Source organism: Ruegeria sp. HKCCD6647-2 (genome assembly GCF_057221075.1).
In genome coordinates, this window is sequence record NZ_JBWVBD010000005.1 from 1 (window position 1) to 55,627 (window position 55,627).

General features: G+C 58.4%; 60 protein-coding genes and 1 tRNA gene (1 of these 61 cut by a window edge). 35 read left to right on the forward strand and 26 right to left on the reverse strand.

All coding sequences use genetic code 11. The features are described from left to right. Positions 1 to 199: 199 nt before the first annotated feature. From AC2TDJ_RS13870 to AC2TDJ_RS13900, 7 genes are all read right to left on the reverse strand, one after another. Positions 200 to 1,081 carry a DMT family transporter gene (locus AC2TDJ_RS13870; protein ID WP_480843041.1) on the reverse strand — a complete coding sequence of 294 codons (882 nt, stop codon included), beginning with the start codon at positions 1,079 to 1,081 and terminating at the stop codon, positions 200 to 202. A 136-nt stretch (positions 1,082 to 1,217) separates the two neighbouring features. Next, complete coding sequence (locus tag AC2TDJ_RS13875) at positions 1,218 to 1,631, reverse strand: Fur family transcriptional regulator (protein ID WP_480843042.1); 414 nt, start codon at positions 1,629 to 1,631, stop codon at positions 1,218 to 1,220. A 72-nt stretch (positions 1,632 to 1,703) separates the two neighbouring features. Beyond that, positions 1,704 to 2,408: an endonuclease/exonuclease/phosphatase family protein gene (locus tag AC2TDJ_RS13880; protein ID WP_480843043.1), complete on the reverse strand. Its 705-nt coding sequence runs from the start codon at positions 2,406 to 2,408 to the stop codon at positions 1,704 to 1,706. A gap of 115 nt (positions 2,409 to 2,523) precedes the next feature. Next, positions 2,524 to 3,288, reverse strand: coding sequence for an outer membrane protein (locus AC2TDJ_RS13885; RefSeq protein WP_480843044.1), 765 nt, complete (start codon positions 3,286 to 3,288; stop codon positions 2,524 to 2,526). Between the two features lie 61 nt (positions 3,289 to 3,349). Beyond that, positions 3,350 to 4,588 (reverse strand): DUF3179 domain-containing (seleno)protein, encoded by a 1,239-nt coding sequence (locus AC2TDJ_RS13890; protein WP_480843045.1) that lies wholly within the window; start codon positions 4,586 to 4,588, stop codon positions 3,350 to 3,352. 47 nt (positions 4,589 to 4,635) lie between these two features. Next, positions 4,636 to 6,303 carry a sulfatase-like hydrolase/transferase gene (locus AC2TDJ_RS13895; protein WP_480843046.1) on the reverse strand — a complete coding sequence of 556 codons (1,668 nt, stop codon included), beginning with the start codon at positions 6,301 to 6,303 and terminating at the stop codon, positions 4,636 to 4,638. A 241-nt stretch (positions 6,304 to 6,544) separates the two neighbouring features. Further along, positions 6,545 to 7,963, reverse strand: coding sequence for a protein adenylyltransferase SelO (locus AC2TDJ_RS13900; protein WP_480843047.1), 1,419 nt, complete (start codon positions 7,961 to 7,963; stop codon positions 6,545 to 6,547). Between the two features lie 87 nt (positions 7,964 to 8,050). Between AC2TDJ_RS13900 and AC2TDJ_RS13905 the strand changes: the two genes are divergently transcribed. Both AC2TDJ_RS13905 and AC2TDJ_RS13910 read left to right on the forward strand, forming a co-directional pair. Further along, entirely contained in the window at positions 8,051 to 8,470 is a 420-nt protein-coding gene (locus AC2TDJ_RS13905) for a cupin domain-containing protein (protein WP_480843048.1), read from the forward strand. Positions 8,471 to 8,500: 30 nt separating this feature from the next. Further along, positions 8,501 to 9,391: a fatty acid desaturase gene (locus AC2TDJ_RS13910; RefSeq protein WP_480843049.1), complete on the forward strand. Its 891-nt coding sequence runs from the start codon at positions 8,501 to 8,503 to the stop codon at positions 9,389 to 9,391. Here AC2TDJ_RS13910 and AC2TDJ_RS13915 read toward each other — a convergent pair. Further along, complete coding sequence (locus tag AC2TDJ_RS13915; protein WP_480843050.1) at positions 9,388 to 10,515, reverse strand: anhydro-N-acetylmuramic acid kinase; 1,128 nt, start codon at positions 10,513 to 10,515, stop codon at positions 9,388 to 9,390. The genes AC2TDJ_RS13910 and AC2TDJ_RS13915 overlap by 4 nt on opposite strands. 248 nt (positions 10,516 to 10,763) lie before the next feature. Here AC2TDJ_RS13915 and AC2TDJ_RS13920 point away from each other — a divergent pair, with 248 nt between their 5' ends. The 8 genes from AC2TDJ_RS13920 (at position 10,764) to tyrS (ending at position 19,239) form a co-directional block, all read left to right on the forward strand. Beyond that, positions 10,764 to 12,029, forward strand: a complete 1,266-nt coding sequence (locus tag AC2TDJ_RS13920; RefSeq protein WP_480843051.1) for an MFS transporter — start codon at positions 10,764 to 10,766, stop codon at positions 12,027 to 12,029. 354 nt (positions 12,030 to 12,383) lie between these two features. After that, entirely contained in the window at positions 12,384 to 13,475 is a 1,092-nt protein-coding gene (locus AC2TDJ_RS13925; RefSeq protein ID WP_480843052.1) for a hypothetical protein, read from the forward strand. Next, positions 13,472 to 13,618 (forward strand): hypothetical protein, encoded by a 147-nt coding sequence (locus tag AC2TDJ_RS13930; protein ID WP_480843053.1) that lies wholly within the window; start codon positions 13,472 to 13,474, stop codon positions 13,616 to 13,618. The genes AC2TDJ_RS13925 and AC2TDJ_RS13930 overlap by 4 nt, the downstream gene beginning before the upstream one ends. Before the next feature lie 17 nt (positions 13,619 to 13,635). Then, positions 13,636 to 14,823, forward strand: coding sequence for an MBOAT family O-acyltransferase (locus AC2TDJ_RS13935; protein WP_480843054.1), 1,188 nt, complete (start codon positions 13,636 to 13,638; stop codon positions 14,821 to 14,823). Continuing rightward, positions 14,820 to 16,400: an amino acid adenylation domain-containing protein gene (locus tag AC2TDJ_RS13940; RefSeq protein WP_480843055.1), complete on the forward strand. Its 1,581-nt coding sequence runs from the start codon at positions 14,820 to 14,822 to the stop codon at positions 16,398 to 16,400. Before AC2TDJ_RS13935 ends, AC2TDJ_RS13940 begins: the two co-directional genes overlap by 4 nt. A gap of 20 nt (positions 16,401 to 16,420) precedes the next feature. Continuing rightward, entirely contained in the window at positions 16,421 to 16,660 is a 240-nt protein-coding gene (locus AC2TDJ_RS13945) for an acyl carrier protein (RefSeq protein WP_480843056.1), read from the forward strand. Positions 16,661 to 16,663: 3 nt separating this feature from the next. Continuing rightward, positions 16,664 to 17,584, forward strand: a complete 921-nt coding sequence (locus tag AC2TDJ_RS13950) for a sulfotransferase family protein (protein WP_480843057.1) — start codon at positions 16,664 to 16,666, stop codon at positions 17,582 to 17,584. 365 nt (positions 17,585 to 17,949) lie between these two features. Continuing rightward, positions 17,950 to 19,239, forward strand: coding sequence for a tyrosine--tRNA ligase (gene tyrS / locus AC2TDJ_RS13955; RefSeq protein WP_480843058.1), 1,290 nt, complete (start codon positions 17,950 to 17,952; stop codon positions 19,237 to 19,239). A 63-nt stretch (positions 19,240 to 19,302) separates the two neighbouring features. On the opposite strand, the gene AC2TDJ_RS13960 is transcribed toward tyrS, so the two are convergent. Then, a complete protein-coding gene (locus tag AC2TDJ_RS13960) occupies positions 19,303 to 20,133 on the reverse strand; it encodes a hypothetical protein (protein WP_480843059.1) in 831 nt (276 codons plus the stop codon). Between the two features lie 225 nt (positions 20,134 to 20,358). Between AC2TDJ_RS13960 and AC2TDJ_RS13965 the strand changes: the two genes are divergently transcribed. Beyond that, complete coding sequence (locus tag AC2TDJ_RS13965) at positions 20,359 to 21,114, forward strand: 3-hydroxyacyl-CoA dehydrogenase (RefSeq protein WP_480843060.1); 756 nt, start codon at positions 20,359 to 20,361, stop codon at positions 21,112 to 21,114. 9 nt (positions 21,115 to 21,123) lie between these two features. Further along, a complete protein-coding gene (locus AC2TDJ_RS13970) occupies positions 21,124 to 21,669 on the forward strand; it encodes a sugar O-acetyltransferase (RefSeq protein WP_480843061.1) in 546 nt (181 codons plus the stop codon). A 66-nt stretch (positions 21,670 to 21,735) separates the two neighbouring features. Here the strand turns inward: AC2TDJ_RS13970 and AC2TDJ_RS13975 are convergent, their stop codons facing one another. The 3 genes from AC2TDJ_RS13975 to AC2TDJ_RS13985 form a co-directional block, all read right to left on the reverse strand. Further along, entirely contained in the window at positions 21,736 to 23,544 is a 1,809-nt protein-coding gene (locus AC2TDJ_RS13975) for an ABC-F family ATP-binding cassette domain-containing protein (protein ID WP_480843062.1), read from the reverse strand. A 68-nt stretch (positions 23,545 to 23,612) separates the two neighbouring features. Further along, entirely contained in the window at positions 23,613 to 24,353 is a 741-nt protein-coding gene (locus AC2TDJ_RS13980) for a GNAT family N-acetyltransferase (protein WP_480843063.1), read from the reverse strand. A 99-nt stretch (positions 24,354 to 24,452) separates the two neighbouring features. Then, entirely contained in the window at positions 24,453 to 24,926 is a 474-nt protein-coding gene (locus AC2TDJ_RS13985) for an outer membrane protein assembly factor BamE (RefSeq protein ID WP_480843064.1), read from the reverse strand. A gap of 84 nt (positions 24,927 to 25,010) precedes the next feature. Between AC2TDJ_RS13985 and AC2TDJ_RS13990 the strand changes: the two genes are divergently transcribed. The 8 genes from AC2TDJ_RS13990 (at position 25,011) to AC2TDJ_RS14025 (ending at position 30,400) form a co-directional block, all read left to right on the forward strand. Continuing rightward, entirely contained in the window at positions 25,011 to 25,547 is a 537-nt protein-coding gene (locus AC2TDJ_RS13990; protein WP_480843065.1) for a YceD family protein, read from the forward strand. Positions 25,548 to 25,753: 206 nt separating this feature from the next. Further along, positions 25,754 to 25,960 carry a 50S ribosomal protein L32 gene (rpmF, locus tag AC2TDJ_RS13995; RefSeq protein ID WP_008756996.1) on the forward strand — a complete coding sequence of 69 codons (207 nt, stop codon included), beginning with the start codon at positions 25,754 to 25,756 and terminating at the stop codon, positions 25,958 to 25,960. 24 nt (positions 25,961 to 25,984) lie between these two features. Next, positions 25,985 to 27,070, forward strand: coding sequence for a phosphate acyltransferase PlsX (gene plsX, locus AC2TDJ_RS14000; protein ID WP_480843066.1), 1,086 nt, complete (start codon positions 25,985 to 25,987; stop codon positions 27,068 to 27,070). 23 nt (positions 27,071 to 27,093) lie between these two features. Further along, positions 27,094 to 28,065, forward strand: a complete 972-nt coding sequence (locus tag AC2TDJ_RS14005; RefSeq protein ID WP_480843067.1) for a beta-ketoacyl-ACP synthase III — start codon at positions 27,094 to 27,096, stop codon at positions 28,063 to 28,065. Between the two features lie 96 nt (positions 28,066 to 28,161). Next, on the forward strand, positions 28,162 to 28,464 hold the full coding sequence (gene ihfA / locus AC2TDJ_RS14010) for an integration host factor subunit alpha (protein WP_008755922.1): 303 nt from the start codon (positions 28,162 to 28,164) through the stop codon (positions 28,462 to 28,464). Between the two features lie 18 nt (positions 28,465 to 28,482). After that, complete coding sequence (locus AC2TDJ_RS14015) at positions 28,483 to 29,124, forward strand: MerR family transcriptional regulator (protein ID WP_480843068.1); 642 nt, start codon at positions 28,483 to 28,485, stop codon at positions 29,122 to 29,124. Positions 29,125 to 29,185: 61 nt separating this feature from the next. Next, positions 29,186 to 29,262 (forward strand) — tRNA-Pro (locus AC2TDJ_RS14020). A 61-nt stretch (positions 29,263 to 29,323) separates the two neighbouring features. After that, entirely contained in the window at positions 29,324 to 30,400 is a 1,077-nt protein-coding gene (locus AC2TDJ_RS14025) for a 2'-deoxycytidine 5'-triphosphate deaminase (RefSeq protein ID WP_480843069.1), read from the forward strand. Between the two features lie 3 nt (positions 30,401 to 30,403). Here the strand turns inward: AC2TDJ_RS14025 and AC2TDJ_RS14030 are convergent, their stop codons facing one another. The 6 genes from AC2TDJ_RS14030 to argS form a co-directional block, all read right to left on the reverse strand. After that, positions 30,404 to 30,646, reverse strand: coding sequence for a hypothetical protein (locus AC2TDJ_RS14030; protein WP_480843070.1), 243 nt, complete (start codon positions 30,644 to 30,646; stop codon positions 30,404 to 30,406). Positions 30,647 to 30,709: 63 nt separating this feature from the next. Further along, positions 30,710 to 31,366, reverse strand: a complete 657-nt coding sequence (gene scpB, locus AC2TDJ_RS14035; protein WP_480843071.1) for an SMC-Scp complex subunit ScpB — start codon at positions 31,364 to 31,366, stop codon at positions 30,710 to 30,712. Next, on the reverse strand, positions 31,359 to 32,153 hold the full coding sequence (locus tag AC2TDJ_RS14040; RefSeq protein ID WP_480843072.1) for a segregation and condensation protein A: 795 nt from the start codon (positions 32,151 to 32,153) through the stop codon (positions 31,359 to 31,361). Before AC2TDJ_RS14040 ends, scpB begins: the two co-directional genes overlap by 8 nt. Then, the gene (gene nagZ / locus AC2TDJ_RS14045) at positions 32,143 to 33,150 is read right to left on the reverse strand and encodes a beta-N-acetylhexosaminidase (protein WP_480843073.1); all 1,008 of its coding nucleotides are present in this window, start codon (positions 33,148 to 33,150) and stop codon (positions 32,143 to 32,145) included. The genes AC2TDJ_RS14040 and nagZ overlap by 11 nt, the downstream gene beginning before the upstream one ends. Next, positions 33,147 to 34,262: an SPOR domain-containing protein gene (locus AC2TDJ_RS14050; RefSeq protein WP_480843074.1), complete on the reverse strand. Its 1,116-nt coding sequence runs from the start codon at positions 34,260 to 34,262 to the stop codon at positions 33,147 to 33,149. The genes nagZ and AC2TDJ_RS14050 overlap by 4 nt, the downstream gene beginning before the upstream one ends. A 39-nt stretch (positions 34,263 to 34,301) precedes the next feature. Beyond that, positions 34,302 to 36,047, reverse strand: coding sequence for an arginine--tRNA ligase (gene argS / locus AC2TDJ_RS14055; RefSeq protein ID WP_480843075.1), 1,746 nt, complete (start codon positions 36,045 to 36,047; stop codon positions 34,302 to 34,304). 133 nt (positions 36,048 to 36,180) lie between these two features. On the opposite strand from argS, the gene AC2TDJ_RS14060 reads away from it, so the two are divergent. Then, on the forward strand, positions 36,181 to 36,732 hold the full coding sequence (locus tag AC2TDJ_RS14060) for a putative pterin-binding protein (protein WP_480843076.1): 552 nt from the start codon (positions 36,181 to 36,183) through the stop codon (positions 36,730 to 36,732). Here AC2TDJ_RS14060 and AC2TDJ_RS14065 read toward each other — a convergent pair whose 3' ends face one another. After that, a complete protein-coding gene (locus tag AC2TDJ_RS14065) occupies positions 36,733 to 37,875 on the reverse strand; it encodes a deoxyguanosinetriphosphate triphosphohydrolase (protein ID WP_480843077.1) in 1,143 nt (380 codons plus the stop codon). Between the two features lie 76 nt (positions 37,876 to 37,951). Between AC2TDJ_RS14065 and AC2TDJ_RS14070 the strand changes: the two genes are divergently transcribed. Then, a complete protein-coding gene (locus tag AC2TDJ_RS14070) occupies positions 37,952 to 38,275 on the forward strand; it encodes a HesB/IscA family protein (RefSeq protein ID WP_170348987.1) in 324 nt (107 codons plus the stop codon). 282 nt (positions 38,276 to 38,557) lie between these two features. Beyond that, on the forward strand, positions 38,558 to 39,337 hold the full coding sequence (xth, locus tag AC2TDJ_RS14075; protein WP_480843078.1) for an exodeoxyribonuclease III: 780 nt from the start codon (positions 38,558 to 38,560) through the stop codon (positions 39,335 to 39,337). A gap of 4 nt (positions 39,338 to 39,341) precedes the next feature. Here the strand turns inward: xth and AC2TDJ_RS14080 are convergent, their stop codons facing one another. Beyond that, on the reverse strand, positions 39,342 to 40,493 hold the full coding sequence (locus tag AC2TDJ_RS14080) for an FAD-dependent oxidoreductase (protein WP_480843079.1): 1,152 nt from the start codon (positions 40,491 to 40,493) through the stop codon (positions 39,342 to 39,344). 71 nt (positions 40,494 to 40,564) lie between these two features. Then, complete coding sequence (gene dksA / locus AC2TDJ_RS14085) at positions 40,565 to 40,987, reverse strand: RNA polymerase-binding protein DksA (protein ID WP_480843658.1); 423 nt, start codon at positions 40,985 to 40,987, stop codon at positions 40,565 to 40,567. 382 nt (positions 40,988 to 41,369) lie between these two features. Between dksA and AC2TDJ_RS14090 the strand changes: the two genes are divergently transcribed. The 7 genes from AC2TDJ_RS14090 (at position 41,370) to AC2TDJ_RS14120 (ending at position 47,706) form a co-directional block, all read left to right on the forward strand. Continuing rightward, positions 41,370 to 42,215 carry an AAA family ATPase gene (locus AC2TDJ_RS14090; RefSeq protein ID WP_480843080.1) on the forward strand — a complete coding sequence of 282 codons (846 nt, stop codon included), beginning with the start codon at positions 41,370 to 41,372 and terminating at the stop codon, positions 42,213 to 42,215. Between the two features lie 176 nt (positions 42,216 to 42,391). Continuing rightward, positions 42,392 to 42,781 carry an N-acetyltransferase family protein gene (locus AC2TDJ_RS14095; RefSeq protein WP_480843660.1) on the forward strand — a complete coding sequence of 130 codons (390 nt, stop codon included), beginning with the start codon at positions 42,392 to 42,394 and terminating at the stop codon, positions 42,779 to 42,781. Next, entirely contained in the window at positions 42,778 to 44,142 is a 1,365-nt protein-coding gene (locus AC2TDJ_RS14100) for a DUF2927 domain-containing protein (protein ID WP_480843081.1), read from the forward strand. Before AC2TDJ_RS14095 ends, AC2TDJ_RS14100 begins: the two co-directional genes overlap by 4 nt. A 6-nt stretch (positions 44,143 to 44,148) precedes the next feature. After that, positions 44,149 to 44,319, forward strand: coding sequence for a hypothetical protein (locus AC2TDJ_RS14105; protein WP_480843082.1), 171 nt, complete (start codon positions 44,149 to 44,151; stop codon positions 44,317 to 44,319). A gap of 3 nt (positions 44,320 to 44,322) precedes the next feature. Continuing rightward, entirely contained in the window at positions 44,323 to 45,507 is a 1,185-nt protein-coding gene (locus tag AC2TDJ_RS14110; protein WP_480843083.1) for a vWA domain-containing protein, read from the forward strand. 42 nt (positions 45,508 to 45,549) lie between these two features. Next, complete coding sequence (locus tag AC2TDJ_RS14115) at positions 45,550 to 46,977, forward strand: alkaline phosphatase D family protein (RefSeq protein WP_480843084.1); 1,428 nt, start codon at positions 45,550 to 45,552, stop codon at positions 46,975 to 46,977. Between the two features lie 39 nt (positions 46,978 to 47,016). Continuing rightward, positions 47,017 to 47,706, forward strand: coding sequence for a M48 family metallopeptidase (locus AC2TDJ_RS14120; RefSeq protein ID WP_480843085.1), 690 nt, complete (start codon positions 47,017 to 47,019; stop codon positions 47,704 to 47,706). 45 nt (positions 47,707 to 47,751) lie between these two features. On the opposite strand, the gene AC2TDJ_RS14125 is transcribed toward AC2TDJ_RS14120, so the two are convergent. Genes AC2TDJ_RS14125 through AC2TDJ_RS14145 form a run of 5 tightly spaced genes read right to left on the reverse strand, consistent with a single transcriptional unit; the run spans position 47,752 to position 53,036 of the window. Beyond that, positions 47,752 to 48,318: an RSP_2648 family PIN domain-containing protein gene (locus tag AC2TDJ_RS14125; RefSeq protein WP_480843086.1), complete on the reverse strand. Its 567-nt coding sequence runs from the start codon at positions 48,316 to 48,318 to the stop codon at positions 47,752 to 47,754. Further along, on the reverse strand, positions 48,315 to 49,517 hold the full coding sequence (locus tag AC2TDJ_RS14130) for an RSP_2647 family RNA methyltransferase (RefSeq protein ID WP_480843087.1): 1,203 nt from the start codon (positions 49,515 to 49,517) through the stop codon (positions 48,315 to 48,317). The genes AC2TDJ_RS14125 and AC2TDJ_RS14130 overlap by 4 nt, the downstream gene beginning before the upstream one ends. Before the next feature lie 42 nt (positions 49,518 to 49,559). Beyond that, entirely contained in the window at positions 49,560 to 49,832 is a 273-nt protein-coding gene (locus tag AC2TDJ_RS14135) for a hypothetical protein (protein ID WP_480843088.1), read from the reverse strand. Further along, on the reverse strand, positions 49,822 to 52,611 hold the full coding sequence (locus AC2TDJ_RS14140; RefSeq protein ID WP_480843089.1) for a [protein-PII] uridylyltransferase family protein: 2,790 nt from the start codon (positions 52,609 to 52,611) through the stop codon (positions 49,822 to 49,824). The genes AC2TDJ_RS14135 and AC2TDJ_RS14140 overlap by 11 nt, the downstream gene beginning before the upstream one ends. Next, on the reverse strand, positions 52,608 to 53,036 hold the full coding sequence (locus AC2TDJ_RS14145) for a DUF4440 domain-containing protein (RefSeq protein WP_480843090.1): 429 nt from the start codon (positions 53,034 to 53,036) through the stop codon (positions 52,608 to 52,610). The genes AC2TDJ_RS14140 and AC2TDJ_RS14145 overlap by 4 nt, the downstream gene beginning before the upstream one ends. A 113-nt stretch (positions 53,037 to 53,149) precedes the next feature. On the opposite strand from AC2TDJ_RS14145, the gene AC2TDJ_RS14150 reads away from it, so the two are divergent. The 5 genes from AC2TDJ_RS14150 to AC2TDJ_RS14170 all read left to right on the forward strand — a co-directional run. Next, positions 53,150 to 53,572, forward strand: a complete 423-nt coding sequence (locus AC2TDJ_RS14150) for a DUF2852 domain-containing protein (RefSeq protein WP_480843091.1) — start codon at positions 53,150 to 53,152, stop codon at positions 53,570 to 53,572. 66 nt (positions 53,573 to 53,638) lie between these two features. Next, complete coding sequence (locus AC2TDJ_RS14155; RefSeq protein WP_480843092.1) at positions 53,639 to 54,070, forward strand: RDD family protein; 432 nt, start codon at positions 53,639 to 53,641, stop codon at positions 54,068 to 54,070. Positions 54,071 to 54,146: 76 nt separating this feature from the next. Beyond that, complete coding sequence (locus AC2TDJ_RS14160) at positions 54,147 to 54,971, forward strand: arginyltransferase (RefSeq protein ID WP_480843093.1); 825 nt, start codon at positions 54,147 to 54,149, stop codon at positions 54,969 to 54,971. A 5-nt stretch (positions 54,972 to 54,976) separates the two neighbouring features. Further along, positions 54,977 to 55,366: a VOC family protein gene (locus AC2TDJ_RS14165; RefSeq protein ID WP_480843094.1), complete on the forward strand. Its 390-nt coding sequence runs from the start codon at positions 54,977 to 54,979 to the stop codon at positions 55,364 to 55,366. A gap of 259 nt (positions 55,367 to 55,625) precedes the next feature. After that, positions 55,626 to 55,627: a 2-nt sliver of a dicarboxylate/amino acid:cation symporter gene (locus AC2TDJ_RS14170; protein WP_480843095.1), read on the forward strand. It continues 1,351 nt past the right edge of the window; only 2 of the gene's 1,353 nt are visible here; its start codon straddles the right edge of the window (only 2 of its three bases are visible, at positions 55,626 to 55,627); its stop codon lies off the right edge, out of view.

The following is a 55,627-nucleotide window of genomic DNA, read 5'->3' on the forward strand; positions in this document are numbered from 1 at the left end:
GATTGCCCCGGCTGTCCAGTATCTCGCGTGCGTGTATGTCGATGATCGTGCTCATGATGCCAGTCCCTGAAGCTGCATTAGTTGTCAGCCTCATACCAGCACCCGGCAGAAAGTAAACGGGCGTCGTTACCGCTAACGTTCTTATTTCCCGACCTTTAGGGCTAACAATTCACTGTTTGCGCCAACGTGCGACGATCCGTCAGGCCGCGACGGCCAATTCGCGCGCCAGTCTGCGTTCGCGAATAAAGGTGTACATGCCCGACCCGATGATCAGCGACGCGCCTGCCAATGTCATCAAATCGGGACGCTCGCCAAACATCAGCATTCCGGCGGCGATTGAAAACACCAACCTAGTATAACGGAACGGTGTCAGGGCCGACGCCTCTCCGATCCGCATGGCGGTGACAATTCCGTAATAGCCCAGAACACCAAATCCTATGGCGCCCAGATAAGGTCCGATCTGCGGTGTTTGCAACGGAACAACAGGCTGAGCCGAGAACACCATAAGCACCGCCCCTGCCAATGCCACTGCGACATACGCCTGCAATGCCACAACAGACGAAGCCACGCGGACATCCAGCCGTCGGGTGATCAAATCGCGTGCCGCGATGGCCACGACGGTGGCGACGACAAACAGCGACTCGGGCTGGAACCCCTCCAGACCCGGCCGGATAATCATCAGGACACCGATGAATCCAACGCCAATCGCGCTCCACCGGCGCCAGCCGACCTGTTCACCCAAAAACAGCGCAGCCCCCATGGTTACCGCCAGCGGCATCGCCTGAAACACGGCAGCCACGGTGGACAATTCCACCAGCGACAGCGCGGTCACGAATGTCAGTGCGCCAAAGGCTTCAGCCGCGCCACGCGCCAGCGGCAAGGGCTGCCAAGCCACCGGATCAAAGATGCGTTTGCGCGTTGCCAACGACATCAGCACAAAGACGAGACCGCAGAACAGGCCCAGCACGATCATGATCTGGCCGGTCGGCACACTGATCGACAGGTGCTTGATAAACATGTCCTCAAGCGAGAAGGCCGCCATCGATGCGATGATCAGCAGAATGCCGTTTACGTTGTTCATTTGCGCGTCCGTTGGAATGGGCCGACAAAACATGAGCCCTTAAGGCACCAAAACCCCAACTGTTGCGACGTAGCAAGCAGAATTCCGACACGTTTGATGAATTGCCGTGAGGCGATCAATCTCGTTTCGTGATGGATCAGTCCTGTTCCAGCGGAACGCCGTACAGTTCCAGGCGGTGCCCCTTGAGGCGATACCCCAGCTTGGCCGCTATCTTTTCCTGCAACGCTTCGATCTCGGGGTCGACGAACTCGATCACTTCGCCCGACTGCATGTCGATCAGATGGTCGTGGTGATCGCGCTCGGCATCCTCGTACCGCGCGCGCCCGTCGCCGAATTCAAGTCGTTCGAGTATCCCCGCCTCTTCGAACAACTTCACGGTGCGATAAACCGTGGCGATCGAAATCCCCGAGTCCTCGGCCGAGGCGCGGGCATAAAGCTCTTCAACATCCGGGTGGTCCTCGCTTTGTTGCAGCACGTGCGCAATGGTTCGGCGCTGACCTGTCATGCGCAGGCCCTTGGCTTCGCAACGGGCGATGATCGTGTCGGACATAGTGACCCCCAGAGCTGTTCGGGTCTCTGTCTTAGTACGGATGCGCGTGCTGCGCCACAGGTGAATTGCCCTTTAAGCGGCGCGCTGCAAGTCCGCCCAGACCGGCAAATGGTCCGATGCGATATGCGCCGGACGTGCGTCGTGCACCCCGTGGGCCATCGCGGACAGCCCCTGCCCCAACGCAATCCGGTCCAGCGCGCCCAATGGCTGAGCCGCCGGGAAACTGGGTACGGGAGGCAGAAACCGCATGTCCGGGGCGAGGTGATCCAAAACCGGCTGACGAGACCATTCATTGAAGTCCCCGGCCCAGACCGTAGGCATTTGATTCAGATCGGAATCGAAGCGACGGATATGGGTAATCTGTTGCCGCCGCGAGGCTGGCAGTAGCCCCAGATGCATTCCCATCACACGCAGTGGGCCGATTTGGGTATCGAACTCTACACGTACGGCACCGCGCGGCTCCAGCCCCGGCAGATCATGATGCCCTGCCTGCCGCACGTGGATGGTGTCTCCTCGCCAGATGACTGCATTTCCGTGCCAGCCCAGACTGCCCGCTCCGCCGAGGTCGACCACCTGCCAACCAGATTCTTCGAGCATGAAATGCGGCAGTGCTGCCGGGCGCGGTGGCAAGCGTTTGTCGGCTTCCTGCAGGACCACGATATCGGCCTTCATCCCGTCCAGCACCTGAAGAATGCGCTGCGGTTGCCTGCGAAAGTCCAGGCCCACGCACTTCTGAATGTTATAGCTGGCCAACCTCAGGGTCGAATTATGTGTCATGGTGATCCGGGACTGTTGTCGCCCACAAGATGCCATGTGCAGAGGCGGTGGCAAGCCCCTGTTTCCAATCGGCGCCTGAGAACCCCGCTACGGCCTTGCCCCGAACGTACAACCATCAGAACCGATAGGTTGCCCCGATCACCGGGCCCGACTGGCTGAATGAATAGTCGTTACCGCTGATCTCATGATCAAACGAGATGTATCGATATCCACCTCGCAGCAGCCACCTGTCGTTGATCGCATAGTCCGCCGTCAGCAGGACCTGCCAGGTTTCGCTGCCACTGCGGAATCCGCCGTAGTCCAGAAACGCAGTTCCGGACCAGCTGTTGGTGAAAGCATAACGCGCGCGCGCTGCGACTACCGGATCCGTCCAGCTTTCATCGGCCGTCGCGCTCCGCCCCGGCGCGGTTCCGGGTGTCAGTAGAAAATCTGTGTCTGTGCTGTACCAGCGAAACCCGCCCGCCAGATCTACCTTGAGATCGATATCCTCGTACACTCGGTATCCCAGATAACCACTGAAAAATTGCGTTTTGACAGACGTGTTCAGGTTGCCATTCGCCGGCCCTGCCGTTGCAGTGTCAAAGGAAAGGTTGGTGTAATTGTAATCAGCCAAAACGCTCCAACGGCCGTTTGACGCGGCGAATGTGCCCATGAAGGCCATGTCAAGATTGCTGAGCGCATCGGAAAAGCTGAGCGTCGCGTCCAGATTACCCATCGGGGTGTTCAAGGATGTTTTTGTCTCGGGCATGAACAGATAAATCGTGGCCTCATAAGACCATTCCGATTGTTGCGCGGCCGAGGCGTGTGCCGTGAGAATTCCAGCAGCGGCTGTAAGGACCAAACTCAATGACTTACGGACTGAAACTAATCTAAAAAACATGGAATTTCTCCCTTCACCATCCAATGTTCCCCGCCCTGAGCGCAATCAGGTGAGTATTTTTTCAAGCTGCAGCCTCCGACGGTTCCCGGGCGCCTTGTGCAACAGGATTGATACCGGTTTCCGGAAAAAACTCGGCCCAGACGTGCCAGAAGATGCCCGCGCGCAGGGTTTCGACCCGTTGCAATTGACCCTGATCCGAGTGACCCCAGAAATTGCAGCGGGTTACTGGCTGGCCGCTGTCATTGTACCAGATGCCGAGGCTTTCGTATTTCGGGTCCAGGCTGACGACGACCTCCCGACCACCAACCCGTGCATTCACGATCCAGTTGTTGTCGATCACGAAATCATCGGTCCAACACGCCGCGTCCTGTCCGATCGTGATCCCCCAGACAAGGGTCTTGTTCGGCAACCGGTCATCCGAACGTTCCATATTGTCCATGACAGGGGCGTCCTCCTGATGCTGGCGGCCAATGCCCCAGCCAAAGGTGATTTCTGTCACGGTGTCCAACAAACGCAATAACGGATTCGGTGACGGCTTGTTCAGATAGACTTCACCTTCGGGAAAAGCCTTCTGGAACCCGCGGAAGGTCATTCGATATGTCGGCCAGGGCGTCATGCGCGCCTCGGGTCGCAGCGGACAGGTCGGGTCGGTCGTATCCCGGTCCGCCTCGCGGAAGCCATAGATGTGCTGGATCGGCTCGCCGGTCTCATTGTCGCGCAGGATCAGGTTGTTGCCATGCTGGGCCAGAACTTCAAGGTCCAGACGTTTGCCCTCGATCCGAGGGATGTAGCCCTGCCCCAGATTAGCCATGGCGCAATAAGTCATGACGACATCTTCACCGCCCAGACCGGCCTCGTTCCCCGCCAGGTGAGGACGCATGATCTGTGCATCAGGGTGAGCCCGTGCCTGACCGTTGTTTTCGATCACGATCACAGGCGCGGTCGGACCGACGTATTTGCGGGCCTCCGCGATCGGAAAATAGCTTGCGTCGTTCAGTTGGTTGCGCAGCCCCAGATGCACCCAGACATAGGGAAAGCCATAAAGCAGTAGAACAAGCAACGTCCCGATCACCCACGCCCACCGTGCGCCGCCACCGAAGATGAAATGCGACATGGTCGCCACAACAAACGCACCAAGGCCGATGGCAATCAACCGATACTCGTGCCGAATAAAGCGCACCATATTCTCGCGCTTGACCTTCAGCAGCATCTGCGACACGTCGCCGAGATCTCGGAAATAGAGGAACCCGATGCCGAGAGAAACGGCGAAACCCATTAAGAACAATATGTTGCCGAGCATTGCAGGCTCCTTACGTTCTGAACTCGAGGCTGGTCGCCCCTTCCCGTCTATTGCTGTGGCGATCCTCGTTTGACCATGAACGCCTCGACGGCCTTTTGCGTCTCGGGCCGGATGTTCTCGATCCCTTCATAAGGCACACCATAGGCCGGCTCTATGTCCGGGAACTTTTCTTTCCGAGCCATGTGACGGCCGAGGATACGCACGAATTCCTGCCCACCCCAGGCGCCGACCTCGGTCGAAACCGAGTATTCCTCGCGCGTGTCCCGATAGAGGTCGAAGAACTCGGCAACGATCGCGTTCTCGCCCGGCCCCGGCAATTTCAGCTTGAGCTGGTCCTTGACGATCGCCTCGGGTTTGGCGACCGAGTAGATGATGACATGATCGCGGCGCGCTTTGCTCTCATCGCCAAACAACAGCGCGGCCGATTGGTCCACTCCGTCGACCAGACGGTCCCTCGGAATAAACTGGTCGGCACCCGCGAATCGCGACAGTGTCGTATAGAGGTCCGAGACATGGATGATGCTGTTCAGTAATCCGTCAGCCTCGATCATTCCGGGCCAGCGGATAAAGGCATCGACGCGCACGCCGCCCTCGGTCGTGTCGCCCTTGCCCCCGGCATAGATCATCGGCGTAAACCCGGACTGGGGCGCGTATTTGGTAAAGTGGCCGTTGTCTCCCATAACGACAACGATCGTGTTTTCAGCTACCCCGAGTTCGTCCATGCGTGTGAACAAATCGCCCAGCCACTGATCCAGCAGTTGCATCTTGTCAACGTAGAGCCCGCCATTCGCGCTTTCCGGTCCCTCCCGTCCGGCGCGCGTATTGTCCAGCGGAATCATGGGCCAGTACTGCAGGAAGAACGGCTCTTCCCCGCTGGAAAGTCGTTCAAGCTCTTCCAGTGTTTTATCCTGGAAGGCCTGATTCATCTCATCATACTTGGCGGCATTCCAACGCTCGCCGCTTTCCATCCGAATTTCGCGAATGGGCCCTCCGGTCTCACCTTCGATCACGGTCATCATTGCCGACGCGTCCGGGCGGAACCAATCGTCTATCGTGTATTTGTCATCGTAGTCCCGGATCGCGACAGAAACCTGTTCCCGGATCGCATCGTCGTTGAAAATTGTCAGCTGGCCCTGTTGGTGAATTGCGTGCTGGGCATAGTCGAATCCCTGGTTCATCGCCCAGCTTTCGGCAATATCCCCCATGTGCCATTTGCCGACATGGCTGGTGGCATAGCCTGCCTGCTTGAGCACTTCGGCCAGCGTCACCTCATCGCCCGGCAATCCAAATCCGGCAATGTCGACGGTCGTGTCCCCCATTCCCATGCGTACCGGCAAACGTCCGGTCATCTGTGCCACACGTGTCGGCGTGCACGACGGTTCGGTATACATCCGCACCATTCGCATCGCCTCGTCCGAGAAATCGTTGATGTTGGGTGTCTGGTACCCGCGCACTGCGTTCAGTTCCGGAATACCCATGTCGCCGAATCCCATGTCATCGATCAAAACGCTTACGATGTTGGGCGGCTTGCCCCCGTTACCCTCCTGAAACGCGGCCAGTTCCGCGTCAACTGCGGCATCATCTTCGGCCCATTGTGCGCCATGCTGTGCCTCAAGGATGTAGTATTCCGCGTCATGTGAAATAGGAGTGTCCTGCGCAAACACCGGCGCGGCGGTCAGGCAGGAAACGAACGAACAAAACAATCTCAAATTCATGTAACTTCCTCACCTGACTTGGGTTTTTTCCGTGACCAGAGGAACGGGTCTCTCATATTTTTACATTCTAATCTAAAAATGCCATTTTTTCCAAACGTGGCGCCGGCTGATTTCCCAAGCGCTGAATTACAAAACAAATCGCCGGGCATTCAAACCGGCAACCGTCACTTCATCACGATGAAATTCACAAACCAAAACGGCCAGCGTTATAGGCGGGACAACGACCTTGGCTCCCTATTTTTCAGGTTCCACAGAACGTGGCGTGGACCACTTCGCTCTCGGTTGGTGGTCGCGACAGATCCGCGTTCTCAGGCTGATCAGTGAACGGCTGCGCCAATACCGCGTTCAGCCGATGGAACGGCGCGTAATCACCGTTCACGGCCGCTTGTATCATTTGCTCGACCCGGTGGTTTCGCGGTATGAAAGCCGGGTTCGCTTCATTCATCACTGTTTGCGGATCGGTTTCTCGCTGCAACCGCGCCTGCCAGCCCTCCGCCCAACTGTCGAATGCCTCGGGATCGGTGAACTGGTCCCGCGTCTTATCACCGGACAGGGCTCGGAATGTGTTGGTGAAGTCCGCCTGGTTCTGCGCCATTCGCGTCAAAAGGTCCGAGATCAATTGCAGGTCGCCCGCCTCCACCGTCCGCAGGCCAATCTTGGCCCGGAACCGGTCCAGCCAGTGCTGCTGCATCAGTTCAGGCATTGCGTGGACGATCTCGGTCGCTTCTTCAACAGCGGCTTCCTTGTCCTCGAATTGCTGGATCAACGACGTCGCGAGCTGCGCGAGATTCCAAACCGCAATGTCAGGTTGGTTCGAATACGCATACCGGCCCATCCTGTCGATCGAACTGTAGACCGTGTTCGGGTGGTAGGAATCCATGAAGGCGCATGGGCCATAGTCGATGGTCTCACCGGCAATCGAGCAATTGTCGGTATTCATCACGCCATGAATGAACCCGACACTCATCCAATCAGCAATCAATCGCGCCTGGGTGTCCCGAACACCGCGCAACAGACCCATCGGACCGTCCGCCTGTGGGTAATGCCGGGCAATGGCGTATTCGGTCAGTTGCCGCAAACGGTCCAGTTGCCCTCGCGCCGCAAAGACCTGAAATGTCCCCACCCGCAGATGGCTTTGCGCCACGCGCGTCAGGATGGCACCGGGCATCGGACCTTCGCGCAATACGATCTCACCGGTCTCTACCGCCGCCAGCGCGCGCGTTGTCGGTATGCCCAGCGCGTGCATTGCCTCGGACACGACATATTCGCGCAGAACCGGCCCCAGCCACGCGCGTCCATCGCCTTGCCGGGAAAAGGGCGTTCGGCCGGAACCTTTCAGTTGAATATCCCGCCGGACTCCGTCTGCGCCGACGGTTTCCCCCAGCAGGATTGCCCGCCCATCGCCCAATTGTGGATTGTAATGGCCGAACTGATGGCCGGAATACAGCTGCGCCAAGGGTTCGGCCCCATCGGGGACGGCGTTGCCGGCAAAGGTTTCCGCCATTTCCTGCAGGTCTCCGGGCGAGATGTTCAGGATTTGTGACAGCGGCTCGTTGAAGGCAACCATCCTTGGAGCCCGGACCGGTTCGGGCGCCTGCCGTGCATAGAAACTGTCCGGAAGACGGGCATAACTGTTGTCAAAAGGGATCGTCAGGGTCATGAGGCAAACATAATTTGTACGCCCGCAATTGCCATAGCGTATCGGCCCTAGCCCCGGCATAATTGCGGCCAAACGTTCGAGGATACTATGACCGCCCAACAGATCATCGACCACCTGAACCTGCAACGTCATCCCGAGGGCGGCTGGTACCGTGAGACGTGGAAGGCAGACAATCCCGGCCGGGCTACAGGCACCTGCATCTATTTCCTGCTGCAAGCGGGTGAAAGCAGCCACTGGCACCGCGTCGATGCCACCGAGATATGGCTTTATCATTCCGGTGCACCGCTGGTTCTGTCGATGAGTGAAACGGATCAGGGGCCCGCAACCGATCATGTGCTGACGCCGGATCTTTCCGTCGGCGCACCCCAACTGATCGTTCCCAAAGGACATTGGCAGGCGGCCCGCAGCACCGGAGACTACACTCTGGTCAGTTGTACGGTCTCGCCGGGTTTCGAGTTCGAGAGTTTCGAACTGGCCGAGCCCGGTTTTGATATTCCCCGGGCTTGATCCCCTGTGGCGGGCATCTACAGTCACGATATGGATCATCGCGCCCTGATAGCTTCACTACCACCGGAAACCAAAGACCAGCTGCAGAAACGATCGGACAAAGCCGGGCTGAGGCATCTGGGGTATTATTTCGCCGTATTGGCCGCGCTCAGCGCCGGGATTTTGGCGCAGGTGCCACTCTGGCCGCTGCTGATCCTGCCTCAGGGCGTCATGCTGGTTTTCGTGTTCACGCTCAGCCACGAATGCACCCACAAGACGCCGTTTAAATCCGGGTGGTTGAATGAGGCGGTCGGGCACCTAGTTTCCCTGCCCATCGCCCTGCCCTTTGTCTGGTTCCGCTACTTTCATCTGGCGCACCATAAGTGGACCAATGACCCTGAGCGTGATCCGGAGCTCGGAGGCAAACCCCGGCCCGACAATTGGCCCAACCTGTTGGCTTACCTGAGCGGCTGGTTCTACTGGACCGGTATGGCAAAGGTGCTGGTGATGAACGCGTCTGGACGCATCGACGCCCCCTATCTGCCACGACGTCAACACGGCGCGATGAAAACCGAAGCCCGCGTGCTCCTGAGCCTTTATGGTCTTGCCGGGCTAAGCCTGTTCTTTTCAACGGCGCTGTTCTGGGTTTGGATACTACCCGTTTTGGTCGGGCAACCGGTTCTGCGCCTTTATCTGCTGGCGGAACACGGCCTGTGCCCGCCTGTGGCAAACATGCTTGAGAACTCGCGGACGACCTTTACCAGCCGGATCATCCGTTTTTTGGCGTGGAACATGCCTTACCATGCTGAGCATCATTCCTTTCCGAATGTCCCTTTCCACCAGTTGCCGGCTTTCCATCAATGGACCCAGGCCCACCTGAAGTCGACCTCGGACGGCTATACAGAATTTACCGCAGAGTACGCGCGTTCTTTGTCGCGTTAACCGTTTCCGACAGCGCCCCTGATCGGAGCCGAAACCGTTCCGCCACCCACAAGCGCACTCACACCTGTGGTTCCGGGACCGGACGTCGGCAATCCGCGCCCCACACGCACGGCGAGATAGGCAAAGGCCTGCGCTTCGAGCATATCGCCATCCAGACCGACGGCCTCAACCGGTTCGACTGGGCAGTCCAGCGAAACCCGCAACATTTCCATCAACACCGGATTGTGCCGCCCTCCGCCGGTGACCAGAACGCGTACAGGCGGTTTCGGGCAATGTTCCATACCCTTGGCGACACCGGCAGCACACATGGCTGTCAAGGTGGCAACGGCGTCCGCATCGTTCAATTGCTGAACCAGTTTGATCATCTCGGAAAAGTCATTGCGATCCAGAGATTTCGGTGGCATGCGGGCAAAGAATGGCTCTGCCAGAAACAGCTCGAGCGCACCGGGTTCGACTGTTCCGTTGCGGGCAACGGCACCATCGCGGTCCATCTGTTGTCCAAGTCGGGCTTGCATCAGGTCATCAACCGGTGCGTTCGCGGGGCCGGTATCAAAAGCCAATAGCGCCCCCGGTGCCTCGGGCCCGTCAAAGGACGGGTCTACAAACGTCAGGTTGCCCACCCCACCAAGGTTGAGAAAGCACAAGGGAGCCTCGGCACCGATCCACTTGGCGCAGGCAAAGTGAAAGAACGGTGCCAGAGGGGCACCCTCTCCACCCATTGCAACGTCATCGCTGCGGAAATCCCAGACCACCGGCAGGCCAAGCGCCTGCGCCAGACCAATCCCGTCCCCAACTTGCAGCGTCCCGCGACCGCGCGGTTCATGCGCAAGGGTTTGGCCGTGAAACCCGATCAAACTCACATCTTCAAACTCGGACAACAGTTCGGCATGCGCCCGCGTCACCAACTCGCCCGCGGCTTCGACCTGCGCGCCGTGCCACTGGCCCAATGCTCGGCGCAACTGGGCACGTTCAGCTTCGGAATAGGCGCGATACCTGGATGGACCGAATTCGGAAATCCTGTGCCCGTCGGTTTCCACCACGGCCGCGTCAACGCCATCCAGCGACGTACCGGACATCGCCCCCAAAGCTCTGATCGCCCCGACTTTCCTGTTGGTCCGGCTCACGCTCACCTCATTTGTCTTGTATTCTACCGTACCGGTGCTTCGGCGCAGCGCGCTCAACCTGCCTTTTTACCGGTGCCCAAGGCAAGCCTCATCACTCAAAAGGCACCCATTTTGACGCTATGTGAGCGCAGGACACAACAGAAACCCCAGTCGTTACTTTTTGCAAAAGTTGCGTCAAACCGGTTCCTGAGTAACCATCGCAACAGATTAACCCCCACAGAATTGGTGCAGATCCGCCCGAGAAACCCATGGCCGACACAAAAACATCGCAGCAGCCATCCGAAGGCCGAAACTACCAGCTGATCTTCTGGTCGGGCTCGCTGGCAACGATCGGCACGCAGTTGGTAAACCCGAACCTTGTGCTGCCTTTTCTGTATCTGGCTTTGGGAGCACCTACGTTTTTTGCGGGCATGTTGCTGCCGTTTGTGACCGGCTCGCGTCTCATTGCCGAAATCTTCATGTCCCCGTTCATCAACCGGGTGACCCGTGCAAAACTGGCAGTTTACGTGCCCAATATTCTGACCGCCACTGTACTGGCCGTCCTAGCCCTGTTCGCGACGGGCCTGCCCAACGTGCTGATTGTATTGCTGTTCCTGACGACAGCCACGGTTATGGGTCTTTGTCAGGGTATCACCAGCCTTGGCACCAGCCAGATTTACGGCATTTCCGTTCCGGAAGCGAAACGCAACCGGATGGTGTTTGCGCAGGCAACCATCTCCGGCATTCTGGCTATCGCTGTCGTCTGGGTCACGCGCGACCTGTTGGCCTCTGACCAACCCATGCAGCGCCATATCGTCGTGTTGTGGTGCGGAGTCGTTGCCATGTTCGCCGCCGGCGTCAGTTTTGCCGGGGTACGCCTGCTGGAAGAAGAGCAGGCCCACGCGCCGACGCCAAAGAAAAAGCCGAAACCCCTGACCGAGTTGGTGACCGGTTTCAAAACAGGCATGGCCTATTCCTGGTATCGCAAGTTTCTTCTCGCACGACTGATCTTCGTCTCGGTAGAGCTCGCCATGCCGTTCTACACCATCCATGCAGCCACCTTTCATGTCGGTACAAAACACTCCCTCAGCTATTTCGTAATCGCAGCAAGCTTAGGAATGGTTCTCGGATCCTTGCTGTGGGGGTGGCTCAGCGGACGCATCTCGGTCAAGCCGGTGATGTGGCTCGGATGCCTGATCTCGACCATGTCAGCCGTTCTGGCGCTTGTATTCACGTTTTTAGGTTATGCACAGGACGTATGGGTGTACGCACTGGTCATACTGCTTCTGTCGCTGGGTGGAAACGGAGTGATCTACGGCCGCTACCTTTACATCATCGAGATGACGACTGAGAAAGAGCGGCCCTACCTCGTCGCGCTGGGAGATGTCAGCGCGGGTCTGGTCGGCATGGTCTTCGCTGCAATCCTCGGAGCGGTTGCGCATCTGCACGATCCGATCACCCCAATCTTTGCGTTGGCGGCGCTGAATCTGTTCGCCATGCTCTATGCTTTTCGCCTGCCCCCGACCAAATCCTGACCCGGTCAGCCCAAGCGTTATTCTTTGAAAGGGTGCCTTGTCCTTGCCAATTCCCATGCCCACAGGGTGCCTTGGGTGTTTCCGCAGTGAATTAGATCTGAAGCCCTGGGGAAATCGTAAAAAGACTTTGGCTTGGCCAGATGCCGTTTATTCAACTCCGGCAAAGAAGCGCAGGGCCAACGTCAGCCAGACCTTCATGCATTCAGTCGATTCTCGGCTTTGCGTCAACCATCACAGTAACGTTTACCATGCTTGGTTTGGAAACATGAGGCATGACATGATCCAGGAAGCTTCGTACTATTCATATGCGCAGAATGCGTGTGTGGAACGGTAGTCGTAATAGTTGATGTAGTTATGTTCGGATTTTGTAAGCGCGGGCCGGCCGATTTCTGGAAAGGTCTGACCAACCCTTCCCTGACCGCAGTCGCAATCGCACTGTTTATTCCGGTGATTTTTATCATTGCGGCGGTCGCGATTGGCCCACGCCTTCTGACTGGCGACACGTACAAATTATTCATGGTGAGTCCTTATGACCGGCACACGCTGGTCAGCCATCGCATATTAAACGGGGTGCCGTCGGATCGTCCGGCCGTGGTGATACTCGGGTCGTCGACTATGGTCTTTTGCGTCAATGAGGCATTGGATCTGGATGGTATTGTCGGCGCCGCGTCTGGCAAAAACTACAATGTTATCAACCTTTCAACCCCGGCCCAGTCCACGGTTGAAATGGCTGCCATCTTGGCAGAGCTCGAATTGCCACCCGGAAGTGTGGTTGTTGCCGGGCTCAACATTGGCATGTTCCGCTCGGTGGTCTACAGCGAGGAAGACAACGCGGTGGCAAATGCCCTTAAGAACCCTCGCTTTGCCTTCCATTCCGAGTTGCTGGAAGACGAGGCTGAGCTTCTTGGAATAGACGTGCCGATCCATACGGACATCTACGCCCTGGTAAATGCCAAGTTCTTCTTGTCCCGTAAGAAAGAAATTCTGGTCAACCTGATTCGCGGAGGGCGCGAACCTGCTGATCCGCTGACAGAGTATTGGGTCAATATTGTGGACAATGATGAGTATCGGGCGAAAGAATTAGACGAGTTAGAAACTTTAATCCAAGAATACCGAGACCTGAAAAACCAGAGTTTTGAGGTGCTGGAGCGGATAATTGAGCGCGAACGTGCGCGCAGCGGTACTTCGTTTGTTTTGATGGAAGCACCGGTAAATCCTGGTTGGTATACAATTCCAGCTGGTGCAACACTATTCGAAACCTTCAAGAAAGACGTGCAAGAATTCGCGGAGGCCAGCGGAACAACCTATTTTTCGGTGCAGGATCACGCCAATTTTCAACAGAAGGATTTTCTGGATTTCGACGGCCACCTGAAAAACGACGAAGCGCGCTTAAAGTGTACACATGCGATCGGAGCGTCATTGGGTGGAGTTCAGGGGGAGGTATGAACGGAAAGCGCTTCAGAATCGACTGGTTGTTCGTAGGGCAGATCGTTCAGGGGATCGTTTTGGGCTGCCTTTTGACCCTGGCGCTTGCTGAAATGGCTACCCTGGCCGGAGACGTTCGTCTGTTTCGGTATCAGAATTTTTAACTGCACGTGGCATTTAGATGATCCAAAGTCCCATATTCTGGTTGGTTCTGGCGACAACGGTACTGGTGTATTGGAACTTGCCACAGCGATTTCGTTTCGCGTTCCTGGCGTCGGCGTCGTACCTCTATCTGGCGTGGCTGGAACCGGTCGGGTCGACGGTTTTGATCGGGTGGGTTTTGTTCTTTTTCTATTTCGCGCCACAGGCCATCGCAGATAACAGGCGCGGACACCTCACTCTTTTGGCTCTTGTTGGTGCCATTCTCTGCTATCTTTTCTGGTACAAGTACCTCCCCGCTCTGGTCCAGCTTCTGGGGGACGCCACACCGGGGTTAGCAATCGCCGTCCCACTGGGGATCAGTTATTTCTCGTTCAAGCTGATCCATTACGCGGTAGAAGTCGCGCGCGGCAATATCACAGACAGATCGCTGTCCCGGTTTTTCTGCTACATCTTTCTTTTCCCGATATTTACGGCGGGTCCGATTCAGAGATTTGACCATTTCATCGCAAACACGTCCGAGACCTGGGACCGGCAGTTTGCCATCGAAGGTCTCACCCGTATCATACATGGCATCATCAAGATTTTTCTGTTGGCGCAGTTTCTGAACCCTTTCCTGTATGGCGGCATCATGCCGCCAAGCAGCGAACGGTTACTCACACACTTTGACAGCTACAGTGCGGCGCAGATCTGGATCTTTCTGGGAATAACATATCTGTATGCCTATTTGGATTTCAGCGCCTATACCGACATAGCCATCGGTGCGTCGCGGCTGTTTGGGTTCCGTATCATGGAAAACTTCAACTGGCCGATCCTGGCCGTTAATATCCAGGATTTCTGGCGTCGTTGGCACATGACGCTTGCCGGATGGTGCCAAAGCTACATTTACCTTCCTGTGCTGGCTCGGACGCGAACACCCTATGCCGCGGTATTCGCCACATTTACCGTCATGGGGTTGTGGCATGGCGCTACTGCCGGATGGCTTATGTGGGGCCTTTACCACGCGACTGGCGTTTCCCTCTACATGACCTGGGCACGAACAGCGCGTCGGTTTTTATGGTGGCGCAGACTATCGCAGAGCCCTTTGAGATATCAGGGTATCCTGTTTACCTTTGCGTTCGTAACTGGAAGCTACGCATTCTCTTCAATGGGTGGGGATTGGAGAGATTCATTGCGCGTTTTCATGGCTTTATTCGGTATCAGACTATGAACAGAGCGCTCGTCGATACCGCAAATGACGAATGGTTGGGAAACGGTTTCCTTCGCTCCGCCAAGGCGTCACCGGATGCCCCGGCGCTTTCGATAGCGGGGACCGAGGTCAGCTATGGCGACCTTTTGGACCGAGCCATACGTATTGCCCACGCATGCGAAAGCACTGTAACCGGCGACAGCCGTTTGACCGCCATTTTGGCAACCCACAGCATTACGGCCTATGCCGGTATACTGGGTGCCCTCATAGCAGGGAATGGCTATGTCCCTCTCAATCCGAAGATGCCGGCGCAGCGGCTAAATTTCATGCTTGGTCATTCCGGCTGTGCAACCGTCATCATCGACAGCGACCGCGAAGCTTTGATCGGTGAAGTCATTCAGGGCTTCAAGGGGCTGACGCTGATTTTTGCCGACCGCTATGACGTTTCCGACTTGGACGAACTCTATCCGGACCATACGGTACTCGGCATCCCGACTGACATGCCGCCGCGGCAATCGCCTGCACCGTCAGTGGTCGATCCGGCCTACATCCTTTATACATCCGGCAGCACAGGCTCACCAAAGGGTGTTGCGGTTTCCCATGCCAATGTTGCTCATTTCCTGTCGGTTGCAGAACAACGCCTGAACCTCTCTGCCAGTGATCGCTTCTCGCATATGTTCGACCTCAGTTTCGATCTGTCGATTTTCGACATGTTCATGACATGGAAAGTTGGCGGTTGCCTGTGTGTGCCGTCAGAAGAAGATCGTGCCTTGCCGGTCGATTACATCACGCGTGACCGGATCACCGTCTGGTTCTCGGTACCGTCGCTGGCAACTCTCATGGACCGATTAAGACAGCTTGAGCCGGGGCGCTTTCCAGCTATCCGGGTGAGCCTCTTTTGTGGCGAGGCGCTATTGTCCGAAACCGCGCGTGCGTGGTGTGCTGCCACTCCAAACGCGCCTTTGCATAACATCTACGGGCCGACCGAAGTCACGCTTGCCTGCACGTGGTATGAATTTGACGATCAAGCGGACCATGGCGACATCGTTCCAATAGGCATGCCCTTTGATGGAATGGCGGCGCTTGTGGCCGGTCCGCATTTTACCGAGGTCGCGCCCGGCGCGGAAGGCGAACTGATGATGTGTGGCCCGCAGGTTGCGATGGGGTATTGGCGCGATCCTGAATTGACGGCAGGAGCATTCGTGGCCCACCCTGAAACTGGCGAGCGCTACTATCGCACCGGCGACTTGGTGTTGCGCCCTTCAACCGAAAGTGAACCAATCCAGTATGTTGGACGACGGGATTACCAGGTAAAGATCCGCGGTTTCCGGGTCGAGTTGGGAGAAATCGAGGCAATTGTTCGAAAAGCCAGCGGTGCCGCACGATCCGTTGTACTGGGCTGGCCACTTAGGGATGGGCAGCCACAGGGGCTTGTCGCGTTTCTCGAGTGCACCTCATTTGACGAGCGTGCGACCCGAGCGTCCATCGCGCAGCAGCTTCCCGAATATATGCTGCCAAAAAAGTTGATCGCCGTTCCGGAATTCCCAAATAATACCAATGGGAAGATAGATCGTCGGGTGTTGACTGGACTGTTGTGAGTGTGAATTCGGAGGAGTAGATGGCAATAACAAAAGGCTCAGTCATTGAATACCTGACCAGCGTACATTGTGTAACCTCGTCCGAGATTGGCGGAGATACCCCACTGTTCAGCAATGGTTTGATCGACTCCTTCGCCATGATAGATTTGGTGTCCTTCATCGAACAGGATCTGGGGAAGCGTATGAAACCCTCAGACATTACCCTCGACAACTTGGACACAGTGGACAGGATTGTCGCGTTTGTCGAAGACCGAGGATAACCGATGACAGAGACGCAGGGGATAATTGTTCTGAGTTGCCCGCGTTCGGGATCGACGCTTTTGCGGCGACTGCTGGGTGGGCATTCAAACATCTCGGCACCGGGCGAGACCTATTTGCTGTCCGCCTGTGCCCGTTTTCTGAAGGAAGCCCCTGTTGTGGGCGGAATAAACGTTGGGGTTCTGAACGGGCTTGGTTTCCTGGGGTTTTCCGATGACGAAGTGATCGCACGGCTTAGAAAATTTGCCTTTGATTTCCACAGCGAGCATGCAGCAAAGGAAGGAAAGCCCCGTTGGGTCGAAAAGACTGCCGTTGACGCCTTCCACGTTCGTGAAATCGAACGCCTCTGCGCAGATCACGCGCAATTCATCTGCGTTGTGCGGCATGGGCTGGACGTCGCGTGTTCCATGCTCGATTGGGCGTACAAGGCTCAGTCCGTGCCCGATGAGATTCACGACTACGTCAAACGCACTCCGCGGCTTCTTGAGGCTTTTGCCTTGGCCTGGCGGGATAGTACCGATGCCATTTGCGATTTCGCCGCGCGGCACCCGAATAACACTCAGGTCATTCGCTACGAAGATTTGGTGGCGGATCCGGAGACCGTTCTAGCGGCGGTTCTGAAAAACCTGGGTGAAGACTTCGAAGAGGGAATGCTGAAAACTGCCTTGCAGGAGCGTGATCCAAAGGGTTTCAGCGATTGGAAAACGTTCTCGAAAAGCTCTGTTCAGAACGATAGCGTCGCGCGTTGGAAGAAGCTGGCGCCGGATGCGATCAGCATGCTCGCACCAATTGTTAACCCTGCCTTAAGCCGCAACGGATATGACGAAGTGCAAGTTACGGCTGCGTTTGATCAGGACCGTGCGCGGGAAAGATACGTAACCGGGCTGCTTTTGCAGTCGATGCGATCGGAAGGCGAGAAGCCTTAGTTCCAATCCTGTCCTTTCCCAGATAGGGCTGGCTCACGAAGGTGGATTGAACCGGGCGTACCTTTGCACAGCCGGGCATTCGGTACAGAATGAATCCCCGGATGGCATATGCGGCATTTCCGTTGTTTTAAGGATAAGCGCTGGATAATGCTCGACCGATTTTCAGGCATCAAACCTGTACACAACATATTTGAATTCCCAATGGCTAGTGACTGGACATTCCCGAGGACATAGGGAATTAGAAAACCATGTCTCACGGCACTTCTGATTTGCGTGCAGACAAGCGGGTCAGTTTGACATTTACCGACCCTAAACTCACACCTGCCCTTACTGAGAGGGCCAAAGCATAAGGCCTGTTAAGCGTTATGAACTACCACCCCAAATCGGAATTCATCGCCACGATGATCGAGCGCGGCTTTCTCGCCGACTGCACCGATTATCAGGGCCTTGACGACGCGCTGATCAGTGGGGTGCAAACTGCCTATATCGGGTATGACGCCACCGCGCAGTCGCTGCACGTCGGACACCTGATGAACATCATGGTCCTGCGCTGGTTGCAAAAATGCGGCCACAAACCGATCACCCTGATGGGTGGCGGCACGACCAAGGTGGGCGATCCCTCATTCCGCTCGGACGAACGCCCCCTGCTGGGCCCCGAACAAATCGAGGCCAATATCGCGGGCATGAAGCAGGTCTTCGCCAAGTACCTGTCCTATGACGACAGCGAAACCGGCGCACTTATGCTGAACAATGCCGAATGGCTGGACAGCCTGAACTACCTCGATTTCCTGCGCGATATCGGGCGACATTTCTCGGTCAACCGGATGCTGTCATTTGAGTCCGTTAAATCGCGGCTGGACCGCGAACAGTCGCTGAGCTTTCTCGAGTTCAACTACATGATCCTGCAGGCCTATGACTTCCTCGAGCTGAACCGCCGCTATAACTGCGTTTTGCAGATGGGCGGCTCGGACCAGTGGGGCAACATCGTCAACGGGGTCGACCTGACCCGCCGCGTACTGGATCACGAGATCTATGGCTTGACCACACCTCTGCTGACCACCAGCGATGGGCGCAAGATGGGTAAATCGCAGGGCGGTGCGGTGTGGCTGAACGGCGATATGCTGTCGTCTTACGAGTTTTGGCAGTTCTGGCGCAACACCACCGACGCTGACGTGGGCCGGTTCCTGAAAATCTTCACCGAGTTGCCAGTCGATGAATGCGACCGTCTGGCAGCTCTGCAGGGCTCCGAGATCAACGAGGCAAAGATCCGCCTCGCCAATGAAGTTACAGGTCTGCTTCACGGCGCTGAGGCCGCCGCCAAGGCCGAAGCGACCGCCCGCGAAGTGTTTGAAAAGGGCGGCGTGGGCGGCGATCTGCCCTCGTTCGTACTCGACGCCAACGCTTTGAAAGTGTTGCCGGGAATTGAGCTGGGAAAAGATGACGGTGAGATGTACTGTGCTGCGGCTGCATTGTTCGTCGAAGCCAAGCTGAGCAAGTCCGGGAAAGACGCGAAACGCCTGATTTCGGAAAAGGGCGCTCTTGTTAATGACGTCGCTGTAACAAGCGATTTCCCATTTGTTTCAGTTTCGGAATTGAAGAAACCGACAAAGCTGAGTGCAGGTAAGAAACGCCACGCACTGGTCCAAATCGGCTGACCTCAACAAGCCAATAAAAAGTCAAAGGCCACCAACGCAGAGGTGGCCTTTTTCATTTTCGCATCACCGGTTGTTTTTGCCGCCACCACGACCCGGTTTATCACCACTTTCATCGTCGTTGGCGTTATTGCCACGTCCGGGGCTTTCGCCTTCCGGTCCGTTTCCGTGGCCGTTGTTGCCCTTCCCGCCGCCTTTACCCGGACCATCGCCGCCTTTGCCGCCTCCGTGGCCGCCTTTGCCTGGCCCGTCGCCACCTTTGCCGGGTCCCTTCCCGGGGCCGTCATCGCCACCATCACCAGGGCCGTCATCGCCACCGTCACCCGGACCGTCATCGCCACCGTCACCCGGACCGTCATCACCACCATCGCTGGGACCGTCGTTACCACCATCACCGGGCCCGTCATCGCCACCATCACCGGGGCCGTCGTCCCCACCATCGCCGGGACTGTCATTGCCGCCATCGCCGGGATCGTCGTTACCGATACCGTCATTGGGGCTTTCATTTCCGCCACCGCCGGGCGATCCGCCGCCCGGGGCAGAAGAATCCCCATCCTGAGCCAGATCAGAGCTGCGATCTTCACCGCGGTTGGCATCGCCGGCGCTCCCGATCGACGCCGTTGGCAGATCCGTCAAAAGTGCGGCAAGCCCGGGGCACTGCGCGCCGGTCACGCGAAGGGTCGTTTCGAAATCCGCGCGCCTTTGAAGGCGCTCCAGAAAGCTTGGGGTCACCTGCGCGCAATCACATAGCGCTGCGTAGTCGCCTGCATTGGCAAGGTTGCGTGCCGTGCTGCCGTTGCATGTTTCAGGTGCGGCCTCAGCTGCCCCTACAATCAGAATTCCCACGAACGGGGCGGCCGCAATCGCGCCCATGGTCTTACTCTTTAACTTTCGCATATCGTTACCTCCTTGCACAAAAACACCAAGGTGCGTCAGGTTCTTCGATCACGAAGTGGCGAACTTGCGTGAAGGGCAGATAAAGAACTGCTGAGGATATGTTCAGAAAACCCTTCTTGGCCCCGTAAATCCGTCAATTGCGATGCATTGCCCCGTCATATCGGTAGACACAGGCGGATCAGCACGATAAATGAACAAGTGTTCAAATCCCGGAAGGAGACCACCATGCACCTGTCCACCACCGCAGCCATCATCACCGGAGGTGCCTCTGGTCTGGGCGAGGCCACAGCGCGATACTTCGCTGAGCAAGGCGCACAAGTCACGATCCTGGACCGTGATACCGAACGCGGTGAACAGGTTGCAGGTGAGATTGGCGGGCACTTTGCACAAACGGACGTGACGGACGAGGACTCGGTCGCTGCGGCCATTTCGCTGGCGATGGAAAAGATGGGCCGGATCACTGCCGTAGTGAACTGTGCAGGCATTGCTTACGGGATCAAGACAGTGGGCAAGGACGGCCCCCACCCTCTGGACGCCTTTCAGCGCACCATCGATATCAATCTGGTCGGCACATTTAATGTGTCCCGGCTGGCCTCGGCCGAGATGGCCAAGAATGCTCCGGAACCTGATGGTGCCCGCGGTGTGATCATCAACACAGCCTCCATTGCAGCGTTTGACGGACAAAAGGGACAAGCCGCCTATGCCGCGTCCAAAGGGGGGGTTGTGGGCATGACGCTGCCCATGGCACGCGATCTGGCGTCGACCGGCATCCGCGTGATGACCATCGCGCCGGGTATCTTCATGACCCCAATGCTGGCGGGGTTACCGGAAGAGGTACAGCAACAACTGGCCTCAGACGTTCCCAACCCCGCGCGACTGGGTGACCCGCGAGAATACGGCCGGCTCGCCGGTTTCATCGTCGAATTGGGTTACCTGAACGGAGAGGTCATCCGCATCGACGGCGCGCTGCGCATGCGCTAGGCATGTCGCATGACCGAACGGGAAAAGATGCAAGCAGGAGCTTGGTATTGCTGCCTGGACCTTGAACTAGAAGCGTTGCGCGCCAAAGCGCGTCGTGCCGTTCATGCGCACAACTCCTGCGATCCCGATACACGCGGCGCAATGGCACCCGCCTTACGGGACCTTTTTGCTAACGCCGGGAAGGGTTGCTTTCTCGAGGCGCCTTTTCATTGCGCCTATGGTGTGAACATTCACCTGGGCAAGCGGGTCTATTTCAACGCCGGTTGCGCCATTCTGGACACTGCGCGGGTTCAAATCGGGGACGACACCATGTTCGGCCCAAACGCTCAAATCTATTGCGCGCAACACGCAAAAGACCCTGCCGAGCGCGCCCGAGGTCTGGAAATCGCCCGGCCCGTCACGATCGGCAGAAACGTCTGGGTTGGCGGTGGCTCCATCATCCTACCCGGAGTGACGGTTGGCGACGAAGCGATAGTCGGAGCCGGCAGCGTAGTCACCAAGGACGTGGCCAAGGGCAAAACGGTCGGTGGGAACCCGGCACGTATCCTTATGTAAAACCACGTTTCATTGCACTTGGTCAAAACAAAAAGAAATCCGCATGATTAGGCGCACAACTTGGACCTAACGGCTCTCGGCCTTTTCCTCAAGCATCAGCCATTCGTCTTCAGATGCGGCCAGCTTTTCCTGCCGCTCTACCAACGCCTCGGTCGCTTTCTGAAACTTGACAGGCTCTCGCGTGAACAGGTCCGGGTCCGACATCAACTCTTCCAGCTTGGCGATCTCGGCCTCAAGTTGTGCGATCTCTGCCGGTAGTTTCTCCAACCGGTGCTTTTCCGAAAACGACAATCCCTGTTTCGGCTTTGCTTCTTGCTTGACCTTCGGCTTCGAAGGCTTTGTTTTTTCGCTCTTATATTCGGTCACATCGCCGCGCTGCGCGATGTAGTCAGACCAACCCCCGGCGTAGACGGTCGCCCGTCCGTTGCCTTCCATCGCGATGGTCGTGGTTGCGACGCGGTCGAGAAAATCCCGGTCGTGACTCACCAGCAGTACCGTGCCGTCATAATCGTCCAGCAACTCCTGCAACAGATCCAGGGTCTCAACGTCGAGATCATTGGTCGGTTCGTCCAGCACCAGAAGGTTCGACTGTTTCGCCATCAGCTTGGCCAGCAGCAACCGCGCTTTTTCTCCGCCAGACAAGGACTTAACTGCCGCTCTTGCCTGTGCATCGTCAAACAGGAATTCCTTGAGGTATCCCACTACATGCTTGGGATTTCCGCGCACCATAACCTGATCCGACTTGCCCGAAACCCGCATCTCGGGGTCGCCGGTCAGACTGTCCCAAAGGCTCATCTCCGGGTCCAGTTGCGCGCGCGTCTGATCGAACACGGCAATCTCAAGATTGGTCCCCAGGGTGACGCTTCCGTGATCCGGCGCTTCCTGCCCCAACAGCATCTTCAGCAACGTGGTTTTGCCCACACCGTTAGGCCCGACAAAGGCCACCCGGTCACCGCGCTGCACCAGAAGGTCAAAGCTCCGAACGATCTGTTTGTCACCAAACCCTTTTGCGAGTCCCTTCGCCTCGATCACCTTGCGCCCGGATTTTGGCCCGGATTCCAGTGACATCGCGGCTGAACCCTGACGTTTAATCTGAGCCGCACGCTCGGCGCGCAGCGCTTGCAGGGCCCGGACGCGCCCCTGATTGCGTTTACGCCGCGCACTGATGCCTTCGACCGCCCACCGCGCCTCGGACTTGATCAGACGGTTCAACTTGTGGCGTTGTTGGTCTTCTTCTTCCCAGACTTTGTCGCGCCAGGTCTCAAAGGCCTCAAACCCCTGCTCCTGCCGTCGCGCAACACCCCGGTCGATCCAGAGGGTCGCCCGCGTCAACGCACGCAGAAAGGCCCGGTCGTGAGAAATCAGAACAAAGGCTGCCCGTGTGGCGCCAAGCTCACGTTCCAGCCAGGCGATCGCCTCGATATCCAGATGGTTGGTCGGTTCATCCAACAGCATCAGATCGGGGGCCTCGGCCATCAGTTTGGCCAGCGCCGCGCGCCGCCGCTCGCCACCCGAGGCGGTTTCAACCGGGCGCGAGGGGTCGAACTTCAACCCCTCTCCGGCACGCTCCACCTTGTACAGCTCGCCCGGCTCCAACCCGCTGGAAGCATAGTCGCCAAGGGTGGCAAATCCCTGCATCGCCGGATCCTGCTCCATGTACCCAACGGATTTACCCGGTGGGATCACGATATCACCCCGGTCAGCCTCGACCAGGCCCGCCATCACCTTCATCAAAGTGGATTTTCCCGACCCGTTGCGCCCCACCAGCGCCACACGATCACCGGGCTGAACCACCAGATCAAGCTCGGACAACACAGGATCGCCCCCGAAGGTCAGGGAAATGCCGGACATCTGCAACAAAGGAATTCTCGCCATGACCGCCAGCTAAACCGGCTGGCACAAGGCGTCAACGTTCCGTCTTCACCTTTTCCCAAATTCTCAAATTACCCGGCCACTGCCCGCAACAAACGTTTGCGAGCCGGAGGAATCGCGCCGATCTCAAGCCCGGTGAAAACGTGCAGCGTGTTCATATGCCGGTCCACGACCGCATGATCGCTGACCCAGCCGCCCATGGTCAGATAAGTGCGCAACAATGGCGGCATCCGCAGCATCGCCTTTTTTGCATCCGGTCTGCGCCGCAATCGCGCGGCAAAGCGAAAGACGTCAGGAGCCTTGACCCGGGGCAACCAACGTTTTGGTGCGAGATACCGGTGTTTGAGCATCGCAAACGCGTCCAGATACTCAGCCGTTTCGGTCCCGGCGAAAGAGGAACAACCAAACAGCATTTCAACCCCGTTCTGATCCACGAACGAGGTCATCGCACCCCAGGCGACACGCAGGATGTCCGGATCGGTCCACTCGGGATGAATGCAGAATCGCCCCATCTCCACCATGGGCCCCTGAAAGCCCCTCAGTCCCGAAAGGTCGTAGAACTGTGCCGAGTAGCTGTTTCCGACCTCTGACCCGTTTTGCATCATCAGCATTCGAAAGCAGCACACGAGTCGGCCGCTGGCCCGCATGTCCTCGATCAGGATATGCGTGCAATACCCATCATAGTCGTCTCGGTCGATCTGGCCGGTTCCGAAGGCCAGGGTTCGCAGGGCCTGCGCCACAGCAACATCCTCGTTGCAGTGCGCGATACGAGCCCGATAACGGCCTTTGGTCAACAAAACTGCTCTGGCCATGGTCGCATCCTCCACGGTTGCTGACCTTTGTTATTGCTGTTCGTCCCCTAACACAGGATGTGTGACCATCCCGTGACAACATCAAGTGGAGTCACGAAATCAGTTGTTGACCCCCGGTATGTTGGCCGGGTTGAACTGGCCGATATTGCCAAGCAATTGCCGCAGGAAGCTCTTGTCCTGAATGTTTGAATCGGTGACCCGTCGATCCAGAACGATCACGTATCCGTCCTCAAGCCCGAATCGTTCGATATTTCGGACAACGCCCCGCTGGTCAAAGCTGACTGCGACCAGCTCGCGCGAGACGATCTCGGGCCGTTTGGGGCCACGATAGCGAATGCGCTTGGCTACGTAATAGTAACCGGAGTCCCGCAACACGCCGGAAGAACTCGGAGCTCCCAGAGTTTCAAGCACTGTATCGCGGGTGTCGACACCCACTTTGACCTCAGCCAAGTCCTCGGGCGTCGGCACGTAGCCGTGATTCTTATAGACAGGTGTACAGGCCATTGCGGCCAGAAGGGCACCAAAAGCCAGTGATTTAAACACTGGTTGCATCTTGTTTGTCACCTTCAACATTCACACCCTCTTGCCTTGGCACCTTGCGGCTTCTATCCGATTACAGAAACCGTTGCCTTGGTTCAACACAGGAAAGGGTCTCGAATGACCGGACCGAAACCGCTGCGCGTCGCGGACCTGCAGCAAAACGCCCCGACGCCCTTCGATCTGCGCCCCAGCGCAAAGGCGCTGGAGACGCTCAAACAGGAGCTTGGCCTGCTGGGTCTGCGCAAGCTGTCCTTTGTCGGCTCGGTGCAAGCACAGGGCAAACGCGATTGGGTGCTGACTGGAAAGTTGGGTGCGACCGTTGTTCAACCCTGCGTGATCACTTTGGAACCCGTCACAACGCGGATCGAGACCCCGGTGCGCCGCGTTTATCTGGCCGAATGGGAAGAGACGGACGAACCCGAAAGCGAAATGCCGGAAGATGATGAGACCGAACCTCTGGGCCCCGAGATCGACCCATCGCAGGTTATGGCCGAGGCTTTGTCGCTTGCCCTGCCCCAATACCCGCGCAAGGAAGATGCCGAAATCGGGCAAACCGGCTTTACCGAACCCGGCAAACAGGCGATGACCGACGAAGACGCGAAACCCTTTGCCGGGTTGGCGGAATTGCGCGACGCACTGAAAAAAGACGAGTGACACAGGTCTGTTTTCCTGTCATAGCAGGCCCTCAGAAAAATCGCTTGAACATGTCGAGAATCGCAGTATTTTCGCGCGCTCATCGGAATTTGGGTTGGACATCGTGGGGCTGGTCCCCTAAACGCGCGTCGAACCACGTGATAAACGAAGAATGAAACCCGGTCGGCGGTGTATCTGCTGACCCTTATTAGACAAAGGTTGAGACCATGGCTGTCCAACAGAACAAAGTTTCCAAGTCGCGTCGCAACAACCGCCGCGCACACGACGCTCTGGTTGCTGCAAACCCGAACGAATGCCCGAACTGCGGCGAGCTGAAGCGTCCGCACCACGTTTGCGCATCCTGCGGCCACTATGATGACCGTGAAGTAGTCGCACAGGCCGACGAAATCGACCTGGACGAAGACGCAGCCTAAGCCTTATCGAGCGCAGGCAAAGGTATGACGGATCAGCCCTCGCAAACCGGACGGATAGTGATCTCGGTTGACGCAATGGGCGGAGATTCGGGTCCCGCGGTCGTCGTATCAGGCATCGCAAAGTCTGCGAACAAGAACCCGAAAATCGGGTTTATCCTGCACGGTCAGGAAAGTGTGCTGCGAAAACTGGTTGCCAAACGGCGCGTCCTGGATGGGCGCGTCGTTTTTCGTGATTGCCCGGATGTAGTCACGATGGAGGACAAACCCAGCCAGGTCGTGCGCAACGGCAAACAGACTTCGATGTGGTCGGCGCTGGAATCGGTTCGCCAGGGCGAGGCCCACGGCGCCGTGTCGTGCGGCAACACCGGCGCGCTGATGGCTCTGTCGATGATGCGCCTACGGAAGTTACCCGGCGTCAACCGCCCTGCCATTGCGATTCTGTGGCCTTCGCGCAACCCGCAAGGGTTCAACGTGATGCTGGATGTGGGCGCAGATGTGCGGGCCGACGCCAAGGATTTGTTGCAATATGCGCTTATGGGTGCCTCGTACGCACGCAACGGTATGGCGCAGACGCGCCCTCGGATCGGCCTGCTGAATGTGGGAACCGAAGAACACAAGGGACGCGCGGAACTCAAGGAAGCGCACGCGTTGATCTCGGATTTTTCCGAGCGTGCGAATTTCGATTTTGTGGGCTTTGTCGAAGGCAGTGACATCCCCGGCGACAAGGCGGATGTCATTGTAACGGATGGGTTTACCGGAAACGTTGCGATAAAGACGGGCGAAGGCACAGCAAGCCTGATCGGTGACCTGTTGCGTCAGGCATTTAAATACTCGCCACTTTCGCGGCTGGCTTCGGTACTGGCGATCACCTCGCTGAATCGTCTGAAGAAACGGATTGACCCGCGCCGTGTCAATGGCGGCGTTTTTCTGGGATTGAACGGCACTGTGATCAAATCTCATGGCGGCGCCGATGCCACCGGCGTGTCGGCAGCCGTCAAGCTGGCCTTCACGCTGGCCGAATCCGGATTCTCGGAAAAGTTGGCCGCACGGGTTGCATCCACAGCCGAGCTTGAACAAGATGCCGCGCATTCTGCGTCGCAGTCGGAATAATAACAAAAAGGCAGTACCCCAGAATGGCAGGCCGCTCAGTTGTTGTAGGTGTTGGGCATTATTTACCGGGACGCATCGTACCGAATGCCGACTTTGAAAAGACACTAGACACTTCAGACGAATGGATTCGCACCCGATCCGGGATCGAACGTCGCCATTTCGCCGCCGATGACGAGACAACGTCGGATCTAGCGACCCGTGCCGCTGAGGCCGCGCTGGCCGACGCCGGGCTGACGGCGGATGACATCGATGCGATTATTCTGGCGACCTCGACCGCAGATCTGACCTTTCCGTCGGCCGCGACCATGGTGCAGGCCCGGCTGGGAATGACCAACGGATTTGCCTTTGACGTGCAGGCGGTGTGTGCCGGATTCGTTTTTGCACTCAGCAACGCCAACGCATTGATCCTGTCCGGCCAGGCCAAACGCGTGCTGGTCATCGGCGCCGAAACGTTCTCGCGAATCATGGATTGGACCGATCGGTCAACCTGCGTGCTGTTCGGCGATGGCGCCGGCGCACTGATACTGGAAGAGCAAGAGGGGAATGGCTCTCCTCAGGATCGGGGCATCCTTGCAACCGACCTGCATTCCGACGGTCGCTACAAGGATTTGCTGTACGTGGACGGAGGAGTTTCGACCCAGTCCACCGGACACTTGCGGATGCAAGGCAATCAAGTATTCCGCCATGCCGTTGAAAAGCTTGCAAAAACTGCGGAAACAGCACTTGAGCGTGCCGGTGTGGCCAGCGACGACGTCGATTGGATCGTCCCGCATCAGGCCAATATCCGCATCATACAGGGTACGGCCAAGAAAATGGGTCTGCCGATGGAAAAGGTCGTGGTCACGGTGCAGGATCACGGAAATACCTCTGCCGCGTCCATTCCGTTGGCCTTGTCCGTAGGCAAAGAACGCGGCCAGATCAAACAAGGCGATCTGATCGTGACCGAGGCCATCGGTGGCGGGCTGGCCTGGGGGGCCGTGGCCCTGCGTTGGTAACAGGCGCAATCCAGCTTACACAGCCGCCTGCAATTCATTGATATTGACAGCGAATTTTCCATCGCCATATGCTTTGCTATCAACAGGGGAAAAAGCATGGGCGACAAAACACTGACCCGAATGGATCTGAGTGAGGCCGTATTTCGTGAGGTTGGCCTTTCACGCAACGAAAGCGCGCAACTGGTCGAAAGCGTTCTGAACCACATGTCGGACGCGCTGGTGCGCGGTGAACAAGTCAAAATCTCATCTTTCGGCACATTCAGCGTACGGGACAAAACCGCCCGCATCGGTCGCAACCCCAAGACCGGTGAAGAAGTGCCTATTCAGCCCCGCCGCGTTTTGACTTTCCGCCCGTCGCACCTGATGAAGGATCGCGTCGCCGCTGGGAACCGCAAGTAACACCCGAGGCCCGCAGAAATGAGCAAGTCCCCCGACGCCTTTCGCACAATCAGTGAAGTTGCGGATTGGCTGGGTGTTCAGGCCCATGTGCTGCGATTCTGGGAAAGCCGATTCAGTCAGGTGAAGCCGGTCAAACGGGCTGGTGGGCGCCGGTACTACCGTCCCAACGACATGCGCCTGTTGGGCGGCATAAAAAAGCTGCTGCACGACGATGGCGTGACGATCAAAGGTGTCCAGCGCATTCTGCGCGAAAAAGGTGTGGCGCACGTTGCGTCGCTTTCGCCGCCTCTGGATGACGAGGCGGCGCAGACGGTTGCACCGGTGGTTGAGAGCCCTGCTCCGCAAACCGAAGTTGCCGATGAAAATACGGTTGTACCTTTCACCGTCAAACCTGCTCCGGCAGAAGACCGTCAGTTCGGACTTGATCTGCAAACGCCCTCCGGGGCCAGCAATGGGCGGGATGCTCCGGCGCAAGCCCCGGTTGCCTTGACAGAGCCATCTGGTCAGGACGATCTGGACACGGCCCCATTGCTGGGTGGGATCGCGTCTTTGACCTGGCAAGTCGAGGACTTCGACCCCCAGGTGCTGCGCCGGATCGCGCCCATAGCCAAAGACCTGCGCGCCTGGCTTGATCGGGTCGAAACCCAACCGGCGGGATAAGAAAAAAGGCGATGATTTCCTCTTGCCCCTGCCGGGAAAGTCTTTATGAACACTCCAACGTCGGGCTATGGCGCAGCCTGGTAGCGCGTCCGTCTGGGGGACGGAAGGTCGCAGGTTCGAGTCCTGCTAGCCCGACCAAATCACACCGACGTTTGTGGCAAACAGGCCAGATCCCGCTCTGGCACCAGAGGGGATCGGAATGACAGGCGTATGCCCGAACCAACAGATCGAGGCAATGATCGCAAGCGGTGAAATCACCGCCAATCCTGAAATCATTCCTGCACAGATCCAACCAGCCAGCCTTGATTTGCGTTTAGGGACAGTGGCTTACCGCGTGCGCGCCTCATTCCTTGCGGGTGAAGGCCGCACCGTTTCTGATCGTCTGGCGGAATTCGAGATGCATCGCATCGACATAACCGACGGAGCAGTTCTGGAAAAAGGCTGCGTCTATCTGGTTCCGCTGATGGAATCGCTGGCCTTGCCAGCCGAAACAAGCGCGGTCGCCAATGCCAAAAGCTCAACTGGTCGGCTGGACCTGCTGACGCGCGCCATCACAGACGAAGGCACCGAGTTCGACCGGGTTCCCGCTGGTTATACCGGACCGCTCTATGCCGAGATCTGCCCGCGCTCGTTCTCGGTTCTCGTGCGCCCAGGAATGCGCCTGAACCAGATCCGGTTCCGCCGGGGTCAGGCGGTTCTCAGCGACGCGGAACTGACGGCGCTGCACAACGACTCGCCGCTGGTCGATGGCCCTGCGGTCATTCAGGACGGGTTGGGCTTTTCGGTCGATCTGCAACTGCCTGATACCGATCTGGTTGGGTACCGCGCCAAGCCGCATACCGGTGTGATCGACCTGGATCGTATTGGTGGCTACGATCCGCAGGACTATTGGGAGGAAGTGCGCACCACCGACGGGCGCATCATTCTGGACCCGGGCGCGTTCTACATTCTGGTCAGCCGCGAAGCGGTGCACATCCCACCGATGTATGCAGCGGAAATGGCCCCCTATCTGGCTATGGTGGGTGAATTTCGGGTGCATTACGCGGGCTTTTTCGACCCCGGTTTCGGCCATGCGGCCGCAGGTGGGGCAGGCTCACGTGGTGTGCTTGAAGTCAGGTGTCACGAGGCACCGTTCGTGCTGGAACACGGACAGGTCGTCGGGCGTCTGGTTTATGAGAAGATGGCGGAGATGCCCACGCAGCTATACGGTGCGGGAATCGCCTCGAACTATCAGGGGCAAGGCTTGAAACTGTCCAAACATTTCAAGACTTTATAAGCTTCAGAACTTCATGAATCGGCGCATCTGGCGGGTCATCCGCTGCGCTTGTTTCATCCCTTGCGCCTGTCGGCGCGCGCTGTCCTGCATCTGGCTTCCTGCTTTGGGGATGCGCGAAGCCTCGTTCGGCTGATCCGGTTTGCGGCCCACACGGCTCGCCATATCCAGCCCTTTGTCGACTCCACGAGTTACAAGACGGCGCATCACCTGACGCACGATCATGTCGATGATCCGATTGGCGTTCATTGCTCTCTCCGTTTCCTGTGCCTCAGCATAGGCGTTTTGTGCGGCAACAAAAGGGCGTGCCGATCACTCTTCCTCGAACAGTTCAGACTGATCCTCTTCATGCTCCTCCTCCCGTTCGACGCCCAATGGCACCGCACCCGGTGGCGGTCGGTTTTCCAGCAGCCCGGCGGCTCTCAATTCCTTGAGACCGGGCAGATCGCGTGCGTTCTCCAGACCGAAATGGTCCAGAAACTGCGGCGTCACAACAAAGGTAACAGGACGACCGGGAGTCATGCGGCGCCGTCCCAGTTTGATCCATTCCATCTCGAGCAACTGATCGATTGTCCCGCGCGACACGGACACGCCACGAATCTCTTCAATCTCGGCCCGTGTACAGGGCTGATGATATGCCACGATGGCCAGCGTTTCGATCGCAGCCCGGCTCAATTTCCGTGTTTCAACGGTTTCCTTTTGCATCAGGAACCCCAGATCGGGGGCGGTCCGGATGGCCCAGGCCTCACCGACCCTGACGATGCGCACACCACGCCCGTCATAGCGTTTCTGAAGCATTTCAACCGCTTGCGCCGCGTCGCTACCGTGGGGCATCCGCGCCTCCAGGTCGGCAATCGTTACCGGCTCGGCGCTGGCGAACAGAACGGCTTCGACCATGCGTTCCTGTTCCGCCAAGGGCGGCGCTTCGAACAGGGTGCCGGTGCCTTCGTCTTGAGGGGCGTCAGTCACGGTTGTCGGTCCTCTTGCGCAAATGGATCGGGGCAAAGGTCTCGCTCTGCTTCATTTCCATATGTCCTTCTTTCACCAGCTCCAGCGAGGCCGCAAAGGTCGCCGCCGTGGCCGAGCGCCGCCGCACCGGATCAGCATCCCATCCGTCGGGCAGATAGGTCTCCATATCGGTCCAGGTACCAGCAAACCCGATCAGAGGGCGCATCCGCTCAAGTGCCTGCTCCATCGTGAACACGGCGTCGCGGTCCATGACGAAGGGGCGGAATTCATCGCGTGTCCGGATACGGGCATATCCCTGCATCAGATCCAACAGCGTGGCGGAATAGGTCACTGTACGGATGCGGGTCACATCCTCGCCCTGCCCGCGTTTGAAAAAATCCCGACCTAGCTGATCCCGCGCCATAAGACGTGCGGCGGCATCGCGCATGGCCTGCAGGCGTTCAAGCTGGAACGCCAGATGCGCGGCGAGCTCCTCACCCGAAGGTCCTTCGTCATCCGGGTCAGGCGGCAGCAACAGACGGGACTTCAGAAAGGCCAGCCATGCGGCCATGACCAGATAGTCCGCCGCCAGTTCGATCCGCAGCGCTCGGGCTTTCTCGACAAAGGCCAGATATTGTTGAGCCAGCGCCAGCACCGAGATCTTTCGCAGATCAACCTTCTGCGTACGGGACAGCATCAGCAAAACATCCAACGGGCCTTCAAACCCGTCGACGTCGACGATCAACGCCTCAGCAGCCAGCCGATCCGCGATCGACACCGGGTCTTCGCTGAAAAGATTATCGTTCATAAACCTGCCCGCCCATTAGGCGAGATAGTTCCGCCTCGGCGGCAGGGATGTCAAGTTCCTGCGGTGGGCGGCGCTGTGCCAGCGCACGATCCGCGCGGATTTGCGCTGCTTCCGACATCTGCCCCGCAGCATCGAGGACCTGCGCACGGGCCTCGAATGACCCGTTGCAATGTAAAACGACATCGCACCCGGCGTTCAAGGCCTGCTGCGCGATCTCCGAGGGCGGACCGCTGAGTGCTTTCATCGAGATATCATCGGTCATGATAAGGCCATCGAATCCAATATTCTCGCGGATCAACCCAATCATCTTTGCCGAAATCGTCGCCGGCCGCGCATCGATCCGGTCATAGACCAGGTGCGCTGTCATCCCCATTGGCAGATCGTTCAGAGCGCGAAACGGGGCAAAGTCACTATGTTCCAACTCTTCCGGCGGCAAATCCACATGTGGCAGGTCGTGGTGACTGTCCAAGGTCGACAACCCATGCCCCGGCATATGTTTCACAACCGGTAGAACGCCGCCATCCAAATGCCCGTTCGCCACAGCTCGTCCGATCCCGGAAATCCTAGCAGGATCAGAGCCGTAGCAGCGGTTCTTCAGAAAAACATGTGTGGACTCGCGCGCCAGATCGACCATGGGGGCGCAGTTGCTGTCGATCCCCAGCGTAAACAGTTCGTCGGCAATCAGCCGGTATCGCAGATACATCGCACGTTCGGCTTCGTCTTTGGCGCGAACCGCGTGATCCAGCGGCGGTAACCATTCGCGGGCCAAGGGCGCCCGCAACCGCTGCACGCGACCGCCTTCCTGATCGATGGTGATCGGGCAATTGCGACCGACCGCTTCGCGGAAGTCGTCGCAAAGCGCGCGAACCTGATCGGCAGTGTTGATGTTTCTGGCAAATAAAATGAACCCGAATGGGTTCATCTGTCTGAACAGGGATTTTTCTTCCGGCGTCAACCGAAACCCTTCGGCGTCGGTAATGACTGCTCCGAAACTCACCGGGCGGCGACCGGAATGCAATCCGCACCTTGCGCTACCAGCGCGGCACAGAACTGGCGTGAGTCGCTTACGTCCTCGAACCCGAGCACGCGCAGCCTGTAAAACGTGCGTCCTCCGCTCGAAGTTTTCTGAATAACTCGCTGTTTTCCATCCATATATTCACCGAAGCGTCCGCTTATGCGAACCCATTCGGCTTGCGCAACGTCCGCGCTTTCATAGGCCCCCAACTGCGCAAGGCGCGTGCCCTTGGCCAGTGTATTGGGATCTACGTCCAATCCCACGGCGGCTTTGACGGCTGCGTTGATCGCAGCTTCGGTCCCGCTGTTGGCGGTCAGTCCGCTGGGTGTCGCGCGGGCCGGACGGGTCTGAGGCCGCAGCGAACGGCGCACGCCCGGTAGTGCTGCCAAAGCCGGATCGGGCAACTGAGCCGCCAGATCGGCCGGATCGATAGCAGGCTCTTCCTCCGGTGCGGCCAGCGAGGCCAATTGAACGCCCGACTCTTGCGGTTGATCGCTGTCGGCACCCTCACCCGCCAATTCCGCGACCAGAGTGTCAACGGCACTTTGCCGTTGCCGGGCGGTTTGTTGATCGGCGGCTTCTTCTTCGATCAGGTGAACGGCCGGTGTCGGTTGAACCGCGGCCATCGGGACATCCTCGTCCGTCAGCGATACCGGGCGAGGCGCAAGAATCAGACGATCCGCCGGAGCTGCCGCAGACCCGACAGCTGCCACTGCGTTGACCGCAAGTCCCTGATGGTCCGCCGGCGTTCCGCCCGGGTTTTCAGGCTGAATGCGCATCGGACCTTCGACGGCGCGAACAACCGGAACGCCGCTGACATCGCGCATGACCAGTTTGTATCCCCAGACTCCTATACCGGCGACCAGCGCCAAGGACGCGGCGGCCCCGAGCATGTTGACCACACGCCCCAACCCGGCCCCCACTGGCGGAACCCCGTCATAACCCTGCATCTCGTCGGGATACTCATACTCATCCTGAGGATGAGCTTGATTCGTGTAATGCATGTGCTCGGGGCCTTGGTGCCCCGAGTAATCGTAACTCGCCATTTCCGCCTCACCGCCCGATTGCGCCTGAAAATAGGGCACGCGGGTCATTTCTTGTCTGCCTCAGTCCGACGGTTCGGGCGGTATTGGTTACCGCATCTCCTGCGCCGGAGTAACGCCAAGAATACCCAAGCCCGCTGAAATCACAACAGAAACGGCCCGGGCCAGAGCGATTTTTGACTGACTTGTGGCTGCATCGCCATCCTGGATGAAGCGCAACTGGGTTTCGTCGTTGCCCTTGTTCCACAGCGCGTGGAAATCCCCAGCAAGTTCATAGAGATAGAAGGCAACCCGGTGCGGCTCATTCGTACGCGCGGCAATCTCGACCAGACGAGGCCATTCAGCCAGCTTCTTGGCGACGGTCAGTTCAGAGATGTGATCGTTCTTGCTCAGATCGGCTCCGGACAGGGTCGCGTCATCGGCGGCAATCCCGGCCTCGGCAGCGCGGCGCAGCACGCTCATGACGCGGGCATGGGCGTACTGCACATAGAACACGGGGTTCTCGCGGCTTTGTTCCAGCACCTTGTCGAAATCGAAGTCCAGTGGCGCGTCGTTTTTGCGGGTCAGCATGACGAAACGGGTCACATCAGGACCGACCTGATCGACAACATCGCGCAGGGTGACAAAGTTCCCTGCCCGCTTGGACATCTTGAACGGCTCGCCATTCTTCCAAAGTTTCACCAACTGCGTCAGCTTGATATCCAGTGGCACCGTGCCATCGGACAGAGCCGACACCGCCGCCTTCATTCGTTTGACATAGCCGCCGTGGTCCGCACCAAACACGTCGATCAGAGCGTCAAAGCCACGGGTCACCTTGTCATAGTGATATGCGATATCGGGAGCAAAATAGGTCCAGCTGCCGTCGGATTTCTTCACCGGGCGGTCAACATCATCGCCGTGCTCGGTAGACCTGAACAGGGTCTGCTCGCGGGGCTCCCAATCCTCGGGCTTTTTGCCCTTCGGCGGCTCCAGCACACCTTCATAGATCAGACCCTTGTCGGTCAGCGACTGCAGCGCAGCTTCGATCCGGCCAGTGCCATAGAGCGATTTTTCCGAGAAGAACACATCCATCTCAACGCCCAATGCCTTCAGGTCGGCCCGGATCAGGTCCATCATTGCGTCGGTCGAGAACTCGCGCAGCTCCTCCAGCCATTCGCTTTCAGGCTTGTCGATCAGGCTGTCGCCGTATTTTTCCTTCAGCGCTTCACCGATCGGGATCAGATAATCGCCGGGATACAGGCCCTCGGCGATCTCAGGGCTCAGCCCATTGGCCTCGCGATACCGTTCGTATGCCGACCGCGCCAGCACATCCACCTGCGCGCCGCCGTCGTTGATGTAATATTCACGCGTTACGTCGTGGCCCGAATAGGCCAGCAAGCTTGCCAGAGCGTCCCCGAACACCGCACCCCGCGTGTGACCCACATGCAGCGGGCCGGTGGGGTTCGCGGACACATATTCCACGTTTACCTTCTGGCCATGCCCCATTGTCGAGCGACCATAGTCGGTGCCCTTTTCCAGCACGGCCAACAGAACGCCCTGCCAGACCGACGGCGCCAGCCGCAGGTTCAGAAACCCCGGTCCGGCCACCTCGGCGCTGGTGATCCTGTCATCGGCCGCCAGTTTTCCAGCCAGCACATCAGCAATGTCGCGCGGCTTCATCTTGGCCGGTTTCGCGAGCACCATCGCCGCGTTGGTCGCCATGTCGCCATGCGCGGCGTCGCGCGGCGGTTCGACCGCCACATTGTCAAAGCTCAGCCCCTCCGGCAGAGAGCCATCGGACTGCATCTGTGCCAGCGCGTCCAGAACAAGGCCGCGGATCTCGGAAAACAGGTTCATTTTGGATGTCCTTTTGCTTGCCCGGCGGTTTATCACGCAGCACAGCAAGGTCAATGGAAGCGATCAGTTTAGGCTTGGTTTACCGGCAAAGCCCGCTAGTGTCAGCGTAATTTCAGGAAACGGAGACCGATCCATGCGCCTAGCCCTGCCCCTTACGCTGCTGTTGTCCACCTCTTTGCCGGCATGGGCCGAAATGCCCGCGCCCCGAGGTCACGTCTTGTTGACACTGGGTGGAGCAATCTCAGAGACCAACCTGCCCGCGCAAGGAGAAAAGGATGGCGGTTTGCTAGGATATCTCGAAGTTCAACACGACGGAGCTGCGGGCTTTGACGCGGAGATGCTGGATGGATTGAAGCAGGTGGAGATCACCATCACCTATGGCCCTGAAGGCAACCAACGTGACATCGCCTTTTCCGGCCCGCGCCTGTCAGATGTGATGGCGTTGGCCGGAGCCGAGGGTAAGACCGCGAAACCGATGGCGATGGACGGATATCAATCCGAAATCCCTTGGGACAGTATCGCAACCCATCAACCCATCGTCGCGACGCATGCGGATGGAGTACCGATGGGGATTGGAGGTTATGGCCCCACAATGATCGTATTTCCGCGCACCGATGACACCGATCTGGCCCAGGAGCAGGCCGGGCAGCAGGTCTGGGCTATCGCCTATATAGGCGTCGAATGATCAGCGGCCGGTAAGCCTCGCATGGTCCTGCAGTGCGAACCGATCCGTCATGCCAGCAATGTAGTCCGAGACAATCCGTGCCAGCGCAGTTTCGGACCCCGCCGCTTCAATATCACCATGCCACCTCTGGGGCATTTGTTTGGGATCATTCAGGTAGATTGGGAACAGGTCTAGGACAACCTTGCCGACTTTGTCCCGCACCTGCATGACACTGGGTGCGCGATACATGCGCGCAAACAAAAAGGTCCGGATTTCCTTGAGTTGAGCCCAAAGATCGTCTGAAAATCGGATCACAGGATAGCTCAGATGCCGAACATCTTCGACCGTCTGCGCTCCTGACCGGGAAATCAATCCCCAAGAGGTATCGATGACATCAGACACCATGACACCAAAAACCCGCCGTAACGCCTCATGCCTGCGGCGGTAAGGGTCCAGTCCGGGATACTTCCGGTCCACCTCGGCGTAGCATTCGCCGACGATTGGTAATCGCTGAATTTCCTCGTCGGTAAATAATCCTGCGCGCAGCCCATCCAGCAAATCGTGGTTGTTATAGGCTATGTCATCGGACAATGCGGCAACCTGAGCCTCGGCGCTGGCATGCGTGTGCAGCTCCAGATCAAACCCGCCATTGCATTCGGCAAGGGCCCAAGGAAGTTCGCCCAATACGGGCCCGTTGTGTTTGGCGATACCTTCCAGGCATTCCCAGGTCAGGTTGCACCCATCAAAATCCGCGTAGTGCCTCTCGAGTTTCGTAACGATCCGAATGGCTTGGGCATTGTGGTCAAAGCCCCCATAGGGCTCCATCAGCGCGTGCAGCGCATCCTCACCCGTGTGGCCGAACGGGGTGTGCCCAAGGTCATGCGCCAAGGCCACCGCTTCGGTCAGTTCACCGTTCAGCCCCAAAGCCCCCGCAATCGTTCGCGCCACCTGAGCGACTTCGATGGAATGGGTCAACCGGGTACGATAACTGTCGCCCTCATGTTCGACAAATACCTGTGTTTTGTGCTTGAGCCGTCGAAAAGCACTGGCATGAATGATCCGGTCCCGGTCGCGCTGAAAGCATGACCGGAAACTGCTTTCCTCCTCCGGCACAAGCCGTCCTCTTGCGCGGCCCGGATCCGAGGCAAAACCCGCTCTGTCCAAAGGTCTTGTCCTTGTCGCCTTTCGTTACACTTTCTATATTGTATGATGTTCAGGAAATAAACCTTTGGAGTCCGGCATGAATCTGCCCCCCACAGTCACAGAACGCGCCTTTGACCGACTCGCCGAAATTGGCGCAGCGGATCAGGGTCAAGCCCTGCGCGTAGCAGTGGAAGGCGGCGGATGTTCCGGATTTCAATACGAAATTGCGCTGGACGAACCCAAAGACGACGACCTTGTGCTGGAAGGCAAAGGCCAGAAGGTCATCGTCGATTCGATTTCGCTGCCCTTTCTGGAAAACGCGGTGATCGATTTCACTCAGGAACTGATCGGCGCCAGGTTTGTGATCGAGAACCCCAACGCCACCTCTTCCTGCGGCTGTGGCACTTCATTCTCGATGTAAAAGCCGGTGGGGGCTTTGCCCCCACACCCCCAGGATATTTTCAGCCAGATGAAGCAGGGATCCGCTCTCCGACCCTTCCGTCGGAGAGCTTCACCTGGCGCGGTCATCGGCGTCCCCGCCTGTACCGCAAAACTCTTTTGCCCCGATCCAGTTAAGGATCCGTTACTTCATCTGGCCAAAAATATCCCGGAGCGCGAGGCAGAGCCTCGCAAACCCGTCCTCTGGCTTGCCGCTGGGCCGGTTCTGCGCGATAGGTAACCTCGGAGCTTCGGAGGATCGCGCATGAAAATCGCCACGTTCAACATCAACGGCATTAAAGCGCGGGCCGAGGCCTTGCCGCGATGGTTGGATGACGCGCAGCCGGACGTCGTTTTGTTGCAGGAGATCAAGTCCATAGACGAAAACTTCCCGCGCGAGATGTTCGAAGAACGCGGCTATAACGTCGAAACCCACGGTCAGAAGAGTTTCAACGGCGTTGCGATCCTCTCCAAGTTACAGCTCGAGGATGTCACACGCGGATTGCCCGGCGATGACGAAGACGAACAGGCGCGGTGGATCGAAGCCACTGTCGTCGGCAAGCAGGCGTTGCGCATCTGCGGATTGTACCTGCCCAATGGAAACCCGACGCCTGGGCCAAAATACGACTACAAACTGGCGTGGATGGAACGGCTTTACAGCCGGGCGCGCGATCTTCTGGCAACTGAAGAACCGGCGCTAATGGCAGGTGACTACAATATAATCCCGCAAGCCGAGGACGCCGCACGACCAGACGCCTGGCGCGAAGATGCCCTGTTTCGGCCGGAAAGCCGTGCAGCATTTCGCAAGATCCTGAACCTAGGTTTTACGGAAGCCTTCCGCGCGATCACTCAAGGCCCCGAGCATTATTCGTTCTGGGATTATCAGGCCGGCGCGTGGAACCGCAACGACGGTATTCGCATCGACCATTTTCTACTGACACCGCAAGCTGCCGATTTAATGCGGGACTGCCGGATCGATGCCGAGGTTCGTGGACACGAAAAGCCTTCGGACCACGTGCCGGTCTGGGTCGATCTGGACCTGTAACCTTTCAAACCGTCGGATCGTAGGCGTAGATCCACTCGTATTTCTGCGCCAGTCTCGGCCCGATTACTGCCAGCGCGGCCTGCGCGGCCAGCCGCACGGGTCCGCGCAGGTGGAAATTTCGCGCATTTGACGCGGCCGCTGCTACCACTTGCGTCGCTCGGGGGCGTCGGGCAGCTTCGTAGACTGCGAGGGCCTGCCTGATGCCGGTCTGTTCCGCAAACGATTTTTGAAGGACCCACGCATCTTCCAACGCCAGGCATGCGCCTTGCGCCATGAAGGGGAGCGTCGGGTGTGCCGCGTCGCCCAAAAGTGCCAGCCGGCCATTCTGCCAGTGCGGCGCGACCGGACGCAAGAACAGTGCCCAAAGATGCGCCTGGTCGACCTTGGATAGAAGCTCGCGCACCGAACCTCCGAAATCGGCAAAACGCGCGCGCAGGTCGTCCGGGTCTCCTTCACGTCGCCAGCCTTCTTCTTGCCAGTCCGAGCGTTCCTCGATCGCCACGATATTCATTAGGCTTTGATCACGCAGCGGGTATGTGACCACGTGCCGTCCCGGCCCCATGGTCAAGGAAGCGCGCGGCGTATCCGCTTTCGGGACCCACGGGACCGTGGCGCGCCAGGCGATCTGATGTGTGAACTCTGGGGCTTCAACCCCGTTCAGCGACGGGCGGATCGCGCTGCGACCCCCATCCGCCGCGATGGCGCAATCTGCGCGCAGGCGTTCACCACTTTGCAGAACAATCTCGGCTTCGGCCGGGTGTTTGCGAACCTCCAAAACCTGTGCATTCAACCGTATATCCACCCCGGTCCGTTGCGCAGCGTCGTGCAATAGCCCCAGCAAATCGGCCCGGTGGTAGTAATATGTCGGACCTGCCCTTGGCGGCGGAATGTGACTGATAACCCGCCCCTTGCGGTAGTCACGCAATTCCGTCCCATGCGATTTCTGGCCAGCCTCAGGCGTATCCGAGACAACGCCCAGTGCACGCAACACACGCATACCGTTGGCGCTGATCTGCAAACCCGCGCCCATTTCCGTCAACTCGGGCGTCTGTTCCAGCACGGTGACCCGAGCCCCGTTTTGCCGCAAGGCCAATGCCGCAGCCAAGCCACCAATCCCACCGCCGATGACACAGAAATCCAGACCGTCTATTTTCATGGCACTGGCTTAACGCAAAAACGCCGGAGCAACAGGCCCCGGCGTTGGTGAATTCCAGATTTGTTCAGCGATCAATCGTCGCGGTGAACTTTTTCGCGCCGTTCGTGGCGCTCTTGCGCCTCAAGCGTCATGGTCGCAATCGGGCGTGCGTCCAGCCGCTTTAGCGAGATCGGATCGCCCGTCTTCTCGCAATACCCGTACTCGCCCTCTTCGATCCGGCGCAGGGCCGAGTCGATCTTGGCCACCAGTTTGCGTTGACGATCCCGGGTGCGCAGTTCCAGCGCACGGTCGGTTTCCTCGCTGGCGCGGTCGGCGACGTCTGGGATGTTCCGGGTGTTGTCCTGCAGCCCTTCGATGGTATCGCGGCTGCCTGCCAAAAGTTCGTTTTTCCAATTCAGCAGCTTGCGGCGGAAATACTCAAGCTGTCGATCATTCATGAAAGGTTCATCCTCAGCCGGGCGATAATCGTCCGGCAGGAAAACTTCCTGCTTCATCTTTGCTCCCTCGGTATTGCCAATAACGTCGGTCGCGATTGTTTTACCTGACATCTGGCACCCCTTTCTGCGGAGCGTTTATCTGACGGCGCGGGGAATGTCACTATGCAAACTTTGCCCCGACGCGTCGTCAGCTCGCTCAGTCTAAATATGAGACTTTTAACAGCAAAACCTTGAAAATCTGTGGAAACAGCCGGGCATTTTTGGGGCACTCGCCGAATGCACTATCAAGCAATGTATGCGAATCAATCAGAAAGGCCTGTAGATGCTGAGCTTTTCAACCCGCCGCGACGCGGCGACCTGACTTGTAAATCCCGGAACTGCTCTGTAACTCAGAGGCGCACCCGCGCCCGTTCAGGGTACGAAACTACATGAGGCCCCTATGACCGCACGTTTTCAAGGCACGGCAGAATATGTCGCGACTGATGATCTGAATATTGCCGTGAACGCCGCCGTCACGCTGGAACGTCCGCTGCTGGTCAAGGGCGAGCCCGGAACCGGCAAGACCGAACTGGCCAAGCAGGTTGCAGGCGCGTTGGGGCTGACGATGATCGAGTGGAACGTGAAATCCACGACCCGCGCACAGCAGGGACTGTACGAATACGATGCCGTCAGCCGGTTGCGTGACAGCCAACTGGGCGAAGAACGTGTGCATGACGTCTCGAACTATATCCGCAAGGGCAAGCTGTGGCAGGCATTTGAGGCCGATGAAAAGGTCGTGCTCTTGATCGATGAGATCGACAAGGCCGATATCGAGTTTCCCAACGACCTGCTGCAGGAACTCGATAAGATGGAGTTCCACGTTTACGAAACCGGTGAAACGATCCGGGCCAAACACCGCCCTATAGTGATCATCACGTCGAACAATGAAAAAGAACTGCCCGACGCGTTCCTGCGCCGCTGTTTCTTCCACTATATTCGCTTCCCGGATGAGACCACGATGCGCCGCATCGTCGAAGTGCATCACCCCGGCATCAAGGATGCGTTGCTGACCACGGCCCTGACCCAGTTCTATGAAATCCGCGAGACGCAGGGGTTGAAAAAGAAACCGTCCACGTCTGAGGTGCTGGATTGGCTGAAACTCCTGCTGGCCGAAGACCTGACCGCAGAGGACCTCAAGCGTGACGGCGTCAATGCTCTGCCGAAACTGCACGGGGCGCTGCTGAAGAACGAACAGGACGTACACCTGTTCGAACGGCTTGCTTTTATGGCACGCAGCAAGCGCTGAAACCTGCCTGTACATCGATGATCGCTTGCGTCCGGCCGGGCCGGATGGCAGCATAACCGAAATCAGGGCTTGCCACCGCTCGGCGCCCGACTGCCCGGCAGGAAAGGACGCCCGCTTTGCCCGACGCTCTGTCGATCCGCCCCTTGCGCAGCGAGGACCGCAGTGAATGGTCCGCCATGTGGCATGATTATCTGGCTTTTTACGAAACCACCGTACCGGACGTCGTTTATGACACGACCTTCAGCCGGCTGTTGGGCGATGACCCGCAGGATTTCTCGTGCTTTGTGGCCGAGATCGACGGACAACTGGTTGGCCTGACACACTACCTGTTTCATCGCCACGCCTGGAAGGTCGAGAACACCTGCTATCTGCAGGACCTTTTTGCGCGACCCGAGGCGCGCGGCAAAGGCGTCGGCCGCGCGTTGATCGAGGCCGTCTATACCGAGGCAGATCGCCAGGGTTCACCTGCAGTCTACTGGTTGACGCAGGAATTCAACCATACGGCCCGCAAGCTGTATGACCGCATCGGTAAACAGACACCCTTTATCCGGTACAACCGCCCATGAGGCGATTGGGGGCATTCTGTCTCTTGGTCGTTCTGGCCGGGTGTACAGGCGTCGGGCCTGTCGATCAGCCGACACGCGTGCAAGTCATCGAAGCCTCCCTTCCGCCGAGCAAATCCTTTGCGGCCACTCGCCCTTCCCCGCCATCCCGGTCGAACGCAAATATCGCCGCGGACTTTCTGGCCCTGCATTTCGCATTGGAAAGCGGCGCACCCTTACCGGTTTTCACCCGGTTCGAAGGCCCGATCACGGTTCGTCTGACCGGCACTCCGACCTCTTCCATGCAGACGGACCTGACCCGATTGCTTGCACGTATCCAACGTGAGGCGGGTCTGGATATTCGTCAGATATCTGATGGACAGGCCAACATAACAATCGAAGCGGTCAGCCAGAAGCAGATTCACCGCGTGCTGCCGCAAGCAGCGTGTTTCGTCGTTCCAAATTCCTCGAGCCTGGAGGAATACAAGCGCGACCGGCGCAAGAAGAAAAGCAGCTGGAGTGAATTACGCAACCGCGAGCGTCTTGGCATTTTCATCCCCTACGACGCCAGTCCACAGGAAATACGCGACTGCCTGCACGAAGAACTGGCCCAGGCCCTTGGTCCCTTGAACGACTTGTATCACCTGCCGGATTCGGTGTTCAACGACGACAATTTTCACACTGTTCTGACCGGCTTTGATATGCTGATCCTGCGCACGGCCTACGCGCCCGAACTGCGCAACGGCATGACCCGCGAACAGGTCGCACAAGCATTACCCGGCGTGCTCAGCCGCCTGAATCCGCGTGGCGACAGAATACCCGCCCAGTCGGTCTCTGAAACGCTGCGCGCGTGGATCAACGCCGTTGAACGTGCGTTGGGCCCCAACGCAACGGACGCCCGGCGATTGCGCTCTGCCCAGGAGGCCGCCCGGATCGGACGGGAGCAAGGCTGGACCGATCACCGCCGCGCCTACCCCCACTATCTTTTGGGCCGCATGAAGCAATTCGACGACCCCGAAGCGGCACAGCGTGAATACCAGATTGCACTGCAATTCCTGAAAGCCACACCGGGAACCGAGGTGCATCGCGCCCACATCACCGCGCAAACAGCCGCATTTGCCCTGGCGAAGGGTCAGGGCCCGAATGCCTTGCCCGAAATCGACGACGCAATAGATGTGATGATGCAGGCCGAGAATGCCGCATTGCTGGCAACGCTATTGCTGTTGAAATCCGAAGCGCTGCGTCAGGCCGGGCGCACCGATCAGGCACGCGCGGTCAGGGTGGACAGTATCGGATGGGCACGCTACGGGTTCGGCTCGGACGTGGTAGTGCGCTCGGTGACACAGGATATCGCCCAGGGGACTGCCGGCAACACAAATGGGTAACGGCGCATGTTAGTGGTATTGGGAATGGCGATCTTGGGGGCAGTTCTGGGTGCCATGACCGCCCGCAAACGCAATGGCAGCGGCGCAGACATGGCACAATATGCCGCCGGCTACGGCATCGCGTTTGCGCTGGTCGGGCTGATCCTGTCGCTGATCCTGGTGAGACTGGTGGCCTGACCCATGTTTCTGCCCTTTTTCGAAAACCTTCGAAAGGCCGGCATTCCCGTATCCCTGCGGGAATACCTGACTTTTCTTGAGGGAATGAAAAAGGGGCTGGCCACTTATGATGTCGAAGCTTTCTACTACCTTGCCCGCGTGTCGATGGTGAAAGACGAGCGCAATATCGACAAGTTCGACCGCGCCTTTGCCACCAGTTTCGAGGGGTTGGATCAGATCAGTTTCGAACAGGTTCTGGAATCTGTCGACATTCCCGCCGACTGGCTGGCTAAGATGGCCGAAAAGCATCTGTCCGACGAAGAAAAAGCCGAGATCGAAGCTTTGGGCGGTTTTGAGAAGCTGATGGAAACCTTGCGCGAACGCCTGAGCCAGCAACAGGGTCGTCATCAGGGTGGCAACAAATGGATCGGTACGGCCGGAACCTCCCCGTTCGGCGCCTATGGCTACAACCCCGAGGGTATCCGCATCGGCCAGAAGGAAAGCCGCCATCAACGTGCGGTCAAAGTTTGGGACAAGCGTGAATTCAGGAATCTCGACGACACGGTCGAATTGGGGACACGCAACATCAAGGTCGCCCTCAAACGCCTGCGCCGCTGGGCACGCGAAGGTGCAGCAGACGAGTTGGATCTGGACGGAACGATCCGCGCGACAGCCGAACACGGCTATCTGGACGTCAAGACCCGCCCCGAGCGCCACAACGCGGTCAAGGTGTTGCTGTTCCTCGACGTCGGCGGGTCGATGGACCCGCATATCAAGGTTGTCGAAGAACTGTTTTCAGCAGCCCGGTCCGAGTTCAAGCACCTGGAATACTACTACTTCCACAATTGCCTGTACGAGGGCGTTTGGCGCGACAACCGCCGCCGCTGGGACCAACAAACCCCGACGCATGAAGTCCTGCGCACATATGGCGGTGACTACAAGTGCATCTTCGTCGGCGACGCCTCGATGAGCCCCTATGAAATCGCCTATCCCGGCGGTGCCAACGAGCACTGGAACCAGGAGGCCGGGCAGGTCTGGCTACAACGTGCACGCGAGCAGTGGGCCTCGAACCTTTGGATCAACCCCGTGCCCGAAAAATACTGGGAATACACCCATTCCATCGGCATGATCCAAGAAATTTTCGAAGACCGCATGGTTCCGATGACCCTCGCAGGGCTGGAACAGGGTATGCGAGAACTGACACGCTGACCCTTGAAGGTGACTTCAGTCCCGCATAGGTCGGTGGTCAATATGAGCAGTGAAAATCCAATTACCGGCCCGATCCTGATCCTTGATGACATACGCGACGGGCGGATGCACCTTGCGGCCATCTTCATCACTAAAAAGGGTACACGGCCGGAACGGGTTTCGACGTCGGAGCATGATGTCTCGCCACAACTTTTGGCTGAGTACGCCAAACACGACGTATACCGCGGCCGCTTCTCCTTGCCGGCCGACAAGCCGTCCTCTTACCGCTGGAATGACACCGAGTATTCAGTGGCCGGACTGACGGAAGACCTGCGCCTTGCCTATGTCTCCTGCAACGGTGAGGAGCATGGAGACATGGCGCGCGACGGCGCTGAGCGCAACGCCATGTGGGCACGCATGGCAAGGCAACATGACAGCGCCCCGTTCGCCCTTCTGCTGCACGGTGGCGATCAGATCTATGCGGATGAGGTCACCGATGGCCACCCGCTCTGTGACGGCTGGCCGGACCGCTTGCCCCTTGATCCATCGCGTGCCGATCTTCTCGACCTTCGAGAGCATCTGCGAGAAGGCTTTCTGCGACGCTATCTTGCCAATTATGCTGCACCGGACGTGGCCCATCTGTTGGCCCGGGTTCCTTCGCTGATGCAATGGGACGACCATGATATCTGCGACGGTTGGGGGTCACTGCGGAGATCGCGGACGTATTCCCCAATTGGTCAGGCCCTGTTCGATGTCGCGCGCGAGGCAGCTTTGTTGTTTCAGCATGCAACCGTTGATGGCGATCTGCCCGCCCGCTTTGCAGACTCGTCCGGCCTGCATCTGGGCTGGTCGGTACAGACCCCGGGTTTGCGTCTGATCGGGCCGGATTTGCGGTCCGAACGCACGCGTCGGGAAGTGATGGGCAAGCGCGGTTGGCAGATGATGGAAGATTTGGCTGTGCAACCGTCGCCCGGGCGCACTTTGGTCATGTCCAGTGTTCCCTTGTTGGGGCCAAGGCTGTCGCTGCTTGAACTGCTGATGGTGTTGACGCCGCGAATGCAGAAATACGAGGATGATTTGCGGGACCAATGGCAAAGCCGGGCGCATCGGGATTCGTGGGCCCATATGCTGGAGCTGACGCAGCGTATTGCCGCGCACCGCGACCAGGATGTGACGGTCATTTCCGGGGAAATCCATCTCGCCACGCGAGGTGAAATGAAGCTCGAACAAGACAAAACCCTGCATCAGCTGGTCGCCTCCGGGATCACGCATCGCGCTCCGCCGCGTGCCTGGGCACGGGTGTTGGGTGCGCTGGCGACGATCGGGGAAACACCGTTGCCTGGTCATCCGATCCGCATTCGCCGCATTCCCGGTCAGCAAATGCGTTATATCGCCGAGCGCAACTATCTGATCCTTCAAGGAACCAATGGCCAGTGGTCGGCGCAGTGGAACTTTGAGGACTCTGGTCTGTCTGACCCGCTGCCGCTGTGACCCCTTGCCAGCCTTGATGCACTGGCCCATATCTGGGATATGCTGCGCCTCACGCCAATTCTGCTGGCAATCGCCTATGCCGTTGTAATGTACCGGATTTCCGTCTGGCGCACGCATCGCGAGCTGGATGCCAAGTCGACGGAACTGGCCGATCCGGTGCTCAAACGCATGACCGACCGACTGGCCGTTGCGCTCGGGGTCGAGCGTGTGCCGGTCTATATCTACGAAATCGATCCGGTGAACGGGTTGGCCGCTCCGGACGGGCGGATCTTCATCACGCGCGGGTTCTATCGAAAGTTCTGCAACGGAGAGGTCTCGGCCGAGGAAATGGCCAGCGTGATCGCGCACGAGCTTGGCCATGTCGCGCTGGGACATGCCCGGCGGCGGATGATCGATTTCTCGGGTCAGAATGCCATGCGGGCCGCCCTGATGATGGTTTTGAACCGTTTTATCCCGTTTGTCGGCGCGTGGATCGCAAATGCCCTGACCGCCCTGCTCGCCTCGCGCCTGTCCCGTGCCGATGAATACGAGGCGGATGAATATGCCGCCGCATTGCTGACCAAGGCAGGTATCGGGATTGGGCCGCAGAAATCACTGTTCCACAAGCTCGAGGATCTGACGCAGCAACGTGCGGGTGTTGTTCCGGCCTGGCTTATGAGCCATCCAAAAACAGATGAGCGGGTAGCGGCGTTGGAAGCGTTGGAACAACGGTGGAGTTCTGGTGAGTGACAAGCGGCAGCGAGGGGCCAGCCCCTCGCGCTCCCCGGGATATTTTCAGCCAGATGAAGAGGATCCGGAATGCGTGTCCAAGCCTTTGCCCAGACGGGGCAGACGGGCTTTTTTCATCAGGCTCCGCAATGTCCATTGAACACCGGACAGTCGGTTGGCTTCTGCCAGAACCCGGCGTGCAATCGCGGAAATTCCATCCGGATCGGTCAGCCAAAACTCATGCAAAAAACCGTCGGGATCGCGGCGGTCAAGCCCTTCCTCGGCCAGGACGTTCCGAGGAAAATCCTTGGCATTCATCGTGATGATCAGGTCTGAAGATGATCCGATAGCGGTCGCCAGCACGTGAATATCGGCGCTGTCCGGAAGCCAGAGCCTGTGTTCCAGACCGGTCGGAACATTCTGTTCCGCGTTCGGCCATCGCGCCTGAGTCAGCGCGATTTCGGCGCGGGCCTGCGCCTCGCCCTCGGGGCCGATCTTTCGCGCGGCGCGGGCCCATTCCTCGAGAATGCGGCCTGACCAAATTGGAGTGAAATGGCCCAGTTCGGCCGCACCAAGTAACAATTCCCGCATCACGGTTGGGTAGATCACGCAGGTGTCCAGTACCGCCTTCATAGCCGGTAGAACACAGCCTTGAGGTACCCGCTTTCGGCCAGTTGCGGCAATTGCGGATGATCCGGGCCGGCGAAGCCCGTATGGATCAGTTGTGCCTGCCGTCCTGCCCGCCCGATCCCGCGCGAGGATGCGTCCCGGAACCGGCCCAGATCGGCAGCGTGCGAGCATGAGCACAAGCCGAGGTAGCCGCCTTGCTTGACAAGTGGCGCGGCCAGACGGGCAACACGCTCATAGGCGCGGAGCCCGGCGTCAAGCGCCTGCTTGGACGGGGCAAACGCTGGCGGATCGCAGATGACGACGTCGAATTGCGCGCCCTCGTCGCCCAGCTTTGTCAAAACCTCGAATGCGTCGCCCTGGCGGGTCTGGAACCGATCCGAAAAACCCGAGGCTTCGGCCCCTTTTGTCGCCAGTTCCAGCGCAGCGGCAGATCCATCCACTGACAATGCCCGCCCGGCTCCACCAGCCAGCATGGCCAGTCCGAAGCCACCCACATGGCTGAACACGTCCAGAACATGTGCTTCTGGCTGAACCAACTGCGCCGCAAAAGCGTGGTTTGGGCGCTGGTCGTAGAACAAGCCGGTCTTTTGGCCTCCGGTCAGGTCAGCCATGTAGGTGGCACCGTTCATCGGCACAGGCAGAGGTTTGTCCGGTGCAAAACCGCGCAAAGTCATGTTCTCGTCGTCCAGCCCCTCCAACCCGCGAGTGCGGCCCGACGCGTTCTTCAGAATGGTTGTCACGCCCGCAACCGCGGCAAGAGCTTCCGCCAGCTTCTCCAGATGCGCTTCGGCCCAGGCAGCGTTGGGCTGGATCACGCAAGAGTCGCCAAAACGGTCGATGACGACACCGGGAAAACCATCAGCCTCGGCATGGATCAGCCGGTAATACGGTGCATCGAACAGGCGCTCGCGCATCTCCAACGCCCGACGCAGGCGGGTCTCGAACCAATCCGCGTTTAGATCTGCGTCAATGTCCCGATCCAGCACGCGGCACATGATCTTCGAGGTCGGGTTAACTGCCACCAGGGCGATGGGCGCGCGTTTGTCGTCTTCCAGCACGGCCAAAGCGCCGGCCGCAATCTTTCGCGTCCGACGGTCGGTGACGATATCGTTGGCATAAACCCATGGGAACCCGTGGCGCAGACCGCGCGCATTGGCTTTGGGTTTCAGGCGGATACGGGGGCGGTCGGCAGGTTGGATCATGGCGCCCTCTTAATCGCGAATGCAGCGCGGGGAAAGACCTTGTCAGCGCGGCCGCTTGCGCCAACCGCCGCGTCGTTTCGGGGCTTCGGCCGTCTCAAGCCCATCGCGCAGAACCTGAGTCATCGGATGGTCCGCATCCTGTGCGGAATAAACCGCGTGCAATTCGGTCAGGGCCTTTTTCTGGTCGCACTCTGCGGGCAGGCCAAGAGCCCAATCCAGAAAGATGCTGCGGCATTCGGGCAAGGCGATACCTTCAATGCGATAGGCTTCCCGGATCAAACCTTTGGGATCATTGGGATCATCACTACGCGCCATCATTGCCCTCCTCGACGACGCCACCGATCAGTTCGGCGGCAGTGGTGTAACTCTCCTGTAGCGCGGCCTGTAGCTGCTCGACCCGCTCAAAACCAGTGGCCCGGCACAAAAAGGACGCCCCGCCCTCGCCGATTCTGTCGGCTTCGATCACCTTGCCGGACAATAGCCGCGCCGCGCATTGCACGGACCAGCATAGGTCGTAACAGTCTTTCAGGGTTTGCGCTTGTGCGACATCCAATAATTCGGCTGCGACGGCGCCATCCAAACCGGAATGCACATCCCGCCGGGGCGTGCCCGACAGCAGGGCGCCGGTTTCGGCGATCAGCTCAATATCCATCATGCGGCCAGGGCCATTCTTGGCATCCCAAACACCTGCCGGTGCTTTTGCCGCCGCCAGCCGGGCGCGCATCTCGGCCACTTCTCTCAGCACTTTCGCCCGGTCGCGCGGACGCGACAGGAAATCAGCGCGGAAAGCTTCGATGTCTTCGCCCAACCCGACATCCCCCGCGACCACATGCGCTCGTGTCAGGGCAAGATGTTCCCATACCCAGGCCTCGTTCTGCTGATAGTTGGTGAAACTGACCCAACTGGTCGCGACCGGGCCCTGATTTCCTGACGGGCGCAGGCGCATATCGACCTCATAAAGCCGGCCCTGAGACATCGGTGCCGACAGGGCCGTGATCAGCGCCTGTGTAAAGCGGGCGTAATAGGTTCGCGTGGCCAAGGGGCGCGGGCCATCCGACATATCCTGGTCCATCGGGTCATAGATCACGATCATATCCAGATCGGATTGCGAATTGATCCGACCTGCCCCCAGCGAACCCATGCCCAGAACAGCAGCGCCACGCCCCGGCGCCGGGCCATGTTTGCCGGCAAACTGCTCGGTCACGCAGGGCAGAATCGCAGCGATCACTGCACTGGCGAGTTCGGCATATTGACGCCCCGCTTGCGCGCCGTCGATCAGGCCGCGCAAGTGGTGAACGCCGACGCGGAAATGCCATTCCTTGCACCAGCGCCGGGCCACATCCAATTGCGATTCATAGTCGGTTTCCGCGCTCAGAGCCTGACATAAATCGGCCTGCAAAGAATCGCGCCCGGGCCAGTCGACAAAGAAACTGCCACCAATCACAGCGTCGAAAACCGAGGCGTTTCGCGACAGATGCGTGGCCAGAGCGTGCGAAGTACCAACGATGTCTATCAGCAGATCAATCAGCTGCCGGTTGGCCTCGAACAGGGAAAACAGCTGTACTCCGGCGGGGAGACCAGCAAGAAACCCGTCAAGCGCCTGCAGCGCTTCATCCGGTTGCGCCGTTTTGGCAAGCCGCGACAAGATTTCGGGTTTGAGGCGTTCAAAGATCCTTGCCCCGCGCTGCGAACGGAGCGCCGGATATGTGGGCCAGCGTGCCAGCACATTCTGATCGAAAGAAACCTCCTGTACCGGGGCAGGCGCAGCAGAGGGACCGGGGGCAAAAAAGCCTTCGGTCAGATCATGCACTTCGATCAGACGGCGGGTCAGATTGCTGGTCAGGTCGGCACTGCTGATCCCCATCAGGCACGCCACCCGTTCGATCCCGTCCTCTGATTGCGGGATTTTGTGTGTCTGCGCATCGTGGACCATCTGAATGCGATGCTCGACTTCCCGGTGCGCCCGGTAGTGGTCTGTCAGCTTGTCCGCAACGTCCTGTGGGATCCAGTCTTTCGCGGCCAGCGCGGCCAGACCCGCCACGGTTCCGCGCACGCGCAGATCGGTGTCACGCCCCCCGGCGATCAATTGCCGGGTCTGGGTAAAGAACTCGATTTCACGGATACCGCCCTGCCCCAGTTTCATATCGTGGCCGGGAATTGACAAAGTACCGCCCGTACCTTTGTTCTCACGAATACGCAGTCGCATGTCATGAGCGTCCTGAATCGCGGCAAAATCCAGATGTCGCCGCCAGACAAAGGGGCGCAGAGCGTCCAAGAACCGTTGCCCTGCGGCAATGTCCCCTGCGCAGGGTCGCGCCTTGATATAGGCAGCCCTTTCCCACGTGCGACCAAGGCTTTCGTAGTAGCGCTCAGCCGCCTCTGCCGCCATGCAAACCGGGGTCACAGCGGGGTCAGGGCGCAAGCGCAGATCGGTCCGAAAGACATAGCCATCGGCCGTCTTGTCGCTGAGCGTCGCACAGAAATTCCGCGTAGCCCGGACCATGCCTTGCCTTGCGTCATAAAAGTCTTCCGGATCGAACCGCGTCTCGTCAAACAGAACGATCAGATCGATATCCGAGCTGTAATTCAGCTCATGCGCGCCCATCTTGCCCATTGCCAGAATGATCAACCCGGCGGCGGTCTCCACATCATCCTCGGTCATTCCCGGCAACTTGACGCGCCGGATCAGCGCAGCGACTTCGGCTTTGGCCGCGACATCTGCCGCCAATGCACCGAAATCGGTCAGCGCCGCCGTTACCTTTTCCAACGGCCAAGCGCCCGCTAGATCCGCCAAAGCGGTCAACAAGGCCAGCCGCCGTTTGGCCTGCCGCAAGCCTGGCTTCAATTGATCCGGCGGCAAGGCCCTCGCGGCCTGCATCACATCCACCAAAGCCTGATCCGGTTGATGCAGCGCCTCGGGCAACCAATCCCGCTCGCGGTCAATCAAACCATTGAGATACGGGCTGGACCCGGCAGTTCCGACAATCAGCTCGGCGTGGTCTGGCGCGAGATCGGGGATCAACGTGCGCGTCTCTTCCCCAAGCGACGGATCAAAGGCACGCGGACAGCGGTGAATGGCTAGGGGTCCGCTCATTTCGACTCCAGCGGCGTGTCCTGACTGAAACTGTTGACCCAGACATCGTGACGCCGTTCCCAAAGGGACGAAATCAGCATCGCGTCCCACTCGGTCGCGCCGGGGCGGAGGTAATCCGCGCGATAAGACAGTAGAACGACATCGGACGTCAGAGCCCGCAACTTGACCTCGCTGAGATCGAATTTCGCCATAGTCGGCGCGTCCGCGAATTGGCCCACATGGTCATCGCGATTGGCAAATCCGGTTGGATAGACACCCAGGAAATCCGCGCTGAGCAGCGCCCGGTCCGCCTGAGCGTTGCCATCTACCAAGGCAGCCCAGACCTGCTTTTCCAAAACCAGGATTTCATCAAGTGTCGGAGACGTCGTGTTTTCGGTATTTTGCATAAGCGGAACCTGCGCGCGATCCCGCATGGCGTCAACCATTCAAGTGTGACAACAGGAAATGTAAATCTTTTTCACATTACCCCTTGCAACGGCGCTCCACTCGCCCCATCTTGTCAATGTGAAAACAATTTACATCAACCCGGAGACCCCAAATGACCGCATTGTCCGACACCGCCGTCCCTGCAAATCCGGGATGGCTGCATCGTGCCGAAGCCTGGCTTGACAGCAAAGGCAAAGGTGCCTGGATCGCCGCCATGGTCCTTGGCTTTATCTTCTTCTGGCCCATCGGCCTTGCCTTTCTGGCCTATATGATCTGGAGCAAGCGTATGTTCAGCAAATCCTGCAGCCGCCGCAAATCCTGGCAAAGCCATATGAGCGCCATGAAACCGTCGGGCAACACCGCCTTCGACGCCTACAAGGCCGATACTCTGGCACGGCTTGAACGCGAACAGCAAGAGTTCGAAGCCTTCCTGCACCGCTTGCGCGAGGCCAAGGACAAGGCCGAGTTCGACCAGTTTATGGAAGAACGCGCCCGCGAAAACCACGACGACGCCGAAGACGGCGAGCGCGCCTGATACCGGCTTGCCCTGTCCCGCATTTCGGGACAGGGTGACCCTAGTTGTTTATCCGGAAAACCAGAAATGACTCACCTGCCCGACCCCGACAGTCAGCCAGAATTCTACCAATCCGTGCCGACAAAACGGTTTGTCGCGTGGCTTTTCGACATCGCTTTCATCTCGCTGCTGTGTACAGTGGCGATCCTGTTCACCGCATTTCTAGGCCTGTTCTTTCTGGCGCTGATCTACGCGGTCATCAGCTTTGTCTACCGTGTCGTTACCATCTCAAATGCGTCGGCAACGCTGGGCATGCGTTTCATGGGCATCGAGCTGCGCGACGCCTTTGGTGAGCGATTGGATACGGGCAAGGCCGTCGCCCACACCGCCGGCTACTTCGTCAGCATGGCGTTTCCGGTCATCCAGATCATTTCGGTCATCATGATGTTGACAAGCGCACGCTGTCAGGGATTGACCGACGCCTTCCTTGGAACGGTAATGCTGAACCAGCGCGCCTGATCATTCGGGTGCGTGAATCACTTGGCGGGTCTCGGAACCGTTGTTATCATCCTGTTGCAGGAAACACGGGACCTACATGCGACATACGCTGCCAATAGCGCCACAATTCTATGTGACGGCACCCCAGCCCTGCCCTTACCTTGAGGGCAGGATGGAGCGAAAGCTGTTCACGGCACTTCAGGGTGACGGCGCTGATCAGCTTAATAATTCCCTTTCGCAACAAGGGTTTCGCCGATCCCAGAACGTGCTGTACCGGCCGTCGTGCAGCGAATGCTCCGCCTGCCTGTCCGCGCGTCTGGACGTTTCGAAATTCCGACCGAACAAAAGCCAGAAGCGGGCAGCAAAACGCAACTCCTATCTGGAACGGCGCGCGACCTCGCCCTGGGCCACGGACGAACAGTTCGACCTGTTCCGCCGCTACCTGGATGAGCGTCACGCCGATGGCGGTATGGCCGATATGGATGTGTTCGAATTTGCGGCCATGATCGAAGAAACGCCGATCCGCAGTCGGGTGGTCGAATATGCCGATCCGGACACCGGAAACCTGATCGCCGTCAGCCTCACCGACGTGCTGGATGACGGTCTCAGCATGGTCTATTCATTCTACGATCCCGCGTTGCAACAAAACTCGCTGGGCACCTATATGATACTCGATCATATCGACATCGCGCGTGAGGCCGGCCTGCCCTATATCTATCTGGGCTATTGGGTGCCCGGAAGCCCCAAGATGGGCTACAAAGCCAAGTTCGCTGGCCTCGAAGTCTATATGAATAACGAGTGGCGTCCGGTCAGCAATCCTGACGAGTTGGCCGATATCACCCATCACCCGTTGTCCACCCAGCCCATTGCGGAACAGGTCGCCGGCATCCAGCTGCCTGACAGACGACCGACCAAAGGATAAGCGACATGCGTCAAAGCCTGCACGCGGTCACCCTTGTGGTGCCCGATTATGACGCTGCGATTGCGTTCTATACTCAGACCCTCAGTTTTTCACTGACGCAGGACGTCGACCTTGGCGATGGCAAACGCTGGGTGCGCGTCACACCGCCGGGGTCGGACGGCGCGTCCCTGCTGCTGGCCAAAGCCGAAGGTGCGGGTCAGAAGGCCGCAATCGGCAACCAAGCCGGCGGGCGCGTCGGATTATTCTTACAGACCGACGACTTTCATCGAGACCACGCTGCGATGCTGGGCGCCGGGGTCGTTTTTGAAGAAGAACCCCGTTTCGAACCCTATGGAATCGTCGCGGTGTGGCAGGATCCCTTCGGAAATCGCTGGGATCTCATCCAGTTCAGGTAGTCATTTAAGCGTTTGAAAAAGTTTCACTTATCTGGTTTTGCGGATAATTCCAGTCACCCCTGATCGCTCATGCGACAATTTTAATCACTGCGATTAAAATTTCAGCAGTTGAATATTGACGCAGCGTCACCAGATACCTCCGAACGCTTTAACGCGCGAAATTTCAAGAAACCACTGCCGCGCCCGGACAGGCAGGCTCTGACTTTTGTTTGCAGCAAAGACCTCCCGCTTTGCTGACTTGGTTCTGATGGAGGAGAAAAT

Coding starts and splice junctions, on each gene's coding strand:
- AC2TDJ_RS13870 (WP_480843041.1), bottom strand. CDS start 1,081: ATGAACAACGTAAACGGCATTCTGCTGATCATCGCATCGATGGCGGCC.
- AC2TDJ_RS13875 (WP_480843042.1), bottom strand. CDS start 1,631: ATGTCCGACACGATCATCGCCCGTTGCGAAGCCAAGGGCCTGCGCATG.
- AC2TDJ_RS13880 (WP_480843043.1), bottom strand. CDS start 2,408: ATGACACATAATTCGACCCTGAGGTTGGCCAGCTATAACATTCAGAAG.
- AC2TDJ_RS13885 (WP_480843044.1), bottom strand. CDS start 3,288: ATGTTTTTTAGATTAGTTTCAGTCCGTAAGTCATTGAGTTTGGTCCTT.
- AC2TDJ_RS13890 (WP_480843045.1), bottom strand. CDS start 4,588: ATGCTCGGCAACATATTGTTCTTAATGGGTTTCGCCGTTTCTCTCGGC.
- AC2TDJ_RS13895 (WP_480843046.1), bottom strand. CDS start 6,303: ATGAATTTGAGATTGTTTTGTTCGTTCGTTTCCTGCCTGACCGCCGCG.
- AC2TDJ_RS13900 (WP_480843047.1), bottom strand. CDS start 7,963: ATGACCCTGACGATCCCTTTTGACAACAGTTATGCCCGTCTTCCGGAC.
- AC2TDJ_RS13905 (WP_480843048.1), top strand. CDS start 8,051: ATGACCGCCCAACAGATCATCGACCACCTGAACCTGCAACGTCATCCC.
- AC2TDJ_RS13910 (WP_480843049.1), top strand. CDS start 8,501: ATGGATCATCGCGCCCTGATAGCTTCACTACCACCGGAAACCAAAGAC.
- AC2TDJ_RS13920 (WP_480843051.1), top strand. CDS start 10,764: ATGGCCGACACAAAAACATCGCAGCAGCCATCCGAAGGCCGAAACTAC.
- AC2TDJ_RS13925 (WP_480843052.1), top strand. CDS start 12,384: ATGTTCGGATTTTGTAAGCGCGGGCCGGCCGATTTCTGGAAAGGTCTG.
- AC2TDJ_RS13930 (WP_480843053.1), top strand. CDS start 13,472: ATGAACGGAAAGCGCTTCAGAATCGACTGGTTGTTCGTAGGGCAGATC.
- AC2TDJ_RS13935 (WP_480843054.1), top strand. CDS start 13,636: ATGATCCAAAGTCCCATATTCTGGTTGGTTCTGGCGACAACGGTACTG.
- AC2TDJ_RS13940 (WP_480843055.1), top strand. CDS start 14,820: ATGAACAGAGCGCTCGTCGATACCGCAAATGACGAATGGTTGGGAAAC.
- AC2TDJ_RS13945 (WP_480843056.1), top strand. CDS start 16,421: ATGGCAATAACAAAAGGCTCAGTCATTGAATACCTGACCAGCGTACAT.
- AC2TDJ_RS13950 (WP_480843057.1), top strand. CDS start 16,664: ATGACAGAGACGCAGGGGATAATTGTTCTGAGTTGCCCGCGTTCGGGA.
- tyrS (WP_480843058.1), top strand. CDS start 17,950: ATGAACTACCACCCCAAATCGGAATTCATCGCCACGATGATCGAGCGC.
- AC2TDJ_RS13960 (WP_480843059.1), bottom strand. CDS start 20,133: ATGCGAAAGTTAAAGAGTAAGACCATGGGCGCGATTGCGGCCGCCCCG.
- AC2TDJ_RS13965 (WP_480843060.1), top strand. CDS start 20,359: ATGCACCTGTCCACCACCGCAGCCATCATCACCGGAGGTGCCTCTGGT.
- AC2TDJ_RS13970 (WP_480843061.1), top strand. CDS start 21,124: ATGACCGAACGGGAAAAGATGCAAGCAGGAGCTTGGTATTGCTGCCTG.
- AC2TDJ_RS13975 (WP_480843062.1), bottom strand. CDS start 23,544: ATGGCGAGAATTCCTTTGTTGCAGATGTCCGGCATTTCCCTGACCTTC.
- AC2TDJ_RS13980 (WP_480843063.1), bottom strand. CDS start 24,353: ATGGCCAGAGCAGTTTTGTTGACCAAAGGCCGTTATCGGGCTCGTATC.
- AC2TDJ_RS13985 (WP_480843064.1), bottom strand. CDS start 24,926: ATGTTGAAGGTGACAAACAAGATGCAACCAGTGTTTAAATCACTGGCT.
- AC2TDJ_RS13990 (WP_480843065.1), top strand. CDS start 25,011: ATGACCGGACCGAAACCGCTGCGCGTCGCGGACCTGCAGCAAAACGCC.
- rpmF (WP_008756996.1), top strand. CDS start 25,754: ATGGCTGTCCAACAGAACAAAGTTTCCAAGTCGCGTCGCAACAACCGC.
- plsX (WP_480843066.1), top strand. CDS start 25,985: ATGACGGATCAGCCCTCGCAAACCGGACGGATAGTGATCTCGGTTGAC.
- AC2TDJ_RS14005 (WP_480843067.1), top strand. CDS start 27,094: ATGGCAGGCCGCTCAGTTGTTGTAGGTGTTGGGCATTATTTACCGGGA.
- ihfA (WP_008755922.1), top strand. CDS start 28,162: ATGGGCGACAAAACACTGACCCGAATGGATCTGAGTGAGGCCGTATTT.
- AC2TDJ_RS14015 (WP_480843068.1), top strand. CDS start 28,483: ATGAGCAAGTCCCCCGACGCCTTTCGCACAATCAGTGAAGTTGCGGAT.
- AC2TDJ_RS14025 (WP_480843069.1), top strand. CDS start 29,324: ATGACAGGCGTATGCCCGAACCAACAGATCGAGGCAATGATCGCAAGC.
- AC2TDJ_RS14030 (WP_480843070.1), bottom strand. CDS start 30,646: ATGAACGCCAATCGGATCATCGACATGATCGTGCGTCAGGTGATGCGC.
- AC2TDJ_RS14040 (WP_480843072.1), bottom strand. CDS start 32,153: ATGAACGATAATCTTTTCAGCGAAGACCCGGTGTCGATCGCGGATCGG.
- AC2TDJ_RS14050 (WP_480843074.1), bottom strand. CDS start 34,262: ATGACCCGCGTGCCCTATTTTCAGGCGCAATCGGGCGGTGAGGCGGAA.
- argS (WP_480843075.1), bottom strand. CDS start 36,047: ATGAACCTGTTTTCCGAGATCCGCGGCCTTGTTCTGGACGCGCTGGCA.
- AC2TDJ_RS14060 (WP_480843076.1), top strand. CDS start 36,181: ATGCGCCTAGCCCTGCCCCTTACGCTGCTGTTGTCCACCTCTTTGCCG.
- AC2TDJ_RS14070 (WP_170348987.1), top strand. CDS start 37,952: ATGAATCTGCCCCCCACAGTCACAGAACGCGCCTTTGACCGACTCGCC.
- xth (WP_480843078.1), top strand. CDS start 38,558: ATGAAAATCGCCACGTTCAACATCAACGGCATTAAAGCGCGGGCCGAG.
- AC2TDJ_RS14080 (WP_480843079.1), bottom strand. CDS start 40,493: ATGAAAATAGACGGTCTGGATTTCTGTGTCATCGGCGGTGGGATTGGT.
- dksA (WP_480843658.1), bottom strand. CDS start 40,987: ATGAAGCAGGAAGTTTTCCTGCCGGACGATTATCGCCCGGCTGAGGAT.
- AC2TDJ_RS14090 (WP_480843080.1), top strand. CDS start 41,370: ATGACCGCACGTTTTCAAGGCACGGCAGAATATGTCGCGACTGATGAT.
- AC2TDJ_RS14095 (WP_480843660.1), top strand. CDS start 42,392: ATGTGGCATGATTATCTGGCTTTTTACGAAACCACCGTACCGGACGTC.
- AC2TDJ_RS14100 (WP_480843081.1), top strand. CDS start 42,778: ATGAGGCGATTGGGGGCATTCTGTCTCTTGGTCGTTCTGGCCGGGTGT.
- AC2TDJ_RS14105 (WP_480843082.1), top strand. CDS start 44,149: ATGTTAGTGGTATTGGGAATGGCGATCTTGGGGGCAGTTCTGGGTGCC.
- AC2TDJ_RS14110 (WP_480843083.1), top strand. CDS start 44,323: ATGTTTCTGCCCTTTTTCGAAAACCTTCGAAAGGCCGGCATTCCCGTA.
- AC2TDJ_RS14115 (WP_480843084.1), top strand. CDS start 45,550: ATGAGCAGTGAAAATCCAATTACCGGCCCGATCCTGATCCTTGATGAC.
- AC2TDJ_RS14120 (WP_480843085.1), top strand. CDS start 47,017: ATGCTGCGCCTCACGCCAATTCTGCTGGCAATCGCCTATGCCGTTGTA.
- AC2TDJ_RS14125 (WP_480843086.1), bottom strand. CDS start 48,318: ATGAAGGCGGTACTGGACACCTGCGTGATCTACCCAACCGTGATGCGG.
- AC2TDJ_RS14130 (WP_480843087.1), bottom strand. CDS start 49,517: ATGATCCAACCTGCCGACCGCCCCCGTATCCGCCTGAAACCCAAAGCC.
- AC2TDJ_RS14135 (WP_480843088.1), bottom strand. CDS start 49,832: ATGGCGCGTAGTGATGATCCCAATGATCCCAAAGGTTTGATCCGGGAA.
- AC2TDJ_RS14140 (WP_480843089.1), bottom strand. CDS start 52,611: ATGAGCGGACCCCTAGCCATTCACCGCTGTCCGCGTGCCTTTGATCCG.
- AC2TDJ_RS14145 (WP_480843090.1), bottom strand. CDS start 53,036: ATGGTTGACGCCATGCGGGATCGCGCGCAGGTTCCGCTTATGCAAAAT.
- AC2TDJ_RS14150 (WP_480843091.1), top strand. CDS start 53,150: ATGACCGCATTGTCCGACACCGCCGTCCCTGCAAATCCGGGATGGCTG.
- AC2TDJ_RS14155 (WP_480843092.1), top strand. CDS start 53,639: ATGACTCACCTGCCCGACCCCGACAGTCAGCCAGAATTCTACCAATCC.
- AC2TDJ_RS14160 (WP_480843093.1), top strand. CDS start 54,147: ATGCGACATACGCTGCCAATAGCGCCACAATTCTATGTGACGGCACCC.
- AC2TDJ_RS14165 (WP_480843094.1), top strand. CDS start 54,977: ATGCGTCAAAGCCTGCACGCGGTCACCCTTGTGGTGCCCGATTATGAC.